The following is a 53,273-nucleotide window of genomic DNA, read 5'->3' as shown; positions in this document are numbered from 1 at the left end:
GCCGGGCAATGGCTGGCTGCACGCCAAGCTGGCCGTGGTGGTGCTGGCGGTGGGCTACCACCATGCCTGCGCCGTGCTGCTGCGCAAGCTGGTGGCCAACACCGACCAGCACAGCCACCGCTGGTTCCGCGTGTTCAACGAAGTCCCCGTGCTGCTGCTGGTCGCGGCGGTGATCCTCGTGGTGGTCAAGCCGTTCTAGCCGGGGCATGCACAAGACGTCGGCCTGGCCCCTGGCGCTGATCTATGGCGCGCTGATCGTCTTCGCCAGCCTGTTCCCGTTCGAGGGCTGGCGCGAACAGGGCATCTCGCCCTGGGTGTTCTTCACGGCGCGCATCCCGCCGCCGTACTGGACGTGGTTCGACGTGAACCTCAACGTGGCGGGCTACGCGCCGCTGGGCTTCCTGCTGGCGCTGGCTGGCTTGCGCACGGGCTGGCCGCGCGCGGCGGTGCCGGTGGCGGCGCTGGCGGGCGCGCTGCTGTCGCTGGCGATGGAATACCTGCAGATCTACCTGCCCCGGCGCGTGCCCTCCAACATGGACCTGGCGCTCAACGCCGCGGGCGCGCTGCTGGGCGCGCTGGCGGCGGCGCTGCTGGAGCGCCTGGGCGCCATCGCGCGCTGGAGCCGTTTCCGCGCGCAGTGGTTCGTGCCGGATGCGCGCGGCGCGCTGGTGCTGCTGGCGCTGTGGCCCTGGGCGCTGCTGTTCCCGGCGGCGCTGCCCTTCGGGCTGGGGCAGGTCTGGGAGCGGCTGGAGACGGCGCTTTTCGACCTGCTGGACGACACGCCCTTCCTCGAATGGCTGCCGTTGCGCGACGAGGCGCTGGAGCCGTTGTCGCAGGGCGGCGAGCTGCTGGCCGTGGCGCTGGGGCTGCTGATTCCCTGCCTGCTGGGCTACTGCGTGATGCGCCATGTGGGCCGGCGCGTGGTGTTCGCCCTGTGCGTGGCCCTGGCGGGTGTGGCGGTGACGGCGCTTTCGGCGGCCCTGACCTACGGGCCCACCCACGCCTGGGAATGGCAGACGCTGCCCGCGCGCGCGGGCGTCATCGCCGGCGTGGCCGCCGCGCTGGCGCTGGCGGCGGTGCCCCGCCGTGCCTGCGCGGCGCTGCTGCTGCTGGCGCTGATGCTGCACCTGAACCTGCTGAACCAGGCGCCCACCAGCGCCTATTTCGCGCAGACGTTGCAGGCCTGGGAACAGGGACGGTTCATCCGCTTCTACGGCCTGGGGCAGTGGCTGGGCTGGATCTGGCCCTATGCGGCGCTCGTCTATGTGGTGCTGCGGGTGTCGCGGCGCGAGGCGGAATCCTAGAATCGGCCCATGAGCGACACCCCGTACTACCAGCGCCACATCTTCTTTTGTCTCAACGAGCGCACCAACGGCGAGAACTGCTGCGCCCACCACGGCGCGCAGCAGGCGTTCGAGCGCTGCAAGTCGCTCGTCAAGAAGCAGGGCCTGGCCGGCCCCGGCAAGGTGCGCGTGAACAAGGCCGGGTGCCTGGACCGCTGCGCGGGCGGGCCCATCGCCGTGGTCTATCCCGAGGGGACCTGGTACACCTACGTGGACGAGGCCGACATCGACGAGATCGTGGAGTCGCACCTCAAGAACGGCCAGGTGGTGGAGCGCTTGCGCACGCCGCCGGAACTTGGCCGCTGATCCGCATTCATAGTGTTTTTGGCCTCCAGCGCTTGTCAGCCAAGCGCCAGCAGCTATTGAATTGGTAGCCTGACGTGAACGCACAGACCGAACGCCTGACCCTTGCCGGCCCCGTGGGCCCCATCGAAGCCCTGCGCGATGCGCCTGCCGAGGGCGTGCCTGCGCGGGGCGTGGCGGTGATTGCGCACCCGCATCCGCTGTTCGGCGGCACCATGGACAACAAGGTGGTGCAGACGCTGGCGCGTGCCTTCGTGCAGTGCGGCTTCACCGCCGTGCGCTTCAACTTCCGCGGCGTGGGCGGCACCGCCGGCACGCACGACGAGGGGCGGGGCGAGCTGGACGACCTGCTGGCCGTCGTGCGGCAGGCTGCCGAAACGGGGCCGATCGCCCTGGCGGGCTTTTCCTTCGGCGCCTTCGTCACCAGCCATGCGCTGGCGCGCCTGTGGGGCGAGCGCGAGGTGGACCGCGCCGTGCTCGTGGGCACGGCCGCCAGCCGCTTCGCCGTGGCGCCCGTGCCGCCCGACGCCCACCTGCGCACGCTGGTCGTGCACGGCGAGGCCGACGACACCGTGCCCCTGGCCTCCGTGATGGACTGGGCGCGCCCGCAGTCACTGCCGGTTACCGTCGTGCCCGGGGGCGGCCATTTCTTTCACGGACAATTGCCGCTGCTCAAGGGCCTGGTCGTGCGCCACCTGCAATGAGCCCCCGCCTCCATTCTTTTCCTCCTGTTTTCCGCGTTTCCTCCACCATGAAGTCTTTCCTGTCCTCGTTGCGAACCCTTGCCTGTGCCGCCCTGCTGGCGCCCGCCGCCCTGTGGGCGCAAGCACCCCAGCCGCCGGAGATCGCCGCGCGCAACTACCTGCTGGTGGACGTGACGGCCGGCCAGGTGCTCGCCGCCAAGGACATCGACGCGCCGGTGGAGCAGGCCTCGCTCACCAAGCTCATGACCGGCTACCTCGTCTTCGACGCGCTGCGCGCCAAGAAGATCACGCTGGAGCAGAAGCTGCCCGTCTCCGAGCGTGCCTGGAAGATGCCCGGCTCGCGCATGTTCATCGACCCCAAGATGCAGGTGCCGGTGGACGACCTGCTCAAGGGCATGATCGTGCAGTCCGGCAACGACGCCACCGTGGCCCTGGCCGAGGGCGTGGGCGGCACGGTCGACAACTTCGTGCGCCTGATGAACGAGCAGGCCAAGGCCCTGGGCATGAACGGCACCGCCTACAAGAACCCCGAAGGCCTGACCGAGCCCGGCCACACCACCACGGCGCGCGACCTGGCCACGCTGGCCACCCGGCTGATGCGCGACTTCCCCGAGTACATGCACTACTACGCCACCAAGCAGTACCGCTACGAGGGCACGCCGGCATCCAACAGCAACAACCGCAATACGTTGCTGCTGCGCGACCCGACGGTGGACGGCCTCAAGACCGGCCACACGGCTGCTGCGGGCTACTGCCTGGTGGCCACGTCCAAGCGCGACTTCCCGCAGGTGGGCCAGCGGCGCCTGCTGTCCATCGTGCTCGGCGCGGCCAGCGAGAACGCCCGCGCCAACGAGAGCCAGAAGCTGCTGAACTGGGGCTACACCGCGTTCGACGCCGTCAAGCTTTTCGACGCCGGCCAGCCGGCCGCCACGCCGGCCGTGTGGAAGGGCACGCAGAACACGCTGAAGATCGGCCGGCCCGAGGCCATCGTCATCACCGTGCCCTCGGGCAGCGCCGGCAAGATCGCTACCGAGGTCGTGCGCAAGGACCCGCTGATCGCGCCCTTCACCAAGTGCCAGTCCATCGGCACGCTGAAGGTGTCGCTGGAAGGCCAGCCCGTGACCGAGGTGCCGCTGGTGGCGCTGGAAGACGTGGGCGAGGCCGGCATCTTCGGCCGCGCATGGGACGCCATCCGCCTCTGGATCAAGTAAGGGTCCATGGACGCGCAGGACCCGCAGGCTCCCCCGGCGCCGGGCTGGTCCAGGCCCCCGGCGCCGCAGCCCCGGGCCGACAGTTCCCCGAAGGCCCCGCCCAGGCCGCCGGCGCGGCGCCCTCGGCACACCCCGGCGCCGGCCGCCCGGCGTCCTGAATCCACGGGCGCGGGGATGGGCGCCTGGAGCCTGTATTTCCTGGCCAAGGCGGGCCTGTACCACGCGGGCTCCATAGGTTTCGGCTGGATCGGCAACCTGCTGTTCGCGGCCGCCCTGGCGTGGCCGCTGCGCTGGCCTTGGGCCCGCCGCGCGCGGCGCTGGCTGGCCTGGCCCGTGGCCCTGGGGCTGCTCTACCACGACTCCTTCCTGCCCGGGCCCGAGCGCCTGCTGGCCGGGCTCGGCGGCTTCAGCGCCGAATACCTGTGGGAGCTGGCGGCGCGCGCCGTGAACCCGTGGGTGGCGTTGGCCCTGGTGGCGGGCGTGGCGGCCTATGGGCTGCTGGCGCGCTGGGTGCCCTTCACCGTCGTCGCATTCCTGGGCATCCTGAGCGTGCCGGCCGTGGCGGAGCTGGGTGCCGGGCCGGCTGCCGCCAGCGCGGTGCACAGCGCCGCTGCTCCCGCGGACCCGCAAGCCCGGCTGCAGGCGTTCTACCAGGACGAGTCGCGGCGCAAGCTGCATCTGCCTGCGGGCGGCACGCCGGCGTTCGACCTCGTCGTCCTGCACGTGTGCTCGCTGGCATGGGACGACCTGGACGTGGTGGGGGAACGCAATCACCCGCTGTTCGCCCGCTTCGACCTGCTGTTCTCCGATTTCAACAGCGCTGCCAGCTACAGCGGCCCCGCCGTGCTGCGGCTGCTGTACGGCGCCTGCGGGCAGGTGCGGCACGGGCAGCTGTACCGCGGCGCGCCGCGCGAATGCCAGCTCTTCCCGGTCCTGGAGCAGGCCGGTTTCAAGACCGGTGCCCTGCTCAACCACGACGGCGAGTTCGACGACTTCTCCAAGCTCCTCGAATACCGCGGCGGGCTGCGCGGCAAGGTGCAGGTCAGCCGCGGCGCGCCGGTGCACATGCGCAGCTTCGACGGCTCGCCCATCTACGACGACCTCGCCGCCCTCTCGGCGTGGTGGCGCCAGCGGCAGGGCCAGGGCGGCCAGCCCGCCGCGCTGTACTACAACACCGTCTCGCTCCACGACGGCAACCGCGTCTCCGGCTCGGACACGCGCAGCAGCCTGGCCTCGTACAAGCCCCGGTTGCATAAGCTGCTGAACGATTTCGACCGCTTCATCGGCCAGCTCGAAAGCAGCGGCCGGCCCGTGGTGCTGGTGATGGTGCCGGAGCACGGCGCGTCGCTGCGGGGCGACAAGATGCAGTTTGCCGGCATGCGCGAAATTCCCGGGCCGCGCGTCACGCTGGTGCCGGCGGCGGTCAAGCTCATCGGCCTGCCGGGGCGGCAGGGCGGCGGCCCGCTCGTGGTGGACCGGCCGACCAGCTACTTCGACCTGAACAGCCTGCTGGCCGATCTGGTCGCCGACAGCCCCTACGGCGCCCGTGCCCGCCCGCTGTCGGCGCGCCTGGGCAGCGTGGGCACGACGCCCTTCGTCTCGGAGAACGAAGACGTGGTCGTGGTGCGCAACGCGGCGGGCGGCTACCGGATGAAGGCAGGGCAGGGCGCCTGGGCGTCCTACGCGTTCTAGCGCCAGATTCGCCTGTAGCGCGGGTGGATTGCCTTGTTATCCGCAAACCAGTACACTAGAAGGCTTTTCGGAATTTCCGAAGGGACTCACGTTTTCGCTTAATTCACGTTTAGGGACGTATTCATGCCAACCATCAACCAACTCGTGCGCCAGGGCCGCACGGTCGAAGTTGTCAAATCCAAAAGCCCTGCAATGGAAAACTGCCCGCAGCGCCGTGGCGTGTGCACCCGTGTGTACACCACGACGCCCAAGAAGCCGAACTCCGCTCTGCGTAAGGTCGCCAAGGTGCGCCTGACCAACGGCTTCGAGGTGATCTCGTACATCGGCGGCGAAGGCCACAACCTGCAAGAGCACAGCGTGGTGCTGGTGCGCGGCGGCCGTGTGAAGGACTTGCCCGGTGTGCGCTACCACATCGTGCGTGGTTCGCTTGACCTGCAAGGCGTCAAGGACCGCAAGCAGGCCCGTTCCAAGTACGGCGCCAAGAAGCCCAAGGCCAAGTAAGCCCTGCGCTTTCGCAAGGAATTTTCGGTGCTGTCTCCCGCGTGGCGCGGTGATGCAGCGTAGTGACCCCAAACGCAGGTGTTCTGCGCGGGTCGAGTAAGTGGGAGTCCATGGTTTGACTCTCGCGGTGTCTGAAAAGACGCCAACTGAAGCAAAGATAGAGGTGAAAAATGCCACGTCGTCGCGAAGTCCCCAAACGTGAAATCCTGCCGGATCCCAAGTTCGGCAACGTAGAGCTGTCCAAATTCATGAACGTGATCATGGAAGGCGGCAAGAAGGCGGTTGCAGAGCGCATCATCTATGGTGCGCTGGAACTGATCTCCAAGAAGCAGCCCGAGAAGGATGCTCTGGAAGTGTTCGTCACGGCCATCAACAACGTGAAGCCGATGGTCGAAGTGAAGTCCCGCCGCGTGGGCGGCGCCAACTACCAGGTGCCCGTAGAAGTGCGTCCCGTGCGCCGCCTGGCCCTGTCGATGCGCTGGATCAAGGAAGCCGCCCGCAAGCGCGGCGAGAAGTCCATGGCGCAGCGCTTGGCCAACGAACTGATGGAAGCCACCGAAGGCCGTGGCGGCGCGATGAAGCGCCGTGACGAAGTGCACCGCATGGCCGAAGCCAACAAGGCATTCAGCCACTTCCGCTTCTAAGTTCCGCCCCCACCTATCGCACTGGCAGGGAGCCCGATCCGCCCTTTTCGGCGGACGGGCTCTCAGCCGTTAACGAAAGTACCCATCATGGCTCGCAAAACTCCCATCGAGCGCTACCGCAACATCGGTATCTCGGCCCACATCGACGCTGGCAAGACCACGACCACGGAACGCATCCTGTTCTACACGGGTGTGACCCACAAACTGGGCGAAGTGCACGACGGCGCCGCCACCACCGACTGGATGGAGCAGGAGCAGGAGCGCGGCATCACCATCACTTCCGCGGCAGTGACCTGCTTCTGGAAGGGCATGGACATGTCCTACCCCGAGCACCGCTTCAACATCATCGACACCCCCGGCCACGTGGACTTCACCATCGAGGTGGAGCGTTCCATGCGCGTGCTGGACGGCGCCTGCATGGTGTACTGCGCCGTGGGCGGCGTGCAGCCCCAGTCCGAAACCGTCTGGCGCCAGGCCAACAAGTACAAGGTGCCCCGCCTCGCGTTCGTCAACAAGATGGACCGCACCGGCGCCAACTTCTTCAAGGTCTACGACCAGATGAAGCTGCGCCTGAAGGCCAACCCCGTGCCCGTGGTGATCCCGATCGGCGCGGAAGACAACTTCAAGGGCGTGATCGACCTCGTGAAGATGAAGGCCATCATCTGGGACGAAGCTTCCCAGGGCATGAAGTTCGAGTACCAGGACATCCCGGCCGAGCTGGCTGCCGATGCCCAGAAGTGGCGCGAGAACATGGTCGAGGCCGCCGCTGAAGCCAGCGAAGAGCTGATGAACAAGTACCTCGAAGAGGGCGACCTCTCCGAGGCCGAAGTCAAGCTCGGCCTGCGCACGCGCACCATCGCGACCGAAATCCAGCCCATGCTGTGCGGCACCGCGTTCAAGAACAAGGGTGTGCAGCGCATGCTCGACGCCGTGATCGACTACCTGCCCTCGCCCGTGGACATCCCGCCCGTGGGCGGTACCGACGAGGACGAGCAGCCCACGTCGCGCAAGGCCGACGACGCCGAGAAGTTCTCCGCGCTGGCCTTCAAGCTGATGACCGACCCGTTCGTGGGCCAGCTCACGTTCGTGCGCGTGTACTCCGGTGTGCTCTCCAAGGGCGACACCGTCTACAACGCCGTCAAGGGCAAGAAGGAGCGCATCGGCCGTATCGTGCAGATGATGGCCAACGAGCGCGTGGAAATCGACGAGATCCGCGCCGGCGACATCGCCGCCTGCGTGGGCCTGAAGGATGTGACCACGGGCGAAACCCTGTGCGATCCCGATGCCGTCGTGACCCTGGAGCGCATGGTGTTCCCCGAGCCCGTGATCGCGCAGGCCGTGGAGCCCAAGTCCAAGTCTGACCAGGAGAAGATGGGCATCGCCCTGTCGCGCCTGGCGTCCGAGGACCCGTCGTTCCGCGTGCGCTCCGACGAAGAGTCCGGCCAGACCATCATCGCCGGCATGGGTGAGCTGCACCTGGAAATCATCGTCGACCGCATGAAGCGCGAGTTCGGCGTGGAAGCCAACGTGGGCAAGCCCCAGGTGGCCTACCGCGAAACCATCCGCAACACGGTCAAGGACGTGGACGGCAAGTTCGTGCGCCAGTCCGGCGGTAAGGGCCAGTACGGCCACGTGGTGTTCCGCCTGGAACCCAACGAGCCGGGCAAGGGCTTCGAGTTCCTCGACGAGATCAAGGGCGGCGTGGTGCCGCGCGAGTACATCCCCGCCGTGCAGAAGGGCGTGGAAGAAGCGCTCACCAGCGGCGTGCTGGCCGGCTACCCTGTGGTGGACGTCAAGGTCGCGCTGACCTTCGGTTCGTACCACGACGTGGACTCGTCCGAGCAGGCGTTCAAGATGGCTGCCATCTTCGGCTTCAAGGAAGCCGCCAAGAAGGCCGGCCCCGTCATCCTCGAGCCCATGATGGCCGTGGAAGTCGAGACGCCCGAGGACTATGCCGGTACCGTGATGGGCGACCTCTCCAGCCGCCGCGGCATGGTGCAGGGCATGGACGACATGGTCGGCGGCGGCAAGGCCATCAAGGCCGAAGTCCCGCTGTCCGAGATGTTCGGCTACGCCACGCAGCTGCGCTCGATGACGCAGGGCCGTGCCACGTACACGATGGAGTTCAAGCACTATTCCGAAGCTCCGCGCAACGTGGCCGAGGCCATCATTGCCGCGCGCGCCAAGTAAGTGCGAAATCGGCTGCTGGCGCTTATCCAGTAAGCGCTGGCAGCTCACTTAAAGATAGCAAGTTTCTTGCAATCTGCGATCCGGTGCCGGCCTGTCGCGCTGTGCGGGCCGAACCAGCAACCGGGTGCAGACGTTAAACCCCAACACAGGCATTGCTCTTTTGGAGATCAGAAATGGCAAAAGGTAAGTTCGAACGTACCAAGCCCCACGTGAACGTGGGCACGATCGGTCACGTGGACCATGGCAAGACAACGCTGACGGCAGCCATCGCCACGGTGCTGGCCAAGAAGTTCGGCGGCGAAGCCAAGGGCTACGACCAGATCGACAACGCCCCCGAAGAAAAGGCCCGCGGCATCACCATCAACACCTCGCACGTCGAGTACGAGACCGCCTCGCGCCACTACGCCCACGTGGACTGCCCCGGCCACGCCGACTACGTCAAGAACATGATCACCGGTGCCGCCCAGATGGACGGCGCCATCCTGGTGTGCTCGGCCGCCGATGGCCCGATGCCCCAGACGCGCGAGCACATCCTGCTGGCCCGCCAGGTGGGCGTGCCCTACATCATCGTGTTCCTGAACAAGTGCGACATGGTCGATGACGAAGAGCTGCTCGAACTCGTCGAAATGGAAGTGCGCGAACTGCTGGACAAGTACGACTTCCCCGGCGACGACACCCCCATCATCCGCGGCTCCGCCAAGCTGGCCCTCGAAGGCGACCAGTCCGACAAGGGCGAACCCGCCATCCTGCGCCTGGCCGAAGCCCTGGACACCTACATCCCCACGCCTGAGCGCGCCGTCGACGGCGCCTTCCTGATGCCCGTGGAAGACGTGTTCTCCATCTCCGGCCGCGGCACCGTGGTCACGGGCCGTGTCGAGCGCGGCATCATCAAGGTCGGCGAAGAAATCGAAATCGTCGGCATCCGCGACACGCAAAAGACCACCGTCACCGGCGTGGAAATGTTCCGCAAGCTGCTCGACCAGGGCCAGGCCGGCGACAACGTGGGCCTGCTGCTGCGCGGCACCAAGCGCGAAGACGTCGAGCGCGGCCAGGTGCTGTGCAAGCCCGGCTCCATCAAGCCGCACACGCACTTCACCGCCGAGGTGTACGTTCTGTCCAAGGACGAGGGCGGGCGCCACACCCCCTTCTTCAACAACTACCGTCCCCAGTTCTACTTCCGCACCACCGACGTGACCGGCTCCATCGAGCTGCCCGCGGACAAGGAAATGGTGATGCCCGGCGACAACGTGTCGATCACCGTCAAGCTGATCAACCCCATCGCCATGGAAGAAGGCCTGCGCTTCGCCATCCGTGAAGGCGGCCGCACGGTCGGCGCCGGCGTCGTGGCTAAGATCATTGCGTAATCCCGAAAACCAGTAAGGAATACCCAATGTCCAAGCAAAAGATCCGTATCCGCCTGAAGGCTTTCGACTACAAGCTGATCGACCAGTCCGCCGCCGAGATCGTCGACACCGCCAAGCGCACCGGCGCCATCGTCAAGGGCCCCGTGCCCCTGCCGACGCGCATGAAGCGCTTCGACATCCTGCGCTCGCCGCACGTCAACAAGACCAGCCGCGACCAGTTCGAGATCCGCACGCACCAGCGCCTGATGGACATCGTCGATCCCACGGACAAGACGGTGGACGCCTTGATGAAGCTGGACCTGCCGGCCGGCGTGGACGTCGAAATCAAGCTGCAGTAATCCTGCGCTTCCCCCGGTGCGGCTCTGGCGCCGCACCCCTCATGACGCGGACTTGCCTGAAAAGGCAGTCCGCGTTATACTTTGCGGCTTCGCGTTTTTGCGTCCGGCTTTCGGGCGCGCGGGCGCGGAGTTTTATCAACCTTCTTTCGCGCACTTCGGGTGCAGGGCACTCGGGTGCAAACGTATCGGCCAATTGAAGTCGGTGCGGCGAAAGCTCTGGAGAAAACAATGAGTCTGAGCAACTCCCTCGGGTTGCTGGGCCGCAAGGTGGGCATGATGCGCCTCTTCACCGATGACGGGGACGCAGTGCCTGTCACGGTGGTGGACGTGTCCAACAACCGCGTGACCCAGGTGAAAACCCAAGAGAACGATGGCTACGTGGCCCTGCAGGTCACGTTCGGCGCGCGCAAGGCATCGCGCGTGACCAAGCCCGAAGCCGGCCACCTCGCCAAGGCGGGTGTCGAAGCCGGTGAGATCGTCCGTGAATTCCGCGTGACCGAAGAGACCGCCGGCAAGTACGCCGCGGGCACCGCCGTTGCCGTGGCCGACGTGTTCAGCGTGGGCCAGAAGGTGGACGTGCAGGGCACTTCGATCGGCAAGGGCTACGCCGGCACGATCAAGCGCCACAACTTCTCCTCGCAGCGCGCCTCGCACGGCAACAGCCGTTCGCACAACGTTCCTGGCTCCATCGGTATGGCCCAGGATCCCGGTCGCATTTTTCCGGGCAAGAAGATGACGGGTCACCTCGGTGATGCCACCGTCACGACGCAAAACCTCGACGTGGTTCGCATCGACGAAGCACGCCAACTGCTCTTGATCAAGGGCGCTGTTCCGGGCTCCAAGGGTGGCTTCGTGACCGTGCGTCCCGCCGTCAAGGCCACCGCACCGAAGGGAGCGAACTAATGCAGCTCGAACTCCTGAATGAGCAAGGCCAGGCCGCGTCCAAGGTGGACGTGCCCGAGACCGTGTTCGACCGCCAGTACAACGAAGACCTGATCCACCAGATCGTCGTCGCCTACCAGGCCAACGCCCGCCAGGGCACGCGCGCCCAGAAGGACCGCGAGCAGGTCAAGCACTCGACCAAGAAGCCCTTCAAGCAGAAGGGCACCGGCAACGCACGTGCCGGTATGACCTCCTCGCCGCTGTGGCGTGGGGGCGGCCGCATCTTCCCGAACCTGCCGGAAGAAAACTTCTCGCAGAAGATCAACAAGAAGATGTACCGCGCCGGCATGGCGTCCATCCTGTCGCAGCTGGCCCGCGAAGGCCGCTTGGCCGTGGTGGATTCGCTGAAGCTGGAAAGCCCCAAGACCAAGGTGCTGGCCGACAAGTTCAAGGCCATGAACCTGCAATCGGTGATGGTGATCGCCGATGAGGTCGATGAAAACCTGTACCTCGCCTCGCGCAACCTGAAGAACGTGTTCGTGACCGAACCGCGTTATGCAGACCCCGTGTCGCTGGTGCACTACAAGAAAGTGCTCGTCACCAAGGGCGCGATCGACAAACTCAAGGAGATGTTCGCATGAGCACACTCAAGTTTGACGAAGGTCGTCTGATGCAGGTGTTGGTTGCTCCCATCGTGTCCGAGAAGGCCACCATGGTTGCCGAGAAGTCCAACGCCGTGACGTTCAAGGTGCTGCAGAACGCTACGAAGCCCGAGATCAAGGCCGCCGTGGAACTGATGTTCAAGGTGGAAGTGAAGGGCGTTTCTGTGGTGAACACCAAAGGCAAGACCAAGCGCTTTGGCAAGACCGTCGGCCGCCGCGATAACGTGCGCAAGGCCTACGTGCTGCTGAAGGAAGGTCAAGAGCTGAACCTGTCCGGGGAGGCTGCGTAAACCATGGCCGTTATCAAGTTGAAACCCACCACCCCGGGCCAGCGTGGCACGGTGAAGGTGACGCGCAACCACCTGTACAAGGGTGAGGCGTTCGCTGCTCTGCTGGAACCCCAGCACCAGAAGGCTGGCCGTAACAACAACGGCCACATCACCACCCGCCACAAGGGCGGTGGCCACAAGCACCACTACCGCGTGGTGGACTTCCGTCGCAACAAGGACGCCATCCCCGCCAAGGTGGAGCGCATCGAGTACGACCCGAACCGCACGGCCCACATCGCCCTGGTGTGCTATGCCGACGGCGAGCGCCGCTACATCATCGCTCCGCGCAACCTGGAAGTGGGCGCGACCATCGTGAGCGGCTCCGAAGCCCCGATCCGCGTGGGCAACACGCTGCCGATCCGCAACATCCCGGTGGGTTCGACCATCCACTGCATCGAGCTCAAGCCCGGTGCCGGTGCCCAGATCGCCCGCTCGGCCGGTACGTCCGCCACGCTGCTGGCCCGCGAAGGCATCTACGCCCAGGTGCGTATGCGTTCGGGCGAAGTGCGCAAGATCCACATCGAGTGCCGCGCCACGATCGGCGAAGTCGCCAACGAAGAACACAGCCTGCGCCAGCTCGGCAAGGCCGGCGTGAAGCGCTGGATGGGTATCCGCCCGACGGTGCGTGGCGTTGCCATGAACCCGATCGACCACCCGCACGGTGGTGGCGAGGGCCGTACCGGTGAAGGCCGTCATGCGGTTGACCCATGGGGCAACCTGACGAAGGGCTACCGTACCCGTAACAACAAGCGCACACAGACCATGATCGTGTCGCGCCGCAAGAAGTAAGGGGTAGCAAATGACTCGCTCTCTCAAAAAGGGTCCGTTTGTTGACCATCACTTGCTGGCCAAGGTCGAGAAGGCCATCGCCACCAAGGACAAGAAGCCCGTCAAGACCTGGTCGCGTCGCTCCATGGTTCTGCCCGATTTCATCGGCCTGACCATTGCCGTGCACAACGGCAAGCAGCACGTGCCGGTCTACGTTACCGACCAGATGGTGGGCCACAAGCTGGGCGAATTCGCCCTGACGCGCACCTTCAAGGGTCACCCCGCCGACAAGAAGGCCAAGAAGTAAGGAACGACCATGTCTGAAACACGTGCAGTCCTCCGTGGCGTCCGCTTGTCGGTTGACAAGGGTCGCCTGGTCGCGGATCTGATCCGCGGCAAGAAGGTGGATCAAGCCCTGAACATCCTGGCTTTCACGCAGAAAAAAGCTGCCGTGATCGTCAAGAAGGTGCTGGAGTCCGCCATCGCCAACGCCGAGCACAACGACGGCGCCGATATCGACGAGCTGAAGGTCAAGACCATCTTCGTCGAGCAGGGCACCACGCTCAAGCGCTTCACCGCGCGCGCCAAGGGCCGCGGCAACCGCATCAGCAAGCCGACCTGCCACATCTACGTGACCGTGGGCAACTGAGGCCAAAGGGAAGAATATGGGACAGAAAATCCATCCTACCGGCTTCCGCCTTGCTGTGAGCCGCAACTGGGCCAGCCGCTGGTACGCGAGCAACCGTGACTTCGCCGGCATGCTGGCCGAAGACATCAAGGTGCGCGAGTACCTGAAGGCCAAGCTCAAGAACGCCGCCGTGTCGCGCGTGCTGATCGAGCGCCCTGCCAAGAACGCCCGCATCACGATCTACTCGGCACGTCCGGGCGTCGTGATCGGCAAGAAGGGCGAGGACATCGAGAACCTGAAGAAGGAACTCGCCACCCGCCTGGGCGTGCCGGTCGCGGTGAACATCGAGGAAGTGCGCAAGCCCGAAATCGATGCCAAGCTGATCGCCGACTCGATCACCCAGCAGCTCGAAAAGCGCATCATGTTCCGCCGCGCCATGAAGCGCGCCATGCAGAACGCGATGCGCCTGGGCGCGCAGGGCATCAAGATCATGTCGTCGGGCCGCCTGAACGGCATCGAAATCGCACGTACCGAGTGGTACCGCGAAGGCCGCGTGCCGCTGCACACCCTGCGCGCCGACATCGACTACGGCACCTCCGAAGCCAAGACCACCTACGGTGTGATCGGCGTGAAGGTGTGGGTCTACAAGGGCGACACGCTGGGCCGCAACGACCTGCCTGCTGCCGAGACGCCGCGCCCTGAAGAAGAGCGCCGTCCCCGTGGCCCCCGCCGCGATGGCCGCCCTGGCGACCGCGCAGGCCGTGGTGGTGCACGCCGTCCGATGGGTGGCAATGCCGCTCCTGCCGATGGCAGCGACAAGCCCGCTGGCGCCGGTGGCGCCGACGCAACCGCCGTTAAGCGCGTTCGCAAGACTGACGCGCCCGCTACAGCAGCGGACGGCAAAGGAGAATAAACATGCTGCAACCTGCTCGCCGCAAGTTCCGCAAGGAGCAAAAAGGCCGCAACACCGGCGTCGCCACGCGTGGCAATTCGGTGGCTTTCGGTGACTTCGGTCTGAAGTGCACGGACCGTGGCCGTCTGACGGCCCGCCAGATCGAGGCCGCACGCCGTGCGATCTCCCGCCACGTCAAGCGCGGCGGCCGCATCTGGATCCGTGTGTTCCCCGACAAGCCGATCTCCACCAAGCCCGCAGAAGTGCGTATGGGTAACGGCAAGGGCAACCCCGAGTACTACGTGGCCGAGATCCAGCCCGGCAAGATCGTGTTCGAGATCGTCGGCGTGCCCGAAGAACTGGCCCGTGAAGCGTTCCGCCTGGCTGCCGCCAAGCTGCCGCTGCGCACCACGTTCGTCGCCCGTCAGATTGGCGCTTAAGGAGAATCAACATGACGAAAGCTGCTGAACTCCGCCAAAAGGACGTGGCCGGCATCGAAGCCGAAATCAAGTCGCTGCAAAAGGCCCATTTCGGCCTGCGCATGCAGAAGGCCACGCAGCAACTGGGCAATACCGGTACGCTGCGCGCCACGCGCCGCGACATCGCGCGCGCCAAGACCATTCTTGCTGAAAAGCAAGCCGCCAAGTAAGGAGCCGACATGACGGAAGCTAAAACATCCCTCAAGCGCACCTTGGTTGGCAAGGTGGTCAGCGACAAGCGCGCCAAGACCGTGACGGTCCTGGTCGAGCGCCGCGTGAAGCACCCGATCTACGACAAGATCATGATCAAGTCGAGCAAGTACCACGCCCATGACGAAAATGGCGAGTACAAGCTGGGCGACACCATCGAGATCACGGAAAGCCGTCCGCTGTCCAAGACCAAGAACTGGGTCGCTACGCGCCTGGTGCAAAAGGCAGCGCTGGTCTAAGACCCGCGCAAACCTGGCCTCCCGCCAGGGCCATGAGAAACGACCCACAATGTGGGTCGTTTTTTTTCATCCATGCACAAGGAGCATCCCATGATCAAAGTCGGCGACACCCTGCCCGCCATCACGCTGATGGAATATTCGGAGGTCGAAGGCAACGGCTGCAGCATCGGCCCCAACCCGGTGGACGCGCAGAAGGCCGCCGCGGGCAAGACGATCGCCCTGTTCGCCGTGCCGGGCGCCTTCACGCCGACCTGCTCGGCCAAGCACGTGCCGGGCTATGTCGAGAATGCCGAGGCGCTCAAGGCCGTCGGGGTTGACGAGATCTGGTGCCTGTCGGTGAACGACGCCTTCGTGATGGGCGCCTGGGCTCGCGACCAGAAGACCGATGGCAAGGTGCGCATGCTGGCCGATGGCGACGCGGCCTTCGCCAAGGCCACGGGCCTGACGCTGGACCTCAATGGCAAGGGCCTGGGTCTGCGCAGCAACCGCTATTCCATGCTCGTGAAGGACGGGAAGGTGGTGGCGCTCAACGTCGAGGCGCCCGGCAAGTTCGAGGTCAGCGACGCAGCCACGCTGCTCTCCCAGGCGCGCGCATAAAGCTGCTGCGCCCTTTCGCAAAACGCCACGCCTGCACACTGCAGGCGTGGCGTTTTGCTATCTAAAAGAGAGCTGCTTGCGCTTGCTGGACGGGCGCTAGAGGCCTGAAAGGCTCAAGAAATGTCGGCTTTCAGGTAATGCGAGCCCGCGATGGGGTTGTGGTAGTAGGGCGGGATCTCCACGAAACTCAGCTCCGCATAGAGCGCGCGGGCCGACTCCATGCCGTCCAGCGTGTCCAGCAGCACGCAGGCATAGCCGGCCTGGCGCGCCGCATCCAGGATGGCCTCGGCCAGCTGCCGGCCGAGCCCGAAGCCGCGGAAGGCCTTGCGTACGTACAGGCGCTTCATCTCGCTGGCGTTGGGGTAGTCGGCGGAGTCCAGGGGGCGCAGGGCGCAGCAGCCGGCGATGCTGCCTTCGACCTCGGCCAGCAGGATCTGGCCGCGCGGCGCGGCATAGTCGCCCGGCAGGTCTGCCATCTCCTGGGCGAAGTCCTGGAATGCCAGGTCCACGTCCAGGCTGTCGGCGTATTCCTGGAAGATGGCGCGCACCGCATCCATCTCATGCGGCTGGGTGGGAATGAACAGGGTGACGGCGGGTGGCTGGTCCACTGGTGGCGTTGTGTTCGGCTGACGATGAAGAGTCAGTGTAGCCGCATGCTCCGGGAGGGGCGTCAGAAAGCCCCCAGGCCCGACACCCACCAGGCCAGCGCACCGCTCAGCGCCAGCACGACGGCCGCGCCCGCGCGGGAGGCCATGTCGTCGCGCGAGGGCGATGCGGGCCGCGGCAATTGCTTGTCGCCCCCCAGCATCGGGCGCACCAGCGTGCGCTTGCGCACCAGCACGTAGAACAGGATGGCCAGCAGGTGCAGCCCGACGAGGGCATAGAGCAGGTACTGGCCCACGTCCTTGTGGTACCACGTGGCCTGCCCCACCACGCTGCCCGGGACGAAGCGCGTGAGCGGGCCGGCGAAGGCGATCTCGTCATCGCTCACCAGGCCGCTGCCTACCTGCAGCAGCAGCACGGCGAGCAGGGCGAACACCGACAGCGCGCCCAGCGGGGAGTGGCCCACGTCGTCCTCCCCGCCGCCGCGCAGGTAGCGCCACAGGCGGGTGGGGGAGTAGAGAAAGCTCGCGAAGCGCGACCAGCGCCCGCCCATCAGCCCCCAGACCAGGCGGAACACCAGCAGCGCCAGCATCACGTAGCCCAGCCGCAGGTGCCATTCCATGGCGTTGCCGCCCAGCTTGGCGGTGGCGACCAGGGCGATGGTGGTGGCCGCCAGCGACCAGTGGAACAGGCGGGTGGGCAGATCCCAGACACGGACCGTGTGTTGCATGGCAGATTTCAGCAAAGGCAATGACGTTGCAGGATATTCTGCCCAGGCCGCAGAGAGGGCGCCTTGCGGTATATCCGACGAGATTGCCCGTGCTTGGCCTCCCGCCGGACCGGCGCCAGCGGATACTTGGCGCCGTTCAACCCCACGAAAAAGAAAGGTGCCATCGCCATGTCGCTGAAATCCATCGCCTTCGCCGCCGCCGCTTCGGCGGGTCTGCTGCTGTCGCTGCCCGCCGCGGCCCAGTTCGCCAAGCCCGAGGACGCCATCAAGTACCGCCAGGGCGCCCTGTTCGTCATGGGCCAGCATTTCTCGCGCCTGGGCGCCATGGCCAACGGCCGCGTGCCGTTCGACGCCAAGGCCGCGCAGCAGAACGCCGACGTGGTGGCCTCGCTGGCCAGCCTGCCCTGGGCCGGCTTCGGCCCGGGCACGGACAAGGGCGCCCCCCACAAGGCCAAGGCCGGCGTGTGGACCGAGCAGGCCAAGTTCCAGGAGCATGCCGACAAGCTCGTGGCCGAGTCCGCCAAACTGGCCGCGGCGGCCAAGACCGGCAACCTGGACAACCTGAAGGCCGCCTTCGGCCCCGCGGCCAATTCCTGCAAGGCCTGCCACGATGCCTACCGCGACCGCTGATCCGGCGCTATCGTTTGAATAGCTGCTGGCGCTTGCCAGTCAAGCGCAAAAGGCCGATTTCTTAACGAAATCGGCCTTTTGCTTTTGGGGGCGGCAGGAGGGATCAGGCCTCGGCCAGCAGGCGCTCGATGAGCTTGTGCAGCTCCGCGAAATCGGGGGCGCCCACGAAGCTCTTCACGATCTCCCCGCGCTTGTTGACGATGAAGGTGGAGGGCGTCAGCTTCACATCGCCCCAGGCGCGGGCCACTTCGCCGGTGTTGTCGATGGCCACCTTGAACGGCAGCTTGCGCGTCTCGGTGAAGTTCACCACGTAGCTCGGCGGGTCGTAGCTCATGGCGACGGCCAGGGTTTCGAAGCCGCGGTCCTTGAACTTGTCGTAGGTGGCGACGATCTCGGGCATTTCCGCCACGCACGTCGTGCAGCTCGTGGCCCAGAAGTTCACCAGCGCGACCTTGCCGCGCAGATCCTGGGTGGTCTGGCGCGAGCCGTCGAGCAATACGAAGGTGGACTGCGGCGCGGCCGACGCCCCGGTGCCCAGCACCACCACCGCCGCCACGGCGGCACATGCCGCCACGGCGCCCGCTACCAGCCACTTCTTCACTTGCATATCCTGGATTCCCCGTCGTTCGCGCGCATGCTGCGCCCATTGTGCCGCAGGGTGGATCGCCGCCGCGCGCGGAAGTTCGGGGAAATAATCCGCGCCATGCTCCGTCGCCTTTTCTTTGCCATCGCCAGCGCCAGCGCCTGTGCGCTGGCCGCCTGCAGCCCCGCGCTGAACTGGCGCAGCGTGTCCATCCCCGAGGCCGGCCTCACCCTCTCCCTGCCCTGCAAGCCCGAACACGCCACGCGCCCGGTGGACCTGGGGCGCGGCCCGGTGGAGCTGGCCATGACCGGCTGCGAGGCCGACGGCGCCACGTTCGCGGTCTCGCACCTGCTGCTGGCCGACCCGTCCCAGGCCGGCGCCACGCTGGACGTGTGGCGCGCGGCGGTGCGCGGGCGCATGCAGGCTGAACCGCCCGACGGGCCGCATGCGCGCTTCGTTCCCGCCCGCGCGCTGGACCTGCCGCAGTCGGTGCGCATGGCCGCGCGCGGGCGCGCGCCCGATGGCAGCGCCGTGGCCGCCGAGGCGGTGTGGTTCGCCCGGCTGGAAGGCACGCAGGCACGCCTCTACCATGCGGTGGTCTACACGCGCGAGCCGCACAGAACGCGCGGAGAGGCGGTGGCCGGCACCTTCTTCGACGCCCTGGTGCTGCAGCCATAATGCGGCCATTGCTGCCGCCCATGAACACGCGCCTCCTCCTCATCGCCCACGCCCCCCTGGCCCATGCGCTGCGCGAATGCGCGCTGCACGTGTTTCCCGATTGCGCATCCGACGTGCTGGCGCTGGACGTGCCGCCGAACGAGCCGCCGGAGGAGACGCTGGCCGCCGCGCGCATCCTGCTGCAGCAGCAGGGTGGCGCCTCCGTCCTCGTGCTGGCCGACGTGTTCGGCGCCACCCCGTGCAACGTGGCCCAGCGCCTCGTGGACGGCGTGCGCACGCGCCTCGTGGCGGGCGTGAACCTGCCCATGCTGCTGCGCGCCGTGGGCTACCGCGCCGAGCCGCTGGAAGCCCTGGCCGAGCGCGCGCTGGCCGGCGGCGCGCAGGGCGTGATGCCGGTGGCCGTGGCCGCGCCGCAGAACCAGACCCGACGTGCATCCCATGATCAAGAACACCATCACCATCAGCAATAAGCTGGGCCTGCATGCCCGCGCCTCCGCCAAGCTCACCAAGCTGGCGGGCAGCTTCCCCTGCGACGTCTGGATGAGCCGCGGCGACCGCCGCATCAACGCCAAGAGCATCATGGGCGTGATGATGCTGGCCGCGGGCCTGGGCGCGCAGGTCGAGATAGAAACCGACGGCGCGCAGGAGCAGGAGGCGATGGACGCGCTCCTGGCCCTGATCGACGGCAAGTTCGGCGAAGGCGAATAGGGCTTCTGGCGATGACCTTCTCAGTCCACGGCCTGGCAGTCGCACGCGGCATCGCCATCGGGCGTGCGGTGCTGGCGGCCGCGAGCCGCATGGAGGTGGTGCACTACTTCATCGAGCAGGACCAGGTCGAGGCCGAGATCCTGCGCATCCGCAATGGCCGCAACGCGGTGATCGGCGAGCTGCAGCGCCTGCAGACCGACATGCCGCCCGATGCCCCGCATGAGCTGGCCGCGCTGCTGGACGTGCACCTCATGCTGCTGCAGGACGAGATGCTCGTCAGCGGCGTCAAGCACTGGATCCGCGACCGCCTCTACAACGCCGAATGGGCGCTGACCACGCAGCTGGAGATCATCAGCCGCCAGTTCGACGAAATGGAGGACGACTACCTGCGCGAGCGCAAGGCCGACCTGGAGCAGGTGGTCGAGCGCATCCTGCGCCACATGAAGGGCGTGGGCAGCCCCGTAGGGCCGCCGCCCGCCAGCCCCCGGCGCCGCGCCGAGCAGGGCCTGCAGGCCGAGCTTCTGCCCGAGGGCAGCACCGAGGTGCCCCTGGTGCTGGTGGCGCACGACCTCTCGCCGGCCGACATGCTGCAGTTCAAGCAGAGCGTGTTCGCCGGCTTCGTCACCGACGTGGGCGGCAAGACCAGCCACACGGCCATCGTCGCGCGCAGCATGGACATCCCGGCCGTCGTGGGCGCGCGCGGGGCCAGCCAGCTCGTGCGCCAGGACGACTGGGTCATCATCGACGGCGACGCTGGCGTGGTCATCGTCGATCCCTCGCCCATCATCCTGGCCGAATACCGCTTCCGCCAGCGCCAGATCGCGCTGGAGCGCGAGCGTTTGGCCCGCCTGCTGCACACGCCGGCCGTCACGCTCGACGCCCAGGCCATCGAGCTGCTGGCCAACATCGAGCAGCCCGCCGACGCTGCCGCCGCCCTGGGCGTGGGTGCCGTGGGCGTGGGCCTGTTCCGCAGCGAATTCCTGTTCATGGGCCGCGCGGGCCGCCTGCCCGACGAGGAGGAGCAATACCGCGCCTACCGCGAGGCGGTCGAGGGCATGCGGGGCCTGCCCGTCACCATCCGCACGGTGGACGTGGGTGCCGACAAGCCGCTGGACAAGGGCCACAAGGACAGCTCGCTCAACCCCGCGCTGGGCCTGCGCGCCATCCGCTGGAGCCTGGCCGAACCGGCCATGTTCCGCACCCAGCTGCGCGCCGTGCTGCGCGCCGCGGGGCACGGCAAGGTCAAGCTGCTCTTTCCCATGCTGGCGCATGCGGGCGAGATCCGCCAGACGCTGGCGCAGCTCGACCAGGCGCGCGCCGAGCTGGACGCGCGCGGCGCGGCCTACGGTCCGGTGGAGGTGGGCGCCATGATCGAGGTGCCGGCCGCGGCGCTCATCGTGCGCGAGTTCCTGCGCCACTTCGACTTCCTCTCCATCGGCACCAACGACCTGATCCAGTATTCGCTGGCCATCGACCGCGCCGACGAGGCGGTGGCCCACCTGTACGACCCGCTGCACCCCGCCGTGCTGCGCCTGGTGGCCGATGTGATCGCGGCAGGGGCCCGCCAGGGCAAGAGCGTGAGCGTGTGCGGCGAGATGGCGGGCGACGTGGCCATGACGCGCCTGCTGCTGGGCCTGGGCCTGCGCAGCTTCTCGATGCAGCCGGCGCAGATCCTCGCCGTCAAGCAGGAAGTGCTGCGCGCCGACACGCGCAAGCTCGCCGACTGGGCGCAGCAGGTGCTGGACAGCGACGATCCGGCGGCACTGCTGACCTCCTGACGAGCACTATTGTTTCGATAGCTTCTGGCGCTTGATGGATAAGCGATAGAGGCCGATTCGATTCATATTCCTTCATCATCTTCCAGCGCGGCGAAGCGCGCCGCCAGGAAGTCCAGCAACGCGCGCACGCGCTGCGGCACCCGCTTGTGCGACAGCAGCACGGCGTGCAGCGGCACCTCCTCGGGCGTCCAGTCCGCCAGCAGCGGCACGAGGCGCCCGGCGCGCAGGTCGGGCAGCACGTCGATGCGGCTCTTGTAGGCGATGCCCTCGCCCGCCAGCGCCCACTGCCGCACCATCGTGCCGTTGGAGGTGGCGAGCGGCCCGTCCACCTTCACTTGCACCACGCGCCCGGCGCGGCTGAAGCGCCATTGCGCGTGGCGCCGCCCCTTCAGGAAGTAGGTCAGGCACGGGTGGCGCTCCAGGTCGGCGGGTGATTGCGGCATGCCGTGTTCGCGCACATATTCGGGGCTGGCCACCAGCACGCGGGGGTTGGCGCACAGGCGCCGGGCGGCGAGGCTGGAATCGGCCAGCGCGCCGTAGCGCAGCGCCAGGTCCAGCCCCTCGCGCGGCAGTGCCTGCACCGTGTCGCTCGCGTGCAGCACCACCTGCACCTGCGGGTGCTCGCGCGCGAACGCGGGCAGCCAGGGCGTGAGCCAGACCTGCGCCAGATCGCTCGGCGCCGCGAGCTGCACCACGCCCTGCAGGCCGCCCGCGGCGCGCTGCGCCTCGCCCTCGGCCCACACGGCCAGCAGGCGCTCGCAGGTGTCGAGGAACTGCGTGCCCTCGGCCGTCAGGCGCAGCGAACGGGTGCTGCGCTCCAGCAGCCGCGCGCTCAAAAGCGCTTCGAGCTTCTTGAGCGTGGCGCTCACGGCGGCCGGCGTCAGGTCGAGCTGGCGCGCGGCCTCGCTGAACGAACCCGTGGCGGCCACGCGGGCGAACAGGCGGGCATCTTGCAGGTGCAGCATGATTTCAAAAAATATTTGTGGATGCTTCAATTTTGAAGCCGTTTTTCAAGCGGGGATGGCTGCCTATAGTCCCAGCGTTCATCGTTTTTTTGGAGAAACCCATGACCACCACCATGAAGGCCATCGGCCTGCGTCAGTACCTGCCCATAGCCCATCCCGAAGCCCTGATCGACCTCATCCTGCCCGTGCCCGAACCCGGCGCGCACGACCTGCTGGTGCGCGTGGAGGCCGTCTCGGTCAACCCCGTGGACGCCAAGGTGCGCGGCCAGCAGTCGCCCACGCCCGCGCAGCCCCGCGTGCTGGGCTGGGACGCGGCGGGCACCGTGGTGGCCGTGGGCAGCGCCGTGACGCGCTTCGCCGTGGGGGATGCCGTCTACTTCGCGGGCGACATCACGCGACCCGGCAGCAACGCGCAATTCACGCTGGTGGACGAGCGCATCGTGGGCCCCAAGCCCCGCTCGCTGGACTTCGCCCAGGCGGCGGCGCTGCCGCTTACGGCCATCACCGCGTGGGAGGCGCTGTTCGACCGCCTGGGGCTGGAGAGCACTCCCGCCGCCGATAGTCCGCAGCGCGGGCAGAGCATCCTCGTCATCGGCGCAGGTGGCGGCGTGGGCTCGATAGCCGTGCAACTCGCCGCGAGCGCCGGGCTCACCGTGATCGGCACCGCTTCGCGCCCCGAATCGCAGGCCTGGGTGCGCGAGCTGGGCGCCGCCCACGTGGTGGACCACCGCCAGGACCTGCGCGCGCAACTCGACGCGCTGGGCGTGGGCGAGGTCGATCACCTGCTGCTGCTGTCCGACACCGACGCGCACTTTCCCCGCATCCCCGCGCTGCTGCGCCCGCAGGGCCTGGCCTGCGGCATCGTGGAGAACACCGCGCCGCTCGACCTGCGGCCGCTGCACGGCAAGAGCCAGGGCTTCGTGTGGGAAATGATGTTCGCGCGCAGCATGTACCGCACGCCCGACATGGCCGCGCAGCACGCCCTGCTGGCCGAGGTGGCGCGCCGCATCGACGCCGGCGCCCTGCGCGGCACGCTGCGCGAGGTGCTCGGGCCCATCGACGCCGCCCACCTGCGCGAGGCGCACCGGCGCATCGAATCGGGCCACACCATGGGCAAGCTGGTACTGGCTGGTTGGGGTGCTACTGAATAAATAGCTGTTCGCGCTTGCTGAATAGGCGCTAGGCTCCGATTCGTCTTGAAATTCTCCGCGAAGCTGCTAAGGAACATCGTTACTGCGAAGCACTACACCCGATTTCTCCAGCAGCGACACGATGTTCGAAGGCGGGGTTTTCAAGGCTGCCGCCAGTTTGAACAGCGTTGTCAAAGTGGGCTGTCGCTGCCCCAGCTCCAGCATGCTGATGTAGTTGCGCTCCAACTCGGCCTCGAAGCCCAACTGCTCTTGCGTCAAGCCTGCCTCTTTTCGAAGCTGGCGCAAGACGCTTCCGAACGCAATTGCAATATCCAATGAACTCTCCAACTATCGTTGGAAATTTCAGAGGAAAGTGCTACGCTCGTCTTCCAACTATGGTTGGAAAAGCGCTGCGATGCCATGGAGCAATCCGTAGCAGGTAGACGCCTTATCGCCCATTTACTTTCGAGGGGGACTCTTCATGATTCGAGCAAAGATGGCCGGCAGTCTGGCATTGGCCCTGAGCCTGGGCGCCTGTGCCACTAACCAGTGGCGCCATCCAGGCTACAGCGGCAATCCCGCGCTGCATGAACAGCGCTTGGCAATCGACAACGGGTACTGCCAACAGGTTGTCCAGGGAACTGCCCCGATGCCGCAAATGGCGGTGGCTCCCGCGGTGCCAGCCGGCTACTACGTGAACGGCAACAGCACCACCTATGGCAGTCGAGGCATCAGTAACGGCAGCTACAGTGCTACCGTGACTCCGACCGTCAACCCGGTGCAATCATTTGCCCAGGGTGCGGCTCAGGGGGCGGCCATCAGAGCCGTGTTGGATGCCAGACGTGCCCGGGAGGATATTCACAAGGGTTGCATGGCGCACTTGGGATGGGTCGCGCAGTAGCCAGGGACATCGCGGTTTCGGCGCGCTGGGATAGTTGGCTATTGAATTAATAGCTGTTCGTGTTTTCTGGATAAGCGCTAGAGCCAGATTTTGCTTTAAACGCCGGCGGCGTGCGCCTGCTGGTCGGCGTGGTAGCTGGAGCGCACCATCGCGCCCACGGCGGCGTGCGAGAAGCCCATCTTGTACGCCTCTTCCTCGAACATCTTGAACGTGTCGGGGTGCACGTAGCGGCGCACCGGCAGGTGGCTGTTGCTGGGCGCGAGGTACTGGCCGATGGTCAGCATGTCGATGTCGTGCGCGCGCATGTCGCGCATCACCTGCAGGATCTCCTCGTCGGTCTCGCCCAGGCCGACCATGATGCCGCTCTTGGTCGGCACCTTGGGGTGCAGGGCCTTGAACTTTTTCAGCAGGTTCAGGCTGAACTGGTAGTCCGATCCGGGGCGCGCTTCCTTGTAGAGGCGCGGGATGGTCTCCAGGTTGTGGTTCATCACGTCCGGCGGCGCGGCTTTGAGGATCTCCAGCGCGCGGTCGTCGCGGCCGCGGAAGTCGGGTACGAGGATCTCGATCTGCGTGGCGGGCGAGAGTTCGCGCGTGCGCTGGATGCACTCCACGAAGTGGCCCGAGCCGCCGTCGCGCAGGTCGTCGCGGTCCACGCTGGTGATCACCACGTACTTCAGGCGCAGCTTGGCGATGGTCTTCGCCAGGTTCAGTGGCTCGTCCTTGTCCAGCGGGTCGGGGCGGCCGTGTCCCACGTCGCAGAACGGGCAGCGGCGCGTGCACTTGTCGCCCATGATCATGAACGTGGCCGTGCCCTTGCCGAAGCATTCGCCGATGTTGGGGCAGCTCGCTTCCTCGCACACCGTGTGCAAGTTGCTCTCGCGCAGGATCTGCTTGATCTCGTAGAAGCGCGTGGTGGGGCTGCCCGCCTTCACGCGGATCCACTCGGGCTTCTTGAGCACTTCGCCCTGCTCGACCTTGATCGGAATGCGCGAAAGCTTGGCCGCGGCCTTTTGCTTGGCCAGCGGGTTGTAGGCCTCGGGGGTTGCGCTTCGCGCACGACTTCGGGAGTGCTCATGGCTGCGGGGAAAGTCAGGGCGCGAGGCGCGTGCAGAGCTGTTGGCCCAGTACCGCGGCGGCTTCGTCCCAGGTGGTTCGTGCGCCGATTGTAGAAAGGTCCACCGTCGGAAGGCCTGCGTAACCGCAAGGGTTGATACGGGAGAAGGGTTCCAGGTCCATGGCCACGTTGAGCGCCACGCCGTGGTAGGTGCAGTGGCGCGTGACCTTAATGCCCAGCGCGGCGATCTTGCCCAGGCCGGTGAAGTCGGGCGGAGAAGGCGGGGCGGCGGCATCGCGCTGCTGCGGCCGCTGGGGCAGGAGGGCGTGCTCGAACGGGTCGTCCAGACGCACGTAGATGCCAGGCGCACCCGCCACGCGGTGGCCCGTCACGCCGAAGTGCGCCAGCGTGCGGATCACGGCCTCTTCGAGGCGGTAGACGTATTCCTTGACGTAGTAGCCCGCGCGCCGCAGGTCCACGAGCGGGTAGGCCACGACCTGCCCGGGGCCGTGGTGCGTGACCTGGCCGCCGCGGTTGGTGTGCACCACGGGGATGCCGCCGGGCTGCAGGATGTGGCCGTCCTTGCCCGCCAGGCCTTGCGTGAACACAGGCGGGTGTTCGCAGATCCAGAGCGTGTCGGGCGTCTCCTGCGTGCGCTCCTCGGTGAAGCGCCGCATGGCCTCCAGGGTCGCGTCGTAGGGCACGCGCCCGAGCATGCGCAGCTCCATGGCGTTCAGAGCACGACCTTGACCATGGGATGCGACGACAGTGCGCGATACAGATCGTCGAGCTGCTCGCGGCTGGTGGCTGTGATGGTGATCGTGACGCCGAGGTAGTTGCCGGCGCGGCTGTCGCGCAGCTCGATGGTGGAAGCGTCGAAGCCTGGGTCGAAGCGGCGCGCCACCTCGGTCACCGCGTGCACGAACCCGTCGACCTTGGCGCCCATCACCTTGATGGGGAAGCGCGAGGGGTACTCGATCAGCGAATCCTTGCGCGGATCCGGGGTGGCGGGTGTGGTCATTTCAGGTCTTTCTTCTGTCGCGCGGCGCGATCGCGATGGGGATGAATCGCGATGGTATGCCTGCCAAAGGTAAGCTTGATTTCCGGCCGCGTTGGTCTGCCGCCACAATGGCGCAGGCCGGCCCCCGATGGCAGCACGCAGCGGGGGCTTGTGGATTGCCCGGGGTTTTTACTTATAATCAAGGGCTTTGTGAAAGTTTTGGTCTGCCGCACAGGCAATCTTCGCGCATGAAAACAGACGCCCTCGGGACAGAAGCTGAGGCCGAAGATCCCGACTTCAAGCCCCTGACCGCGCAAGAGGCCCAGGAGTGGCGCAGTCGCCACCCGGCCGTGTCGGTCTGGCGCATCGTCGGGAGCCAGGCAGGGGTGGGTGTGCTGGTCGCGCTGTTGGCATGGTTGCTGACAGGGCGGGTGCAGGTGGCCTGGTCCGCCGGATACGGCGCCTTGGCGGTGGTGATTCCCGCGGCGCTGTTCGCGCGGGGCATGGCACGCAAGCGTGCATCCGCAGGGGCGGCCATGGCCGGGCTCTTCGGGTGGGAGCTGGTCAAGATTGTGTTGACCGTCGCCATGTTGGCGGCGGCGCCCCGGCTGGTGCCGGGGCTGAGCTGGCTGGCGCTGCTGGTCGGCATGGTGGTGACGATGAAAACGTACTGGATCGCGCTGCTGGCGCGGCCCGGTGTCCGACGAACCGATTGATATTTGAGAGAAGAGTTGTCCGATGGCCGCAGATGCGAACGCCCCGACTGCAAGTGAATACATCGTTCACCACCTGCAGCATCTTCAGAACATCAAGCAGAAGTCCATCATTGACTTCTCGGTGGTCAATTTCGATTCCATTGCGGTCAGTGTGACTCTGGGCGTGCTGGGTTTGTTCCTCATGTGGCTGGCTGCGCGCAAGGCCACCTCCGGCGTGCCGGGCCGTTTCCAGGCCGCCGTGGAAATGCTCGTGGAAATGGTGGACAACCAGGCCAAGGCCAACATCCACAACGCCCAGAGCCGCCAATTCATCGCACCCCTGGCGCTCACGGTGTTCGTCTGGATCTTCCTGATGAACGCCATGGACCTGCTGCCCGTCGACCTGCTGCCGGTGCTCTGGCAAGGCGCAACCGGCGACCACCATGCCTACCTGCGCGTGGTGCCCACTGCCGACCTCTCCACCACTCTGGGCCTGTCCACCGCAGTGCTAATCCTGTGCTTCGTGTACAGCATCAAGATCAAGGGCGTGGGCGGTTGGGCCCATGAACTGGTGACGGCGCCTTTCGGCACCAGCAAGAATCCCGTCTTCGCCCTGATCCTGGGTGTGGTCAATCTGCTCATGCAGATCATCGAATACGTTGCCAAGACGGTCTCGCATGGCATGCGACTGTTCGGCAACATGTACGCTGGTGAGTTGGTGTTCATGCTGATCGCCCTGATGGGCGGCGCGGCGGCTATGTCGCTCTCTGGTGTGTTGCTCCCCGTGGGGCACATCATTGCGGGCTCTATCTGGGCGATCTTCCACATTCTGATCATCACCCTGCAGGCCTTCATTTTCATGATGCTGACGCTGATCTACCTCGGCCAGGCGCATGAAGCTCACTGATCCTTTCCTTTTCCTTTCCAACCTTTCTTTTCATCTCTAGGAGTCATCATGGAAAACATTCTCGGTCTCGTCGCTCTGGCTTGTGGTCTGATCGTGGGTCTCGGCGCTATCGGCGCTTCGATCGGTATCGCTCTGATGGGCGGCAAGTTCCTGGAATCGTCCGCTCGCCAGCCCGAGCTGATCAACGAACTCCAAACCAAGATGTTCATCTTGGCCGGTCTGATCGACGCCGCCTTCCTGATTGGCGTGGCCATCGCCCTGCTGTTCGCTTTCGCCAACCCCTTCGTCCTGGCCTAAGCACTCCGATCAACGCCAACGAATAGAAAGGTGTTGCCGTGAGTATCAACGCGACCCTGTTCGTTCAGGCCATCGTCTTCCTGATCCTGGTGCTGTTCACGATGAAGTTCGTGTGGCCCCCGATCGCGAAGGCGCTGGATGAACGAGCCCAGAAAATCGCCGATGGTCTCGCCGCTGCCGACCGTGCCAAGACCGAGCTCGCCGCTGCCGACCAGCGCGTGAAGCAGGAACTGGCCGCCGCCAGCAACGAAACCGCGACGCGCCTGGCCGATGCCGAGCGCCGCGCGCAGGCCATCATCGAAGAGGCCAAGGCACGCGCCACCGACGAAGGCAACAAGATTGTCGCCGCCGCCCGCGCCGAGGCCGAGCAGCAGGCGGTCACCGCCCGCGAAGCCCTGCGCGAGCAGGTGGCCGCGCTGGCCGTCAAGGGCGCCGAGCAGATTCTCCGCAAGGAAGTCAATGCCGGTGTCCATGCCGATCTGCTGAACCGCCTGAAGACCGAGCTGTAAGGGAGCATCCAATGGCAGAACTCGCCACCATTGCCCGCCCTTACGCCGAGGCGCTGTACAAGGCCTGCACCGACAAAGCCGGTGCTGACCTGAACGGCGCCGCAGCCTGGGTGGACGAGCTGGCGGCGATTGCCGCCAATCCCCAATTGCGCCAGCTGGCAGACAACCCGAAGGTGACGACGAACCAGGTGTTCGACGTCATCGCGGGCGTGGCCCGCTCGGCGTTGCCCGATCTGGCCCAGAACTTCCTGCGCACCGTGATCGACAACGGCCGCGTGCAGGCGCTGCCCGAAATCGCGGCCCAATTTCGCGCACTGGTCAATCGCAGCAACGGCTCCTCGGATGCCGTGGTGTACAGCGCCTTCCCGCTGGATGCGCAAGCGTTGGCCGACCTCGGCATCACGCTGCAAAAGCGCTTCGGCCGCAAGCTCAATCTCTCCGTGCAACAGGACGAGACGCTGATCGGCGGCGTGCGCGTGGTGGTGGGCGATGAGGTGCTCGACACTTCCGTCAAGGCCCGTCTGGAACAAATGAAAGCGGCCCTCACGGCCTGAGCGGCTGGAGGTTTCGGCTATTTAAAGAAAGAAGGAAAGAGTCATGCAACTCAATCCCGCAGAAATTTCTGAACTGATCAAGAGCCGCATCGAAGGGCTGGCAGCCAGCAGCGACATCCGCAACCAGGGCACCGTGGTGTCCGTGACGGACGGTATCGTGCGCGTGCATGGCCTGTCCGACGTGATGCAGGGCGAAATGCTGGAATTCCCCGCCACGGCGGACGGCCAGCCCACCTACGGCCTGGCGCTGAACCTCGAGCGCGACTCCGTCGGCGCCGTGATTCTGGGCGAGTACGAGCACATCTCCGAAGGCGACACCGTCAAGTGCACGGGCCGCATCCTGGAAGTGCCCGTCGGCCCCGAACTGATCGGCCGCGTGGTGAACGCCCTGGGCCAGCCGATCGACGGCAAGGGTCCGATCAACGCCAAGATGACGGACGTGATCGAGAAGGTCGCTCCCGGCGTGATCGCACGCCAGTCCGTGGACCAGCCGCTGCAGACCGGCCTGAAGTCCATCGACTCCATGGTGCCGATCGGCCGCGGCCAGCGCGAGCTGATCATCGGCGACCGCCAGACCGGCAAGACGGCCGTGGCCATCGACGCCATCATCAACCAGAAGGGCCAGGGCGTGACGTGTATCTACGTCGCCATCGGCCAGAAGGCTTCGTCGATCAAGAACGTGGTGCGCGCCCTGGAACAGGCCGGCGCCATGGACTACACCATCGTGGTGGCCGCCTCGGCTTCCGAGTCCGCCGCCATGCAGTACGTGTCGGCCTACTCCGGCTGCACGATGGGCGAATACTTCCGCGACCGCGGCGAAGACGCGCTGATCGTCTATGACGACCTGTCCAAGCAGGCCGTGGCCTACCGCCAGGTCTCTCTGCTGCTGCGCCGCCCGCCGGGCCGCGAAGCCTACCCTGGCGACGTGTTCTACCTGCACAGCCGCCTGCTGGAGCGTGCCGCCCGCGTCAACGCCGACTACGTCGAAGCCTTCACCAAGGGCGAGGTCAAGGGCAAGACCGGCTCGCTGACCGCGCTGCCGATCATCGAGACGCAAGCCGGCGACGTGTCCGCGTTCGTTCCGACCAACGTGATCTCGATCACCGACGGCCAGATCTTCCTGGAGACCAGCCTGTTCAACGCCGGTATCCGCCCCGCCATCAACGCTGGTATCTCGGTGTCGCGCGTGGGTTCGTCGGCACAGACGAAGATCATCAAGGGCCTGTCCGGCGGTATCCGTACCGACCTGGCGCAGTACCGTGAACTGGCTGCCTTCGCGCAGTTCGCCTCCGACCTGGACGAAGCCACCCGCAAGCAGCTCGACCGCGGCGCGCGTGTGACCGAACTGCTCAAGCAGGCGCAGTACAGCCCGCTGCCCGTCAGCCTGATGGGTGCGACGCTGTTCGCCGTGAACAAGGGCTTCCTGGACGACGTGGACGTGAAGAAGGTCCTGTCCTTCGAGTCCGGCCTGCACCAGTTCCTCAAGACCAGCCATGCCGCCCTGCTGGAGCGCCTGGAGAAGAGCCGTGCGTTCGACAAGGAAGGCAAGGACGAGGCCGAGCTGACGCAAGCCATCACGGCGTTCAAGAAGTCGTTCGTTTAAACCGGACGAGGAGCCATCATGGCAGCAGGCAAGGAAATACGCGGCAAGATCAAATCGGTGGAGAACACCAAGAAGATCACCAAGGCCATGGAAATGGTGGCCGCGTCCAAGATGCGCAAGGCGCAGGATCGCATGCGTGCGGCCCGTCCGTACGCGGAGAAGGTGCGCAACATCGCCGCCAACCTCGGCCATGCCAACCCCGAGTACGTCCATCCCTTCATGAAGACGAACGACGCGAAGGCGGCGGGCGTCATCGTGGTGACGACGGACAAGGGGCTGTGCGGCGGCATGAACACCAACGTGCTGCGCGCCGTGACGGCCAAGCTGCGCGAGTTGCAGTCGGCTGGCGTGGAAACGCAGGCGGTGGCCATCGGCAACAAGGGCCTGGGCTTCCTGAACCGCGTCGGCGCCAAGGTGGTCTCGCACGTCACGGGCCTGGGCGACACGCCGCATCTCGAGAAGCTCATCGGCCCCGTCAAGGTGCTGCTCGACGCTTACGCCGAAGGCAAGATCAACGCGGTGTACCTCTCGTACACCAAGTTCATCAACACCATGAAGCAGGAATCGGTGGTGGAGCAGTTGCTGCCCCTCTCGTCCGAGAAGATGCAGGCCGAGAAGACCGAGCACGGCTGGGACTACATCTACGAGCCCGATGCGCAGACCGTGATCGACGAGCTGCTCGTGCGCTACGTCGAGTCGCTGATCTACCAGGCCGTGGCCGAGAACATGGCCTCGGAGCAGTCGGCGCGCATGGTGGCCATGAAGGCCGCCACCGACAACGCGGGCAACGTCATCAACGAGCTCAAGCTGGTCTACAACAAGACGCGCCAAGCCGCGATCACGAAGGAACTTTCGGAGATCGTCGCGGGTGCGGCAGCCGTCTAACCGGTTTCACAAATTTCTGGAGCAAAAAATGGCTCAAGTGCAAGGCAAGATTGTTCAATGTATCGGCGCCGTGGTGGACGTGGAGTTCCCGCGCGACCAGATGCCAAAGGTGTACGACGCCCTCAAGCTCGAAGGCTCGGCCCTGACGCTGGAAGTGCAGCAGCAGCTCGGCGACGGCGTGGTGCGTACCATCGCCCTCGGCTCGTCCGACGGTCTGAAGCGCGGCCTGATGGTCACCAACACCGCAGCCCCCATCACCGTGCCCGTGGGCAAGGCCACCCTGGGCCGCATCATGGACGTGCTGGGCAACCCCATCGACGAGCGCGGCCCCGTGGACCAGGCCCTCACGGCTTCCATCCACCGCAAGGCGCCCGCTTATGACGAGCTGAGCCCCTCGCAGGAGCTGCTCGAAACCGGCATCAAGGTGATCGACCTGGTCTGCCCGTTCGCCAAGGGCGGCAAGGTGGGCCTGTTCGGCGGCGCCGGCGTGGGCAAGACCGTGAACATGATGGAGCTCATCAACAACATCGCCAAGGCGCACTCGGGTCTGTCCGTGTTCGCCGGCGTGGGCGAGCGTACCCGCGAGGGCAACGACTTCTACCACGAGATGGCCGACTCCGGCGTCGTGAACCTGGAGAACCTGGGCGAGTCCAAGGTGGCCATGGTCTACGGCCAGATGAACGAGCCCCCGGGCAACCGTCTGCGCGTGGCCCTGACCGGCCTGACCATCGCCGAGTCGTTCCGCGACGAAGGCCGCGACGTGCTGTTCTTCGTGGACAACATCTACCGCTACACGCTGGCCGGTACCGAAGTGTCCGCCCTGCTGGGCCGCATGCCCTCCGCCGTGGGCTACCAGCCGACGCTGGCCGAGGAAATGGGCCGCCTGCAAGAGCGCATCACCTCCACCAAGGTCGGCTCGATCACCTCGATCCAGGCCGTGTACGTGCCCGCGGACGACTTGACCGACCCCTCGCCCGCCACGACCTTCGCCCACTTGGACTCCACCGTGGTGCTGTCGCGCGACATCGCTTCGCTGGGTATCTACCCCGCCGTGGACCCGCTGGACTCCACCAGCCGCCAGCTCGACCCGCAGGTCGTCGGTGAAGAGCACTACAAGGTGGCCCGCGACGTGCAGGGCACGCTGCAGCGCTACAAGGAACTGCGCGACATCATCGCCATCCTGGGCATGGACGAACTGGCACCCGAAGACAAGCTGGCCGTGGCCCGCGCCCGCAAGATCCAGCGCTTCCTGTCGCAGCCGTTCCACGTGGCCGAAGTGTTCACGGGCTCGCCCGGCAAGTACGTCTCGCTGGCCGAGACCATCCGCGGCTTCAAGATGATCGTGGCCGGCGAATGCGACCACCTGCCCGAGCAGGCGTTCTACATGGTCGGCACCATCGACGAAGCCTTCGAAAAGGCGAAGAAGGTGGCCTGATGACCGCAGGGCCGGCCGTCCACGACGCCCGCCGGCCCCGGTTCTGAAAGGCTTGCCCATCCCCTTTTGCAAGGAGCAAAGATGAACACCATCCACGTCGACGTGGTCAGTGCCGAAGAGTCCATCTTCTCCGGCGAGGCGCGCTTCGTCGCGCTGCCCGGCGAGGCGGGCGAGCTGGGCATCCTGCCCAAGCACACGCCGCTGATCACCCGCATCAAGCCCGGCTCGGTGCGCATCGAGATGGCCGACGGCAACGAGGAATTCGTCTTCGTGGCCGGCGGCATCCTCGAAGTGCAGCCCGACCGCGTGACCGTGCTGTCCGACACCGCCATCCGCGGCAAGGACCTGGACGACCAGAAGGCCGAGGAAGCCAAGGCGTCCGCCGAGGAGGCCCTCAAGAACGCCAGGAGCGAGATCGACCTGGCCAAGGCACAGTCCGAGCTGGCCGTCATGGCCGCCCAGATCGCCGCGCTGCGCAAGTACCGCCAGAAGCGCTGATTCCCTTCCAGGGATGCCAGCCAGCCGCCTTCAGGGCGGCTTTTTTCGCCCGTGCCGCGGCGGCGTCCGACGCGGCGGCGAGCCGGCCCGCCCTAGCATGGGCCATGGCGAATCCCACCGACCTGGTCGTGGCCCGGCCCGAGGGCCTGTATTGCCCGCCCGGCGATTTCTACATCGACCCCTGGCGCCCCGTGGAGCGCGCGGTCATCACCCACGCGCACGGCGACCACGCGCGGCGCGGCCATGCGCACTACCTCGCGCACGAGGACAGCGCCGGCGTGCTGCGCGCGCGCCTGGGGGATGACATCACTTTGCAGACCCTGCCCTACGGGGCGGCCATCGAGCACCGGGGCGTGCGCATCTCGCTGCACCCGGCCGGCCACGTGCTCGGATCGGCGCAGGTGCGCATGGAGCACGGCGGGCGCGTCTGGGTCGCCTCGGGCGACTACAAGCTCGACGCCGACGGCACCTGCGCGCCGTTCGAGCCGGTGCGCTGCGACACCTTCATCACCGAATCCACCTTCGGCCTGCCCATCTACCGCTGGCCCGAACAGGCCGCGCTGTGGGCCGAGGTGAACGCCTGGTGGCAGGCCAATGCCGCCGAGGGACGGCCCTCCGTGCTGTTCTGCTACGCCTTCGGCAAGGCGCAGCGCATCCTGCAAGGGGTGGATGCGGGCATCGGCCCGATCCTCGTGCATGGCGCGGTGGAGCCGCTCAACGCCGCCTACCGCGCCGCGGGCGTGGCGCTGCCGCCCACGCGCCACGCCACCGACGCGGGGCTGGACGCCGCCACGCTGCGCCAGGCGCTGGTGCTCGCGCCGCCCTCGGCTCAGGGCACGCCGTGGATGCGCCGCTTTCCGCGCCATGCGGACGCCTTCGCCAGCGGCTGGATGCGGCTGCGCGGCACGCGCCGGCGGCGCGGGGTGGACCGGGGCTTCGTGCTCTCCGACCATGCCGACTGGCCGGGGCTGCAGGCCGCCATCGCCGCCACGGGGGCCGGGCAGGTGTTCGTCACCCACGGCAGCGTGGCCGTCATGGTGCGCTGGCTGCGCGAGCAGGGGCTCGACGCGCAGGCGTTCCGCACCGAATACGGCGACGAGGACGAAGGGCCTGCCGACGCCGCCGCGCCTGCGGAACCCCCGCCATGAAAGCCTTCGCCGCGCTCTACCAGGCGCTGGACGCCAGCACCTCCAGCCTCGCCAAGCAGGCCGCGCTGCGCGGCTACCTGCAGCATGCACCGCCCGAGGACGCCGCCTGGGCCGTGTACTTCCTCGCGGGCGGCAAGCCGCGCCAGCTCGTGCCCACCAAATGGCTGCGCGCCGTGGCGCGCGAGGCGGCGGGGCTGCCCGAATGGCTGTTCGACGAAAGCTACGAAGCCGTGGGCGACCTCGCCGAAACCATCGCGCTGCTGCTGCCCCCGCCCGTCGCCGAGGCGCCGCCGCTGGGCCTGGCGCAGTGGATGCGCGAACACCTGCTGCCGCTGCGCGGCCTCTCGCCCGACACCCAGGCCGAGCGCCTGCGCACGCAGTGGCAGCGCCTGGCGCCCGAGGAGCGGCTGGTCTATTTCAAGCTCATCACGGGTGCATTCCGCGTGGGCGTGTCGCGCCTGCAGGTCACGCAGGCGCTCGCGGCGGTGAGCGGGGTGGATGCCAAGCGCATCGCGCAGCGCCTCATGGGCTACACCGGCGTGGGCGCGCAGCCCGGCGCGGCGGACTACCTGCGCCTCGTGTCGCTCGAGGAAGACGGCGCGGCCCTGCAGGGCCATCCGTACCCGTTCTTCCTCGCCCATCCCCTGGCGCTGCCCGTGGACCGTTTCGATGACGCGCTCGGCCCGCCCGCGGACTGGATCGTGGAATGGAAATGGGACGGCATCCGCGCCCAGCTCGTGCGCCGCGGCGCGGGCGACGAAGGCGGTGCATGGCTCTGGACGCGCGGAGAGGAGCTGGTGAGCGACCGCTTCCCCGAACTCCAGGCCATGGGCATGGAGGCCCTGTCCGCGGGCACGGTGATCGACGGCGAGATCGTCGTCTGGCACGGCGAACGTGCCCGCCCCTTCGCCGACCTGCAAAAGCGCATCGGCCGCAAGACCCTCGGCCCCAAGATCCTGCGCGAGCTGCCCGTCGCGCTGCTGGCCTACGACCTGCTGGAAGAAGGCGGCGAGGACCTGCGCGGCCTGCCCCTGCAGGCGCGCCGCGCGCGGCTGGATGCGCTGGTCGCCCGCGCGGCCCACCCCGCGCTCATCGCCAGCCCCGTACTCATGGGCGCCGATTGGGCCGACCTCGCATGCCAGCGCGAGGCCGCGCGCGAACGCGGCGTGGAGGGCATGATGCTCAAGGGCCGCGCCGCGCGCTACGGCGTGGGCCGCACCAAGGACGTGGGCACCTGGTGGAAATGGAAGATCGACCCCCTGAGCGTCGATGCCGTGCTCATCTACGCGCAGCGCGGCCATGGGCGGCGCGCCAGCCTCTACAGCGACTACACCTTCGCCGTGTGGAGCGGCCCGCCCGGGGAAGAAGGCCGCACGCTCGTGCCCTTCGCCAAGGCGTATTCGGGCCTCACCGATGCCGAAATGGCGCGCGTGGACGCCATCATCCGCAAGACCACGGTGGAGAGCTTCGGCCCCGTGCGCAGCGTGCGGCCCACGCTGGTGTTCGAGCTGGGCTTCGAGGGCATCGCGCGCAGCAGCCGACACAAAAGCGGCATCGCCGTGCGCTTCCCGCGCATGCTGCGCTGGCGCGAGGACAAGCCGGTGGACGAGGCGGACACGCTGCAGACGCTGGCGGCATTGCTGCCCTTGCCATGATGCATGCCGAAACTCCTCTTTTGATAGCTGATTGCGCTTGCTGGATAAGCGCTGGAGGCCAATTTGGCACTTGAACCCATGGCCGCCACCCGCTTCCCCCATGCCCAAGCCTGGCTCGCCGAGCGCGGCTGGCAGCCGTTTGCATTCCAGCAGCAGGTGTGGCGCGCCATCGCGCGCGGCCGCTCCGGGATGCTGCATGCCACCACCGGCGCGGGCAAGACCTACGCCGTCTGGCTGGGTGCGCTGGAGGCGTTCGCGAATTCCAAGCAAAAACAGCCTCCAGCGCTTATCCAGCAAGCGCAACCAGCTATCAAAAACAAAGCGCCACCGCTCACCGTGCTGTGGATCACGCCCATGCGCGCCCTGGCCGCCGACACGCTGCGCGCCCTCTCCGCACCGCTGCAAGCCCTGGCCCCGCACTGGAGCATCGCCGCGCGCACCGGCGACACCGGCAGCGCCGAGCGCAGCGCGCAGGCGCGGCGGCTGCCCACAGTGCTGGTCACCACGCCCGAGAGCCTGTCGCTGCTGCTGGCGCGCGCCGATGCGCGCGAGCAGCTCGCCAGCGTGCGCCTCGTGGTGGCCGACGAGTGGCACGAATTGCTGGGCAACAAGCGCGGCGTGCAGGTGCAGCTCGCGCTTGCGCGCCTCGCGGGCTGGAACCCGCGCCTCATGGTCTGGGGCATGTCCGCCACGCTCGGCAACCTGCCCGAGGCCATGCACGCGCTGCTGGGGCGAGACGGCGGTCTGCTGGTGCGCGGGCGGGTGGAGAAGCAGTTGGTGGTGGACACCCTGCTGCCCGAACGGCCCGAGCGCTTCACCTGGGCCGGCCACCTGGGCCTGTCGATGCTGCCCGCCGTGGTGCGCGCGCTGGAGGGGGCAGAGGGTACCACGCTGGTCTTCGTCAATGTGCGCTCGCAGGCCGAGCAGTGGTACCAGGCGCTGCTCGATGCCCGGCCCGATTGGGCGGGGCAGATCGCCATCCACCACGGCTCGCTCGACCGCGCGGTGCGCGAATGGGTGGAGGCGGGGCTCAAGAGCGGCAGCCTGCGCGCGGTGGTCTGCACCAGCAGCCTCGACCTGGGCGTGGACTTCCTGCCCGTGCAGCGCGTGATGCAGATCGGCTCGGCCAAGGGCGTGGCGCGCCTCCTGCAGCGCGCCGGGCGTTCGGGCCATGCGCCGGGGCGGCCTTCGCGCATCACGCTGGTGCCCACGCACAGCCTGGAATTGGTCGAGGCCGCCGCCGCCCGCGCGGCCGTGCACGCGGGCCGCGTGGAAATGCGCAGCAGCCCGCGCCAGCCGGTGGACGTGCTGGTGCAGCATCTGGCCACCGTGGCGCTGGGAGGCGGCTTCGAACCCAAGGCGCTCTATGCCGAGGTGCGCCGCACCGCCGCCTACCGCGATCTGCCACCTGAGGTCTGGCAGTGGTGCCTGGACTTCGTCGCGCGCGGCGGGCCGTCGCTGGCCGCCTACCCGGACTACCGCCGCGTTGTTCCCGACGAGAACGGCATCTGGCGCCTGCCCGATGCGCGCCTGGCGCGGCGCCACCGCGCCAACATCGGCACCATCGTCAGCGATGCGAGCATGACCGTGCAGGTGCTGCGCGGCGCGCGCCTGGGCTCGGTGGAAGAGGGATTCATCGCCCGCCTATCGCCCGGCGACTGCTTCGTCTTCGCGGGCCGCGTGCTGGAGCTGGTGCGCGTGCGCGAGATGACGGCCTTCGTGCGCGCCGCCCCGCGCCGCAAGCCCACCGTGCCGCGCTGGGCGGGCTCGCGCATGCCGCTGTCGGCCGTTCTGGCCGACTTCATGGTGCGCCAGCTCGCGCAGGCCGGGCGCGGCCGCTACGCCAGCCCCGAGCTGCGCGCCGCGCGGCCCCTGCTCGACGTGCAGCGCCGCTGGTCGCAACTGCCCACGCCCGAGACGCTGCTGGCCGAGACGCTGCGTTCGCGCGAGGGCTGGCACTTGTTCCTCTACCCGTTCGCGGGGCGGCATGCGCACCTGGGCCTGGCCAGCCTGTTCGCGTGGCGCGCGGCGCAGCAGGCGCCGGGCACCTTCTCCATCGCCGTCAACGACTACGGACTCGAAATCCTCAGTGCCACCGAACGCGACTGGCCTGCGCTGCTGCCCGGCCTGCTGCATGCCGGCACGCGCGCTGAGTTGCTGCGCGAAGTGCTCGCCAGCCTCAACGCCACCGAGATGGCGCGCCGGCGCTTCCGCGAAATCGCGCGCGTGGCTGGCCTCATCTTCCAGAGCCACCCCGGCGAGCAGCGCAGCGCGCGGCAGTTGCAGGCCTCGTCGCAACTGTTCTTCGAGGTCTTCCGCCAGTACGACGCGGGCAACCTGCTGCTGCGCCAAGCCGACGAGGAAGTGCTGAGCCAGGACCTGGACGTGGCCGTGCTGCTCGCGGCCCTGCAGGTCATGCAGGCGCAGCGGCTGGTGCTCTCGCCCCTTGCGCGGCCCGGGCCCTTCGCATTCCCGCTCATGGTCGAGCGCTTCCGCGAGCAGCTCACCAACGAGGCGCTGGCCGACCGCATCGCGCGCATGCTGGGCGACATGGAGGCCGCCGCCGACGCCGCCACCGGCCGGCACGAAGCGCCGCCTGAGGCGCATGCCGTGCAGAGCGGGCTGGCTTTCTCCGCCGTGCCTGACAGCGACCTCCGGGCATCGGCAAAGCGGCGTGGCAGGCGCCGCTAGCCGAGCCCCGCCGCCTGTGCGACGGCTTCAACGTGCCGGATCGGTGATCGAACATCCGGCGATCATAGGAAGACATGCACATCGAACTGCCCCTGGCCGATACCACCGTCCATCTGCTGCCCGAAGGCGCGCTCTGGTGGCCCGAGGGCGCCGCGCTCTGCATCGCCGACCTGCACCTGGGCAAGGCCGCCACCTTCCGCGCCCGGGGCCTGCCCGTGCCGCATGGCACCACGCGGGGCAATCTGGATCGCCTGGCGTGGCTGCTTGCGCGCTACCCGCAGGCTCGGCGTCTGGTGGTGCTGGGCGACTTCCTGCACGCGGCGGAGTCCCATGCGCATGGCGTGCTGAACGCGCTGGCCGCGTGGCGCGAGGGGCATCCGGCGCTGGAGGTGGTGCTGGTGCGCGGCAACCATGACAGCCACGCGGGCGACCCGCCGCCCTGGCTCGATGCGCGCATCGTGGACGAGCCCTGGCCGCTGGGCCCCTTCGCCTGTTGCCACCATCCGCAGCGCCATCCTGAACGATGGGTGCTGGCAGGCCATCTGCACCCCGCCGCCGTGCTGCGCGGCAGCGGGCGCGATGCCTTGCGCGTGCCCTGCTTCCTGAGCGAGCCCGGCCTGCTCGTGCTGCCCGCGTTCGGCGAATTCACGGGCGGCTACACGGTCGGCCGCGCGCCGGGCCGCCGCTTGTTCGCGGTGGCGGCGGGACAGGTGTGGGCCCTGCCTTAACCGATGACGACGGGATCGTCCGGCAGCTCGTTGCCGTGCACCGCGTCGTCCTCCGCAGGGAAATGCGCCACCAGCAGCGCCGACACCTCGGCCAGCGCCTGCGTCAGCCCGTCCTCGTAGCGCCCGGCGCGGAAGGCTGCGCGCATGTGGCCGACCATCGCCTGCCAGGTGCCGTGCGGCACACGGCGCGCCAGGCCACGGTCGGCCACGATCTCGATCGCGTGGTCGGCCAGCAGCAGGTAGATGAGCACGCCGTTGTTGTGCTCGGTGTCCCACACGCGCAGCTTGCCGAACTGGGTGACGGCGCGCTCGCGCGCGCCGGCGCCGCGCCACAGGTACGACAGCGGCAGCCCGCCCTCGATGCAGATGCGGATCTGGCCCGTGTGGCGGCGCTCGCTCGCGGCCACGCGCTGGCCCAGGCGTTCGAGCAGATCGGGCTGCAGGGCCTGGCGCAGGCCGCCCTCGGCCCAGCGGTGGTGCAGCAGGCGGGCGATGCGGTGAGGGAGTGCGGTGCGGTTCTTGTCCATGTTCGATGCCTTCACCAGTCGCCCGACGCGCCGCCGCCGCCGAAATCCCCGCCGCCGCCGGAGCTGAATCCGCCGCCGCCCCCGAAGCCGCCCCCGCCGCCCCAGCCACCGCCGTGGCCGCCGCCCCAGCCGCCGCCGTTCCAGACGATGGGCGCGCCGCGCCCGGCGAAGATCCAGGTGTAGAGCAGCGCCGCGATGCCCGCGCCCGATGCCAGCAGCATGCTGGCCGTGGCCAGGAAGGCCAGCGCGCCCACGCCGCCGCCCATCACCAGCCCGCCCAGGCGCTGCCCGAACAGGCGGCGCATGATGGGCCCCGCGACCATGACGCCGAAGAACAGGAAGATGGCGAGGTCCGTCCAGTCCGCCCCTGGCGATGCGCGCTTTGTGCCTTCCTGCGGCAGCGGCAGCGACTCGCCCGCGATGCGCGCGCCGATCTGCGCCACGGCGGCCTGCAGCCCGCCCGCGAAATCGTTCTCGCGAAAGCGCGGCTTCATCGCGCCGTCGATGATGCGCGCCGCCGCGATGTCGGGGATCGCGCCTTCGAGCGCCTTGGCGACCTCGATGCGCATGCGCCGGTCGTCCTTGGCGACGATGACGAGCACGCCGTCGCCCACGTCGCGCCGGCCGATCTTCCAGGCGTTGCCCACGCGGTTGGCGAAGGCGGCGATGTCCTCGGGCGCGGTGGTGGGCACCATCAGCACCACGACCTGCGAGCCGTGCTGCTGCTCGATGGCCGCGAGCTGCGTCTCCAGCGACTGGCGCTGCGCCTCGCTCAGCGTGGCGGTCTGGTCGATCATGTGCGCGGTGAGCGCAGGCACGGCCCGCAGTGGCTGGGCGGCGGCGGGAAGGGCGCCGGCAACTACCAGAAAGATAGCTGCCAGCGCTTGCCAGACAAGCGCCAGAGGCATTTTTTACTTAGAGAAGTCCACGGCGGGCGGCGTGCTGATCTGCGCCTCGTTCTGCACCGTGAAGCTGGGCTTGGGCTCGTAGCTGAACACCTTGGCCGTGAGGTTGGTGGGGAAGCTGCGCGCGAGCACGTTGTATTCCTGCACGGTCTGGATGTAGCGGTTGCGCGCCACGGTGATGCGGTTCTCGGTGCCCTCCAGCGTCACGCGCAGGTCGCGGAACGCCTGGTTGGCCTGCAGCTGCGGGTAGCGCTCGGCCACCACCATCAGGCGGCTCAGGGCGCCGGAGAGTTCGCCCTGCGCCTGCTGGAACTTGTTGAACGCCTCGGGGTTGTTCAGCGTTTCGGGCGTCACCTGGATGGAGGTGGCCTTGGCGCGCGCCTCGACCACCTTGGTCAGCGTTTCCTGCTCGAAATTCGCCTCGCCCTTCACGGTGGCGACGATGTTGGGCACCAGGTCGGCGCGGCGCTGGTACTGGTTGAGCACCTCGCTCCAGGCGGCCTTCGACTGCTCGTCCAGGCGCTGGAAGTCGTTGTAGCCGCAGCCCGTCAGGGCCAGCGCGGCGGCGAGGGTGGCGATGAGTCGTTTCATGGTGCGGGTCCAATCGTTGAACGCGGAAGATGGCGCATTGTGCCGTGACAGGCCGCGCGATGGCGCGGACAATCGGGGCCGCCATGACACGAACCGCGCAGCGCGCCGCCCTCTTGGCCGGCACCCCCGACGACGTCGAAACCGCGTTCTACGAAGCCCTGCAGGCGGGCGACGTGGAGCGCCTGATGGCCTGCTGGGCCGACGAGGACGAGATCGTCTGCGTGCACCCCGGCAGCGCGCGCCTGCTCGGGGCCGCCGCGATCCGTGCCGCGTTCATGGCCATGCTGGAGCAGGGTGGTCTGAACGTGCGGCCCGCGCAGGTGGTGCGCGTGCAGGCGTTGGCGAGCGCCGTGCACAGCGTGGTCGAGCATGTGCGCGTGATGCTGCCCGACGGCCCGCGCGAGGCGCTGGTCGCCGCCACCAACGTCTACCACAAGACCCCGCAGGGCTGGCGTCTCGTCGCGCACCACGCGAGCACGGGCGGGCTGCGCGAGGCCGACGCTGCGGCGCCGCCGCAGCATGTGCTGCATTGAGAGTGTTTTGGGCCTCTGGCCCTTGACAGAAAAGCGCGAGCAGCTATGAATTACGAAGCATCGGCCTGGCTGCGCGGCGGCCATGCGCAGACCATCTGGCCCGCGCTGTTCGCGCGCAGCACCTTCGGGCCCGCGCCCCGCTACCGGCGCGAGCGCTGGGACGCGCCGGACGGTGACTTCGTGGACGTGGACTTCCTGCAAGGTGGCGAGGCTGGCCCGCCGCGCCCGCTGCTGGTGCTGTTCCACGGGCTGGAGGGGTCCTCGCGCAGCCACTACGCCCTGGCCTTCGCCGACGTGGCGCGCGAGCGCGGCTGGGACTTCGCCGTGCCGCATTTCCGCGGCTGCAGCGGCGAGATCAACCGCGCGCCGCGCGCCTACCACTCGGGCGACCACGAGGAGATCGCCTGGCTGCTCGCGCGCCTGGCGCAGCGCCAGCGGGCACCTGACGGCACGCGCGCGCCGCTGTGGGCGGTGGGCGTGTCGCTGGGCGGCAATGCGCTGATGCGCTGGGCGGGCGAGTGGGGTGCCGCCGCAGCCGCCAGCGTGGACGCCGTGGCCGCCATCTGCGCGCCGCTGGACCTCGCGGCCGGCGGGCAGGCCATCGGCCGGGGCTTCAACCGGCAGGTCTACACGCGCATGTTCCTGCACACCATGGTGCCCAAGGCGCTGGCCAAGCTCGCCCAGTACCCCGGCCTGTTCGACCGTGCCGCGCTGCTGGCCGCGCGCGACCTGCACGGGTTCGACGACGTCTTCACCGCGCCCCTGCACGGCTTTCGTGATGCCGACGACTATTGGCGCCGCGCCTCCGCCAAGCCGCTGCTGCCGCAGGTGCGCGTGCCGGCGCTGGCGCTGAACGCGCGCAACGACCCCTTCGTGCCCGCCGCCAGCCTGCCGCGGCTCGGGCAGGTGGGGAGGCACGTGACGCTGTGGCAGCCGGACCACGGCGGCCACGTGGGCTTCGCGCAGGGCGCGTGGCCGGGCCACGTGCGCGGGCTGCCCGACACTGTGGCGCAGTGGCTGGTAGCACAATCCGCGCATGGATGACATCGTGAGGCAGGCCATCGCCAAGTGGCCCAACGTACCCGACTGCTATGGCTGGCTGGGGCTGGACGCGCGCGGCCAATGGTGGCTGCGCGACGAGGCCGTGCAGGCGCGCGGCGGCTTTCCGGCCGAGCGGGGCACGCTGCTGCGGCACGACGGGCTCATCGCCTTCATCCACCGCAACTACGAGCCGGACGCGCAGGGACGCTGGTTCTTCCAGAACGGGCCGCAGCGCGTCTACGTGGAGCTGGAGGCCGCGCCCCTGGTCTGGCGGCTGGAGGCCGGCGGCCCGCCCGTGGCGCACACCGGTCTGGATGCCGGCACCGTGCGCGAGTGCCTGGTGGACGAGGCCGGGCGCGTGTACCTGGCCTGCGCGGCGGGCCTGGGCCTGGTCCACAGCCTGGACGTCGGCGCCGTGGCACAGGACATCGAGCGCGGCCGCTGGCAGCCGCGCGAGGTGCAGAGCAGCGACCTGCCCGCCGCCTACAGCTTCGTGCCCAGCCCCGCGGCACGGCAGGCGCAGGCAGGCGCCCAGTAAAAAGCCGGCCACGCGGGCCGGCTTCGGAGGGCGCGGGAGCGAGGCCTCAGCCGCCCGATGCGGCGGAAGCGGCAGGCGCGGCGCCTTCGCCTTCCTGGGCGCCGGGACGGTTCGGTTCCTCGAACTTGGCGCCGGCGGCATTGGCCATGTAGGCCACGCCGCGGGCGATCTCGGTATCGTCGAAGTCGCCGCCGCCCTGGGGCGCCATGGCGCCCTTGCCCTTGAGCGCGGAATGCACCAGCGCCTCGAAGCCGGTCTGGATGCGCGGCGCCCAGGCCGCTGCGTCGCCCAGCTTGGGCGCGCCGGCCGCGCCGGTGGCGTGGCAGGCGGCGCACTGGCCCTTGTAGACCTCTTCGCCGGGACGCAGGGGGCGGTTGGCGTCACGCACTTCCACGGTGCCGATCTTCTGGATGCGCTGGGCGATGGCCAGCTCGGGGTTGCCGGAACCGGCTGCGGGCTTGTTGCCGGCGGTCACGTAGAGCACCAGTCCGATGATGGCGAAGACCGGGAGCACAAACGCAAAGATGACGGTGACCAGGAGCTGCTTGGGGTTCGTGATCGGCCCGGTGTGCGCTTCTTCGTGGGTGACGCTCATGAGATCCTCTGGTGATTGCAGTTGTAGTGGTGGGGCGGGGAAAAGAGCCCTTCATTATAGGAGGCGCTCCCGCGCCCGCCCGTTGGGGAAAACAGGCAGGCGCCCCACCTTGCGCTGCATCAGGAACGCGGTGTGGCGTTCTCTTGCGGGGCTTGTTCCGTCCACCCGCCGCCGAGGACCTTGTAGAGGACGACCTGGTTCTGCAGCTGCTGCAGCCGCGTGAGCACCAGCGACTGCTCGGTGGCGAACAGGGAGCGCTGGGCGTCCAGCAGGTCCAGGTAGCTCGCCACGCCGTTGCGGTAGCGCAGGTCGGACAGCTCCAGCCGCTTGGCGTCGGACTGGGCCTGCGCGCGCTGTGCGTCCAGCTGTTCCTGCAGCGTGGCCTGGCCGGCCAGCGCGTCGGAGACTTCGCGGAAGGCCGTCTGGATGGACTTCTCGTACTGCGCCACGGCGATCTCGCGCCCTGCGCGCGCGGCTTCCAGGTTGGCCTGGTTGCGGCCGGCATCGAAGAGCGGCAGCGCCAGCTGCGGCGCGAGCGAAAAGGCCCAGGAGCCGCCCTTGAACAGGCCCGACAGCTCGTCGCTCACCGTGCCGAACTGCGCCGTGAGCGACACGCGCGGGAAGAACGCCGCGCGCGCCGCGCCGATGTTGGCATTGGCGCCGATCAGCTGCTGCTCGGCCATGCGGATGTCCGGGCGGCGCACCAGCAGGTCCGAGGGCAGGCCCGCGGGCAGCGGCTGCATGGGCACGGCCTCGGCCAGGCGGGCCGAAGGCAGGCTGGCGCGGATGTCGTCGGGCAGCGCTTGGCCCAGCAGCAGGACCAGGGCGTTCTCGTCCAGCATGCGCTGGCGCTGCTGCTGCGCATAGGTGGCGCGCGCGGCCTGCGCGAGGCTCAGCGCCTGGCTGTTGTCCAGCTCGGAGCTCACGCCGTTTTCCAGGCGCAGGCGCGTGAGCTTGACCGATTCCTCGCGCGTGGCCAGGGTGCGGCGGGAGATGTCCAGCAGCTCCTCGTCGGCCATCAGCGTGAGCCAACCGGAGGCCACGGCGGCCACCAGGCTGATCTGCGCCGACTTGCGCGCCTCCTCGGTGGCCAGGTACTGGGCCAGCGCCTGTTCCTTGAGGGCCGCGATGCGGCCGAAGAAGTCGATCTCCCAGGCGGTGATGCCCAGGCCGACCTGGAACAGGTTGGTGTATTCGCCCGTGGCGGTGCTGGGCTGGCGCGTGCCGCTGGCGATGGCGTTCACCGTGGGGTACTGCCCCGCGCGCTGGATCTGGAACTGCGCGCGCGCCTGCTCCACGTTGAGCATGGCCACGCGCAGGTCGCGGTTGTTGCCCAGGGCGACGCCGATGAGGCGCTGCAGACGCGGGTCGCTGAAGTATTCCTTCCAGTCGATGTCCGCCGCGGCGCGGGCCGTGGCCGGCACATCGGCGCCGGCCAGCGCATAGGCCTGCGGCACCGGTGCGGCGGGGCGCTCGTAGGTGGGGATGAAGCTGCAGCCCGCCAGCAGCGCCGCTGCCATCAGGGGGAGAGGGCGCGCGCGCGGTGCGCTTGGGAAGTGTGGTGCTTGTGCATGTGTGGTTCTCCGGCCTGCATGTCATGCCTCGCTGCGGTGCTGCAGGGCCTGCTTGGCGTCGTGCTCGCGCTGGCGCTCGCTGCCCTTGAAGAAGCTGCGCACCACCACGAAGAACACGGGCACGAAGATCACGGCCAGCAGGGTGCCGGTGATCATGCCGCCGATCACGCCGGTGCCGATGGCGCGCTGGCTGGCCGAGCTGGCGCCCGTCGCCAGGAACAGCGGCAGCACGCCCAGCGTGAAGGCCAGCGAGGTCATGATGATGGGGCGGAAGCGCAGGTGGGCCGCTTCCAGCGCCGCATCGATCACGTTCTTGCCCGAGGCCTGCAGGTCCTTGGCGAACTCGATGATCAGGATGGCGTTCTTCGCCGACAGGCCGATGATGGTCACCAGGCCGATCTGGAAGTACACGTCGTTGGACATGCCGCGCAGCAGCGTGGCCAGCAGCACGCCCAGCACGCCCAGCGGCACCACCAGCAGCACCGAGAACGGGATGGACCAGCTCTCGTAGAGCGCGGCCAGGCACAGGAACACGGCCAGCAGCGAGAACGCGTACAGCACCATGGCCTGCGAGCCGGCCAGCTTTTCTTCGCGCGACTGGCCCGTCCATTCGAAGCCGAAGCCTTCGGGCAACTGGGCCGCGAGGCGCTCCATCTCGGCCATCGCGTCGCCCGTGCTGAAGCCGGGGGCGGCGTCGCCTGCGATCTTCATCGAGGGGTAGCCGTTATAGCGCACGGTCTGCATGGCGCCGGTGATCCAGCGCGTGGACGCGAACGTGGACAGCGGCACCACCTGGCCCTTGCTGTTGAGCACGGGCAGGTCGAGCACGGCCTCGGGCTGCATGCGCGCATGCGCGTCGGCCTGCACCACGACGCGCTGCAGGCGGCCCTGGTTCGGGAAGTCGTTGATGTACGACGAGCCGAGCGCCGTGGACAGCGCGCTGCTGATCGCGTCGAACGACACGCCCAGGGCGTTGGCCTTGTCGCGGTCGATGTCGATCTGCATCTGCGGCGCATCCTCCATGCCGTCGGGGCGCACGCCGGCGAGCACCTTGCTCTGCGCGGCCATGCCGAGCAGCTGGTTGCGCGCGCCCACGAGCGCGTCGTGACCCTTGGAGCCCCGGTCCTGCAGGCGGAAGGTGAAGCCCGTGGCGGTGCCCAGCTCGGGGATGGGCGGCGGGCTCAGCGCGAAGATGAACGCGTCGCGGTAGCCCGCGAGCGCGCCCATGGCGCGGCCCGCGATGGCGCTGGCCGAATGTTCGGAGCCGGCACGCTCGCTCCAGTCCTTGAGCGTCATGAACGCCAGGCCCGCGTTCTGCCCCTGGCCCGAGAACGAGAAGCCCGCCACCGTAACGATGTTGTTCACCTCGGGCTGCTTCAGGGCGAACTGCTCGACCTGCGTCAGCGCCGCGCGCGTGCGCTCCAGCGATGCGCCCGCGGGCAGCTGGATGTTGGTGATCAGGTAGCCCTGGTCTTCGTTGGGCAGGAACGAGGTGGGCAGGCGCGTGTAGACGATGGCCACCGCGCCGACCAACGCCGCGTAGATGACCGCCATGCGTCCGCCGCGGCGCACCAGCTTGCTCAGGCCCGACTCGTAGCGGTGCGTGGTGCTCTTGAACCCGCGGTTGAACCAGCCGAAGAAGCCCTTCTTCTCATGGTGGTCCTCGGAGACGGGCTTGAGCAGCGTGCCGCACAGCGCGGGCGTGAGCGACAGCGCCAGGAACGCGGAGAACGCGATCGACGTGGCCATGGTGGCCGCGAACTGGCGGTAGATGTTGCCCGTGGAGCCCGCGAAGAACGCCAGCGGCACGAACACCGAGATCAGCACCACGGTCACGCCGACGATGGCGCCAGAGATCTGGCCCATGGCCTTGCGCGTGGCCTGCAGCGGCGGCAGGCCTTCCTCGCTCATGATGCGCTCGACGTTCTCGACCACCACGATGGCGTCGTCCACCACGATGCCGATCACCAGCACCATGCCGAACATGGTCAGCACGTTGATCGAGAAGCCCATCGCCAGCAGCGCGCCGAACGTGCCCAGCAGCGCCACGGGCACCACGATGGTCGGGATGATGGTGTAGCGGAAGTTCTGCAGGAACAGGAACATCACCAGGAACACCAGCGCCACGGCTTCGAGCAGCGTGTGCACCACCTTCTCGATGGACACCGACACGAACACCGAGGTGTCGTACGGAATGGTGGACTTCACGCCCTGCGGGTAGTACCGCTGCAGGTCGGCCAGCTTGGCCTTCACGGCCTTGGCCGTGGCCAGCGCGTTGGCGGTGGGGGTGAGCTGCACGCCCATGCCCACGGCGGGAGCGCCGTTCAGGCGCGCGCTGGTGCTGTAGCTCTGCGCGCCCAGCTCGATGCGCGCCACGTCGCGCAGCCGCACGGTGGAGCCGTCGGTGTTGGCGCGCAGCACGATGTTGCCGAACTGCTCGGTGGTGGAGAGCTGGCCCTGCACCACGATGGTGGCCGTCGTCGTCTGCCCCTCGGCGCTGGGCAGGTCGCCCAGGTTGCCGGCGGACACCTGCAGGTTCTGCGCACGGATGGCAGCGCCCACCTGGTCTTGCGACAGGTTGAAGCCCTTGAGCTTGGCCGGGTCGATCCAGACGCGCATCGCGCGCTCGGAGCCGAACTGCGTGACCGAGCCCACGCCCGGCAGGCGCTGCAGCTCGGGCACGACGTTGCGCGCGGCGTAGTCGTTGAGCGCGTCGATGGACACGTCGGGCGTCTCGGACGTGAGCATGGAGAACAGCAGGAAGTTCGAGCGCGACTTCTCGACGCGCACGCCCTGCTGCACCACGGCCGCCGGCAGGCGCGGGGTGGCGCGCGAGAGGCGGTTTTGCACATCGACCTGCGCCAGGTCGTCGTTGGTGCCCGGCTCGAAGCTCAGCACGATCGAGCCTGTGCCGTTGGCCTGGGCCGTGGCTTCCATGTAGGCCAGGCCCGGCGAGCCGTTCATCTCGCGCTCGATGACGGCGAGCACCGAGTCCTCCAGCGTCTGGGCGGTCGCACCGGGGTAGGCCACAGACACCTGGATGGTCGGCGGCGCCACGGCGGGGTACTGCGCGATGGGCAGCTGGGTGATCGAGACGGCGCCGATCACCATGATGAAGATTGCGATCACCCACGCGAAGATGGGGCGCTCGATGAAGAACTTGGCCATGTGCCGCGCTCCTGGTTCTTATTTCTTATTGCTTGGCCGGCGCGGCATTGCCCGGGCTGGCGGCGGAGGCGGAGCGGCCGGCGCCTTGGCGCCGCCGTTGCCCTGCCACGGCACGGGCTTGACCACGACCGGATCGCCGGGCTTGCCGCGCGGCAGCTTCTGGAAGCCGTCGACCATCACCTGTTCGCCGGCCTTCAGGCCGTCGAGCACCACCCAGTTCGAGCCCTGGCTGGGGCCGAGCTTGACGGGGCGCGGCGCGACGTTGCCGCCTTCGCCCACCACCATCACCGTATCGGTCTGGCCGGAGCGCGTGACTGCCTGCTGGGGCAGCAGGATGCCACCCGCCACCTGCGCCTGTTCCAGGCGCACGCGCACGTACAGGCCGGGCAGCAGCGCGCGCTCGGGGTTGGGCACCTCGGCGCGCAGCGTGACCTGGCCGCTGGTCGGGTCCACCGTGAGGTCGGTGAACAGCAGGCGGCCCTGGTGCTGGTAGACGCTGCCGTCTTCCAGCACCACGCTCACGTTCGCGGCGTTGGCGCCGGCCTGCTTGTACTTGCCGCCGGCCATGGCCTTGCGCAGCTTGAGCGCATCGGCCGCCGACTGCGTGAAGTTGATGTAGAGCGGGTCGATCTGCTGGATCACCGCGAGCTCGGTCGCGGTGCCCTGGCCGACCAGCGCGCCCTCGGTCACCAGCGCGCGGCCGATGCGCCCGGAGATGGGCGCGGTGACGGAGGCGTAGCCCAGGTTGATGTTGGCCGTCGTCACGGCGGCCTTGGCGGCCGCCACGTTGGCCTCGGCCGTCTTCTGCGCGGCCACGGCGTTGTCGTATTCCTGCTTGCTGATGGCGTTCACCGCCACCAGGGGGCGGTAGCGCTCGGCCAGCGCCCGGCTCTGCACCAGGTTGGCCTCGGCCTGGGCCACGCTGGCCTGCGCCTGGGCCACGGTGGCCTGGTAGGGCGCGCTGTCGATCTGGAACAGCTTCTGGCCGGCTTTCACGTCGCTTCCCTCGTTGAACAGGCGCTTTTGCACGATGCCCGCGGCGCGTGCGCGCACCTCGGCGACGCGCGAGGCCTCCAGCCGGCCCGGCAACTCGGTCACCAGGCCCACGTCGCCCGGCTGCACGGTGACGACGCCCACTTCCGGTGCCGGTGGCGGTCCGCCCGCGCCTGCGGGGGCGGCGTCCTTCTTGCCGCAGGCGCTGAGCGCGAGCACGGCGGCGAGGACGATCGACAGCGCCGTCGCCGGGGGGCGCTGGAAGCGGCTGACAGGGCGGGCTTTCTCGTTGTTCGAACGGGGCATGGGAGTCCTTTGGCTGGCAGATGCGTTGGGTGCCGTGACGGGCAGGTGCGAGATGCTCGCATCGTCGAGTGACAGTTGCACAAGGGAGGGCATTATATATACATCCATGAATGTATAATTGCGGATCGGCTGCAGTGATGGCTGCAGCGCTTTTTCCGGGAGACCCGCCATGGCACGACGCACCAAGGAAGACGCAGATGCTACGCGCAATGGCCTGCTGGACGCCGCCGAACTCGTTTTCTACGAAAAGGGCGTGGCGCGCGCATCGCTCAACGAGATCGCCCAGGCGGCGGGCGCCACGCGGGGCGCCATCTACTGGCACTTCAAGGACAAGGTGGACCTGTTCAACGCGATGATGGACCGCGTCACCCTGCCGCTCGAGGAGGCCTGCAACGCCGGCGAGGCGCTGGCGCCCCAGGCACCACTGCAGCGGCTGCGCTCCGTGGTCGAGCGGCTGCTCGGCATCATCGAAAGCAACGCGCACGCGCGGCGCGTCTTCGAGATCGCGATGTACCGCGTGGAATACGTCAGCGAGCTCAGCGGCGTGCGCGAGCGGCACCTGGCCGCACACGCGCGCTTCCAGGCCCTGGTGGAGCAGGACCTGCGCCTCGCGGCCGAGGAAGCGGCGCTGGCGCTGCCCATGGATATTGCCGCGGCGGCGCGGGGCCTGCATGCCCTGTTCGACGGCCTTCTGCAGTCGTGGATCCTCGGCAACGCGGACTTCGACCTGCGGGCGACCGGCCTGGCGGCGATCGAGGCCTACCTGCGCGGGCTTGGCTTTCGGGTGTAGTACGCCGTGCGATAATGCCCAGCTTGTCCGCACTGCCCGCCCAGGGCAGCTGCACGAATCTTTGCCAGCGGCTGTAGCTCAGTGGATAGAGTATTGGCCTCCGAAGCCAAGGGTCGTGGGTTCGATCCCCGCCAGCCGCGCCACATTCCCCCTGTTGGCAAACCATCCTGCGAGCCCGCGTCCGTGCGGGCTCGGCCGTTTCAGCCTGCCAGGGCCAGGATTTCCTCGTACAGCGCACGCGGCACCGCCGCGCCTTCGGCCAGGCTGCGCTGGCGTGCCGCGTAGCGCCGCTGCGAAGGCAGGCGCGCGCCCTGGCCGGTGATGGCGGCGAACAGCTGCTCGGCGCGCTGCTGGTGCGCGGCGGGGTCGCCGCCGCTGAGGCGGACGGGGTCGAAGGCCAGCACCAGTTCGCCATGGCAGGGCGCGGCGCCCGCGCCCTCGTCGAAGGCCAGCGATTCCTGGCTCATCCAGTCCCCGATCAGCGCCCCGGCCATCAGCTCGACCATGGCCGACAGCGCCGAGCCCTTGTGGCCGCCGAAGGCCAGCATGGCGCCCTGCGCTACGGCGACGGGATCGGTACTGGGCCGGCCCTGGGCATCGACGCCGCAGCCCTCGGGCAGGGGCGTGCCGGCGCGGCGGTGCAGTTCGAGGTCGCCGCGGGCGATGGCGCTGGTGGCGAAGTCGAAGACGAACGGATGCGGCCCCGGGCGCGGCCATCCGAAGGCGATGGGGTTGGTGCCGAACACCGGCTGGCGCCCGCCGGCGGGGGCCACCCAGGCGTGGCTGGGCGTGAGCGCGAGCGCGGCCAGGCCATGGCCGGTGACGGCTTCGACCTCCGGCCACAGCGCGGAAAAATGGAAGCAGTGGCGGATGACCAGCGCGCCCACGCCCTGGGTGCGCGCTGCCTCCACCAGCGCGGGCAGGCCGCGTTCGAAGGCCAGCGGAGAAAAGCCGTAGCGTGCATCGACCTGCACCACGGCCCCGCCGGTGGCCGCGACCGCCGGCTCGGCCTGCAGGTCCACCTTGCCGGCGCGGATGGTCTGGGCGCAGGTGACGAGGCGGTAGACGCCGTGCGACTGGCAGTCGTCGCGCTGCCCGGCCACGACGGTGCGGGCCATGGCCTCGGCATGGGGCCGCGACAGGCCCTGGCGCAGCAGCACGCGGCACGCGAGGTCCTGCAGTTCTGCGAGGGGGATGCGCACGGAATCGGTGGAGGTGGTGGTCATGTGGAGGGGTGAGGGTGGGGCGGCGTCAGCCCGCCTGGCACGCGCCGTCCACGAACACGCGCATCTCTCCTGACTGGAAGGCGGTCCACTGTTCGTTGGACGTGAGCGGCGCCGTGACCACCACGGCCACCTTGTCGGCCGGCGT

The 53,273-nt window shown here is 68.1% G+C and carries 62 protein-coding genes, 1 tRNA gene and 1 pseudogene (2 of these 64 running past the window's edge); 47 read left to right on the top strand and 17 right to left on the bottom strand.

Annotation, left to right across the window (positions count from 1 at the left end):
* From AAG689_RS20380 to AAG689_RS20275, 22 genes are all read left to right on the top strand, one after another.
* On the top strand, window positions 1–199 hold the end of the coding sequence (locus AAG689_RS20380) for a CopD family protein (protein ID WP_020227183.1). Its footprint begins 230 nt before the window's first position; the window shows 199 of its 429 coding nt (coding positions 231–429); its start codon lies beyond the left edge, outside the window; the stop codon is at window positions 197–199.
* A 7-nt stretch (window positions 200–206) separates the two neighbouring features.
* A complete protein-coding gene (locus AAG689_RS20375; RefSeq protein ID WP_406623505.1) occupies window positions 207–1,304 on the top strand; it encodes a VanZ family protein in 1,098 nt (365 codons plus the stop codon).
* Window positions 1,305–1,313: 9 nt separating this feature from the next.
* Complete coding sequence (locus AAG689_RS20370; protein WP_020227181.1) at window positions 1,314–1,649, top strand: ferredoxin; 336 nt, start codon at window positions 1,314–1,316, stop codon at window positions 1,647–1,649.
* Window positions 1,650–1,723: 74 nt separating this feature from the next.
* Window positions 1,724–2,350 (top strand): alpha/beta hydrolase, encoded by a 627-nt coding sequence (locus AAG689_RS20365; protein ID WP_406623504.1) that lies wholly within the window; start codon window positions 1,724–1,726, stop codon window positions 2,348–2,350.
* 47 nt (window positions 2,351–2,397) lie between these two features.
* Window positions 2,398–3,561, top strand: a complete 1,164-nt coding sequence (locus AAG689_RS20360) for a D-alanyl-D-alanine carboxypeptidase family protein (protein ID WP_406623503.1) — start codon at window positions 2,398–2,400, stop codon at window positions 3,559–3,561.
* Between the two features lie 174 nt (window positions 3,562–3,735).
* Window positions 3,736–5,253: a cellulose biosynthesis protein BcsG gene (bcsG, locus tag AAG689_RS20355; RefSeq protein ID WP_406623502.1), complete on the top strand. Its 1,518-nt coding sequence runs from the start codon at window positions 3,736–3,738 to the stop codon at window positions 5,251–5,253.
* Between the two features lie 123 nt (window positions 5,254–5,376).
* A complete protein-coding gene (rpsL, locus tag AAG689_RS20350) occupies window positions 5,377–5,754 on the top strand; it encodes a 30S ribosomal protein S12 (protein ID WP_003059441.1) in 378 nt (125 codons plus the stop codon).
* A gap of 170 nt (window positions 5,755–5,924) precedes the next feature.
* Window positions 5,925–6,398, top strand: a complete 474-nt coding sequence (rpsG, locus tag AAG689_RS20345; RefSeq protein ID WP_020227177.1) for a 30S ribosomal protein S7 — start codon at window positions 5,925–5,927, stop codon at window positions 6,396–6,398.
* Window positions 6,399–6,485: 87 nt separating this feature from the next.
* Window positions 6,486–8,588 (top strand): elongation factor G, encoded by a 2,103-nt coding sequence (fusA, locus tag AAG689_RS20340; RefSeq protein WP_020227176.1) that lies wholly within the window; start codon window positions 6,486–6,488, stop codon window positions 8,586–8,588.
* Window positions 8,589–8,761: 173 nt separating this feature from the next.
* The gene (tuf, locus tag AAG689_RS20335) at window positions 8,762–9,952 is read left to right on the top strand and encodes an elongation factor Tu (protein WP_020229922.1); all 1,191 of its coding nucleotides are present in this window, start codon (window positions 8,762–8,764) and stop codon (window positions 9,950–9,952) included.
* 26 nt (window positions 9,953–9,978) lie between these two features.
* A complete protein-coding gene (gene rpsJ, locus AAG689_RS20330) occupies window positions 9,979–10,290 on the top strand; it encodes a 30S ribosomal protein S10 (protein ID WP_003059431.1) in 312 nt (103 codons plus the stop codon).
* Between the two features lie 228 nt (window positions 10,291–10,518).
* Window positions 10,519–11,193 (top strand): 50S ribosomal protein L3, encoded by a 675-nt coding sequence (rplC, locus tag AAG689_RS20325; RefSeq protein WP_406623501.1) that lies wholly within the window; start codon window positions 10,519–10,521, stop codon window positions 11,191–11,193.
* Window positions 11,193–11,813, top strand: a complete 621-nt coding sequence (rplD, locus tag AAG689_RS20320; protein ID WP_020229464.1) for a 50S ribosomal protein L4 — start codon at window positions 11,193–11,195, stop codon at window positions 11,811–11,813. Before rplC ends, rplD begins: the two co-directional genes overlap by 1 nt.
* Window positions 11,810–12,124 (top strand): 50S ribosomal protein L23, encoded by a 315-nt coding sequence (gene rplW, locus AAG689_RS20315; protein ID WP_406623500.1) that lies wholly within the window; start codon window positions 11,810–11,812, stop codon window positions 12,122–12,124. The genes rplD and rplW overlap by 4 nt, the downstream gene beginning before the upstream one ends.
* A 3-nt stretch (window positions 12,125–12,127) precedes the next feature.
* Window positions 12,128–12,952 carry a 50S ribosomal protein L2 gene (gene rplB, locus AAG689_RS20310; protein ID WP_020229466.1) on the top strand — a complete coding sequence of 275 codons (825 nt, stop codon included), beginning with the start codon at window positions 12,128–12,130 and terminating at the stop codon, window positions 12,950–12,952.
* 10 nt (window positions 12,953–12,962) lie between these two features.
* Window positions 12,963–13,238: a 30S ribosomal protein S19 gene (rpsS, locus tag AAG689_RS20305; RefSeq protein ID WP_024001800.1), complete on the top strand. Its 276-nt coding sequence runs from the start codon at window positions 12,963–12,965 to the stop codon at window positions 13,236–13,238.
* A gap of 9 nt (window positions 13,239–13,247) precedes the next feature.
* Entirely contained in the window at window positions 13,248–13,580 is a 333-nt protein-coding gene (gene rplV / locus AAG689_RS20300; RefSeq protein WP_020229468.1) for a 50S ribosomal protein L22, read from the top strand.
* Between the two features lie 16 nt (window positions 13,581–13,596).
* A complete protein-coding gene (gene rpsC, locus AAG689_RS20295; protein ID WP_020229469.1) occupies window positions 13,597–14,472 on the top strand; it encodes a 30S ribosomal protein S3 in 876 nt (291 codons plus the stop codon).
* A 2-nt stretch (window positions 14,473–14,474) separates the two neighbouring features.
* Window positions 14,475–14,891, top strand: coding sequence for a 50S ribosomal protein L16 (gene rplP / locus AAG689_RS20290; protein ID WP_020229470.1), 417 nt, complete (start codon window positions 14,475–14,477; stop codon window positions 14,889–14,891).
* Window positions 14,892–14,902: 11 nt separating this feature from the next.
* Window positions 14,903–15,100, top strand: coding sequence for a 50S ribosomal protein L29 (rpmC, locus tag AAG689_RS20285; protein WP_020229471.1), 198 nt, complete (start codon window positions 14,903–14,905; stop codon window positions 15,098–15,100).
* A 9-nt stretch (window positions 15,101–15,109) separates the two neighbouring features.
* Complete coding sequence (gene rpsQ, locus AAG689_RS20280) at window positions 15,110–15,379, top strand: 30S ribosomal protein S17 (RefSeq protein ID WP_020229472.1); 270 nt, start codon at window positions 15,110–15,112, stop codon at window positions 15,377–15,379.
* Between the two features lie 90 nt (window positions 15,380–15,469).
* Entirely contained in the window at window positions 15,470–15,976 is a 507-nt protein-coding gene (locus AAG689_RS20275) for a peroxiredoxin (RefSeq protein WP_406623499.1), read from the top strand.
* Between the two features lie 113 nt (window positions 15,977–16,089).
* Here AAG689_RS20275 and AAG689_RS20270 read toward each other — a convergent pair whose 3' ends face one another.
* Window positions 16,090–16,533, bottom strand: coding sequence for a GNAT family N-acetyltransferase (locus tag AAG689_RS20270; RefSeq protein ID WP_406626380.1), 444 nt, complete (start codon window positions 16,531–16,533; stop codon window positions 16,090–16,092).
* Window positions 16,534–16,646: 113 nt separating this feature from the next.
* The gene (locus AAG689_RS20265; protein WP_406623498.1) at window positions 16,647–17,309 is read right to left on the bottom strand and encodes a cytochrome b/b6 domain-containing protein; all 663 of its coding nucleotides are present in this window, start codon (window positions 17,307–17,309) and stop codon (window positions 16,647–16,649) included.
* A gap of 168 nt (window positions 17,310–17,477) precedes the next feature.
* Here AAG689_RS20265 and AAG689_RS20260 point away from each other — a divergent pair, with 168 nt between their 5' ends.
* Window positions 17,478–17,939, top strand: coding sequence for a c-type cytochrome (locus AAG689_RS20260; protein ID WP_406623497.1), 462 nt, complete (start codon window positions 17,478–17,480; stop codon window positions 17,937–17,939).
* A gap of 103 nt (window positions 17,940–18,042) precedes the next feature.
* On the opposite strand, the gene AAG689_RS20255 is transcribed toward AAG689_RS20260, so the two are convergent.
* On the bottom strand, window positions 18,043–18,546 hold the full coding sequence (locus tag AAG689_RS20255) for a TlpA disulfide reductase family protein (RefSeq protein ID WP_020227838.1): 504 nt from the start codon (window positions 18,544–18,546) through the stop codon (window positions 18,043–18,045).
* 96 nt (window positions 18,547–18,642) lie between these two features.
* On the opposite strand from AAG689_RS20255, the gene AAG689_RS20250 reads away from it, so the two are divergent.
* The 4 genes from AAG689_RS20250 to ptsP are packed head-to-tail and all read left to right on the top strand — an operon-like array spanning window position 18,643 to window position 21,686.
* Window positions 18,643–19,200 (top strand): hypothetical protein, encoded by a 558-nt coding sequence (locus tag AAG689_RS20250; RefSeq protein WP_406623496.1) that lies wholly within the window; start codon window positions 18,643–18,645, stop codon window positions 19,198–19,200.
* Window positions 19,201–19,220: 20 nt separating this feature from the next.
* Window positions 19,221–19,670, top strand: coding sequence for a PTS sugar transporter subunit IIA (locus AAG689_RS20245; protein ID WP_406623495.1), 450 nt, complete (start codon window positions 19,221–19,223; stop codon window positions 19,668–19,670).
* Complete coding sequence (locus tag AAG689_RS20240) at window positions 19,639–19,908, top strand: HPr family phosphocarrier protein (RefSeq protein ID WP_406623494.1); 270 nt, start codon at window positions 19,639–19,641, stop codon at window positions 19,906–19,908. The genes AAG689_RS20245 and AAG689_RS20240 overlap by 32 nt, the downstream gene beginning before the upstream one ends.
* An 11-nt stretch (window positions 19,909–19,919) precedes the next feature.
* Window positions 19,920–21,686 (top strand): phosphoenolpyruvate--protein phosphotransferase, encoded by a 1,767-nt coding sequence (gene ptsP, locus AAG689_RS20235; RefSeq protein WP_406623493.1) that lies wholly within the window; start codon window positions 19,920–19,922, stop codon window positions 21,684–21,686.
* Between the two features lie 62 nt (window positions 21,687–21,748).
* Here the strand turns inward: ptsP and AAG689_RS20230 are convergent, their stop codons facing one another.
* Window positions 21,749–22,651 (bottom strand): LysR family transcriptional regulator, encoded by a 903-nt coding sequence (locus tag AAG689_RS20230; protein ID WP_406623492.1) that lies wholly within the window; start codon window positions 22,649–22,651, stop codon window positions 21,749–21,751.
* A gap of 113 nt (window positions 22,652–22,764) precedes the next feature.
* Between AAG689_RS20230 and AAG689_RS20225 the strand changes: the two genes are divergently transcribed.
* Window positions 22,765–23,802 (top strand): zinc-binding alcohol dehydrogenase family protein, encoded by a 1,038-nt coding sequence (locus AAG689_RS20225; protein WP_406626379.1) that lies wholly within the window; start codon window positions 22,765–22,767, stop codon window positions 23,800–23,802.
* Window positions 23,803–23,868: 66 nt separating this feature from the next.
* On the opposite strand, the gene AAG689_RS20220 is transcribed toward AAG689_RS20225, so the two are convergent.
* On the bottom strand, window positions 23,869–24,117 hold the full coding sequence (locus AAG689_RS20220; protein ID WP_406623491.1) for a helix-turn-helix domain-containing protein: 249 nt from the start codon (window positions 24,115–24,117) through the stop codon (window positions 23,869–23,871).
* Between the two features lie 145 nt (window positions 24,118–24,262).
* Between AAG689_RS20220 and AAG689_RS20215 the strand changes: the two genes are divergently transcribed.
* Window positions 24,263–24,682, top strand: a complete 420-nt coding sequence (locus tag AAG689_RS20215; protein ID WP_406623490.1) for a hypothetical protein — start codon at window positions 24,263–24,265, stop codon at window positions 24,680–24,682.
* Window positions 24,683–24,777: 95 nt separating this feature from the next.
* Here AAG689_RS20215 and lipA read toward each other — a convergent pair.
* The 3 genes and pseudogenes from lipA to AAG689_RS20200 form a co-directional block, all read right to left on the bottom strand.
* A pseudogene (gene lipA / locus AAG689_RS20210) lies at window positions 24,778–25,757 on the bottom strand (lipoyl synthase).
* Window positions 25,758–25,771: 14 nt separating this feature from the next.
* Entirely contained in the window at window positions 25,772–26,464 is a 693-nt protein-coding gene (gene lipB, locus AAG689_RS20205; RefSeq protein ID WP_406623489.1) for a lipoyl(octanoyl) transferase LipB, read from the bottom strand.
* Window positions 26,465–26,469: 5 nt separating this feature from the next.
* Entirely contained in the window at window positions 26,470–26,757 is a 288-nt protein-coding gene (locus AAG689_RS20200) for a YbeD family protein (RefSeq protein ID WP_020227845.1), read from the bottom strand.
* Between the two features lie 227 nt (window positions 26,758–26,984).
* Between AAG689_RS20200 and AAG689_RS20195 the strand changes: the two genes are divergently transcribed.
* The 13 genes from AAG689_RS20195 (at window position 26,985) to pdeM (ending at window position 40,341) form a co-directional block, all read left to right on the top strand.
* Window positions 26,985–27,452 (top strand): ATP synthase subunit I, encoded by a 468-nt coding sequence (locus AAG689_RS20195; protein WP_406623488.1) that lies wholly within the window; start codon window positions 26,985–26,987, stop codon window positions 27,450–27,452.
* A 22-nt stretch (window positions 27,453–27,474) separates the two neighbouring features.
* Entirely contained in the window at window positions 27,475–28,338 is an 864-nt protein-coding gene (atpB, locus tag AAG689_RS20190) for a F0F1 ATP synthase subunit A (RefSeq protein ID WP_020227847.1), read from the top strand.
* Between the two features lie 48 nt (window positions 28,339–28,386).
* Entirely contained in the window at window positions 28,387–28,635 is a 249-nt protein-coding gene (gene atpE / locus AAG689_RS20185) for a F0F1 ATP synthase subunit C (protein ID WP_011803767.1), read from the top strand.
* Window positions 28,636–28,673: 38 nt separating this feature from the next.
* Complete coding sequence (locus tag AAG689_RS20180) at window positions 28,674–29,144, top strand: F0F1 ATP synthase subunit B (RefSeq protein WP_020227848.1); 471 nt, start codon at window positions 28,674–28,676, stop codon at window positions 29,142–29,144.
* A gap of 11 nt (window positions 29,145–29,155) precedes the next feature.
* On the top strand, window positions 29,156–29,698 hold the full coding sequence (locus AAG689_RS20175; protein ID WP_406623487.1) for a F0F1 ATP synthase subunit delta: 543 nt from the start codon (window positions 29,156–29,158) through the stop codon (window positions 29,696–29,698).
* A 43-nt stretch (window positions 29,699–29,741) separates the two neighbouring features.
* On the top strand, window positions 29,742–31,301 hold the full coding sequence (gene atpA, locus AAG689_RS20170) for a F0F1 ATP synthase subunit alpha (RefSeq protein WP_406623486.1): 1,560 nt from the start codon (window positions 29,742–29,744) through the stop codon (window positions 31,299–31,301).
* A gap of 18 nt (window positions 31,302–31,319) precedes the next feature.
* Window positions 31,320–32,186: a F0F1 ATP synthase subunit gamma gene (gene atpG / locus AAG689_RS20165; RefSeq protein WP_020227851.1), complete on the top strand. Its 867-nt coding sequence runs from the start codon at window positions 31,320–31,322 to the stop codon at window positions 32,184–32,186.
* A gap of 28 nt (window positions 32,187–32,214) precedes the next feature.
* Window positions 32,215–33,621 carry a F0F1 ATP synthase subunit beta gene (gene atpD, locus AAG689_RS20160; protein WP_024001136.1) on the top strand — a complete coding sequence of 469 codons (1,407 nt, stop codon included), beginning with the start codon at window positions 32,215–32,217 and terminating at the stop codon, window positions 33,619–33,621.
* Between the two features lie 81 nt (window positions 33,622–33,702).
* Window positions 33,703–34,119 carry a F0F1 ATP synthase subunit epsilon gene (locus AAG689_RS20155; RefSeq protein WP_406623485.1) on the top strand — a complete coding sequence of 139 codons (417 nt, stop codon included), beginning with the start codon at window positions 33,703–33,705 and terminating at the stop codon, window positions 34,117–34,119.
* A gap of 104 nt (window positions 34,120–34,223) precedes the next feature.
* A complete protein-coding gene (locus AAG689_RS20150; RefSeq protein ID WP_406623484.1) occupies window positions 34,224–35,267 on the top strand; it encodes a ligase-associated DNA damage response exonuclease in 1,044 nt (347 codons plus the stop codon).
* On the top strand, window positions 35,264–36,922 hold the full coding sequence (locus tag AAG689_RS20145) for an ATP-dependent DNA ligase (protein ID WP_406623483.1): 1,659 nt from the start codon (window positions 35,264–35,266) through the stop codon (window positions 36,920–36,922). Before AAG689_RS20150 ends, AAG689_RS20145 begins: the two co-directional genes overlap by 4 nt.
* Before the next feature lie 78 nt (window positions 36,923–37,000).
* Window positions 37,001–39,613 carry a ligase-associated DNA damage response DEXH box helicase gene (locus AAG689_RS20140; RefSeq protein ID WP_406623482.1) on the top strand — a complete coding sequence of 871 codons (2,613 nt, stop codon included), beginning with the start codon at window positions 37,001–37,003 and terminating at the stop codon, window positions 39,611–39,613.
* Window positions 39,614–39,687: 74 nt separating this feature from the next.
* Entirely contained in the window at window positions 39,688–40,341 is a 654-nt protein-coding gene (gene pdeM / locus AAG689_RS20135; protein WP_406623481.1) for a ligase-associated DNA damage response endonuclease PdeM, read from the top strand.
* On the opposite strand, the gene AAG689_RS20130 is transcribed toward pdeM, so the two are convergent.
* From AAG689_RS20130 to AAG689_RS20120, 3 genes are read right to left on the bottom strand one after another with little or no spacing between them, the layout of a single operon-like run.
* On the bottom strand, window positions 40,338–40,868 hold the full coding sequence (locus AAG689_RS20130; protein ID WP_406623480.1) for a TPM domain-containing protein: 531 nt from the start codon (window positions 40,866–40,868) through the stop codon (window positions 40,338–40,340). The two genes, pdeM and AAG689_RS20130, sit on opposite strands and share 4 nt — an antisense overlap.
* Window positions 40,869–40,879: 11 nt before the next feature.
* Window positions 40,880–41,776: a TPM domain-containing protein gene (locus tag AAG689_RS20125; protein ID WP_406623479.1), complete on the bottom strand. Its 897-nt coding sequence runs from the start codon at window positions 41,774–41,776 to the stop codon at window positions 40,880–40,882.
* A 3-nt stretch (window positions 41,777–41,779) separates the two neighbouring features.
* Window positions 41,780–42,364, bottom strand: a complete 585-nt coding sequence (locus AAG689_RS20120) for a LemA family protein (protein WP_406623478.1) — start codon at window positions 42,362–42,364, stop codon at window positions 41,780–41,782.
* 83 nt (window positions 42,365–42,447) lie between these two features.
* On the opposite strand from AAG689_RS20120, the gene AAG689_RS20115 reads away from it, so the two are divergent.
* Genes AAG689_RS20115 through AAG689_RS20105 form a run of 3 tightly spaced genes read left to right on the top strand, consistent with a single transcriptional unit; the run spans window position 42,448 to window position 44,476 of the window.
* Window positions 42,448–42,897, top strand: a complete 450-nt coding sequence (locus AAG689_RS20115; RefSeq protein ID WP_406623477.1) for a YybH family protein — start codon at window positions 42,448–42,450, stop codon at window positions 42,895–42,897.
* Between the two features lie 45 nt (window positions 42,898–42,942).
* Window positions 42,943–43,941 (top strand): YheT family hydrolase, encoded by a 999-nt coding sequence (locus AAG689_RS20110; RefSeq protein ID WP_406623476.1) that lies wholly within the window; start codon window positions 42,943–42,945, stop codon window positions 43,939–43,941.
* On the top strand, window positions 43,934–44,476 hold the full coding sequence (locus AAG689_RS20105) for a DUF2946 family protein (protein ID WP_406623475.1): 543 nt from the start codon (window positions 43,934–43,936) through the stop codon (window positions 44,474–44,476). Before AAG689_RS20110 ends, AAG689_RS20105 begins: the two co-directional genes overlap by 8 nt.
* 46 nt (window positions 44,477–44,522) lie before the next feature.
* Here AAG689_RS20105 and AAG689_RS20100 read toward each other — a convergent pair whose 3' ends face one another.
* The 4 genes from AAG689_RS20100 to AAG689_RS20085 form a co-directional block, all read right to left on the bottom strand.
* On the bottom strand, window positions 44,523–45,071 hold the full coding sequence (locus tag AAG689_RS20100) for a cytochrome c5 family protein (RefSeq protein WP_020227864.1): 549 nt from the start codon (window positions 45,069–45,071) through the stop codon (window positions 44,523–44,525).
* 119 nt (window positions 45,072–45,190) lie between these two features.
* Window positions 45,191–46,591 carry an efflux transporter outer membrane subunit gene (locus AAG689_RS20095; RefSeq protein ID WP_406623474.1) on the bottom strand — a complete coding sequence of 467 codons (1,401 nt, stop codon included), beginning with the start codon at window positions 46,589–46,591 and terminating at the stop codon, window positions 45,191–45,193.
* Between the two features lie 75 nt (window positions 46,592–46,666).
* Window positions 46,667–49,813, bottom strand: coding sequence for an efflux RND transporter permease subunit (locus AAG689_RS20090; protein WP_406623473.1), 3,147 nt, complete (start codon window positions 49,811–49,813; stop codon window positions 46,667–46,669).
* Between the two features lie 18 nt (window positions 49,814–49,831).
* Window positions 49,832–51,112, bottom strand: a complete 1,281-nt coding sequence (locus AAG689_RS20085; protein WP_406623472.1) for an efflux RND transporter periplasmic adaptor subunit — start codon at window positions 51,110–51,112, stop codon at window positions 49,832–49,834.
* 169 nt (window positions 51,113–51,281) lie between these two features.
* Between AAG689_RS20085 and AAG689_RS20080 the strand changes: the two genes are divergently transcribed.
* Complete coding sequence (locus AAG689_RS20080; RefSeq protein ID WP_406623471.1) at window positions 51,282–51,902, top strand: TetR family transcriptional regulator; 621 nt, start codon at window positions 51,282–51,284, stop codon at window positions 51,900–51,902.
* A gap of 67 nt (window positions 51,903–51,969) precedes the next feature.
* Window positions 51,970–52,045 (top strand) — tRNA-Arg (locus AAG689_RS20075).
* Window positions 52,046–52,102: 57 nt separating this feature from the next.
* Here AAG689_RS20075 and AAG689_RS20070 read toward each other — a convergent pair.
* Both AAG689_RS20070 and AAG689_RS20065 read right to left on the bottom strand, forming a co-directional pair.
* Window positions 52,103–53,128 carry an Ldh family oxidoreductase gene (locus tag AAG689_RS20070; protein WP_406623470.1) on the bottom strand — a complete coding sequence of 342 codons (1,026 nt, stop codon included), beginning with the start codon at window positions 53,126–53,128 and terminating at the stop codon, window positions 52,103–52,105.
* 25 nt (window positions 53,129–53,153) lie between these two features.
* On the bottom strand, window positions 53,154–53,273 hold the final stretch of the coding sequence (locus AAG689_RS20065; protein ID WP_406623469.1) for a class II glutamine amidotransferase. 648 nt of this gene lie beyond the right edge of the window; only the last 120 of its 768 coding nucleotides appear in the window; its start codon lies off the right edge, out of view; its stop codon occupies window positions 53,154–53,156.

This window comes from Acidovorax sp. SDU_ACID1 (assembly GCF_045291395.1).
Taxonomy (GTDB): domain Bacteria; phylum Pseudomonadota; class Gammaproteobacteria; order Burkholderiales; family Burkholderiaceae_C; genus MR-S7.
Note: the sequence above shows the minus strand (reverse complement) of the source record. Positions and strands in the feature narration are given on the sequence as shown.

Excerpts from the sequence above, each read along its gene's own strand:
- AAG689_RS20265 (WP_406623498.1), bottom strand. The coding sequence starts at position 17,309 with ATGCAACACACGGTCCGTGTCTGGGATCTGCCCACCCGCCTGTTCCAC.
- AAG689_RS20130 (WP_406623480.1), bottom strand. The coding sequence starts at position 40,868 with ATGGACAAGAACCGCACCGCACTCCCTCACCGCATCGCCCGCCTGCTG.
- AAG689_RS20245 (WP_406623495.1), top strand. The coding sequence starts at position 19,221 with ATGAACACGCGCCTCCTCCTCATCGCCCACGCCCCCCTGGCCCATGCG.
- AAG689_RS20275 (WP_406623499.1), top strand. The coding sequence starts at position 15,470 with ATGATCAAAGTCGGCGACACCCTGCCCGCCATCACGCTGATGGAATAT.
- AAG689_RS20225 (WP_406626379.1), top strand. The coding sequence starts at position 22,765 with ATGAAGGCCATCGGCCTGCGTCAGTACCTGCCCATAGCCCATCCCGAA.
- tuf (WP_020229922.1), top strand. The coding sequence starts at position 8,762 with ATGGCAAAAGGTAAGTTCGAACGTACCAAGCCCCACGTGAACGTGGGC.
- AAG689_RS20090 (WP_406623473.1), bottom strand. The coding sequence starts at position 49,813 with ATGGCCAAGTTCTTCATCGAGCGCCCCATCTTCGCGTGGGTGATCGCA.
- AAG689_RS20150 (WP_406623484.1), top strand. The coding sequence starts at position 34,224 with ATGGCGAATCCCACCGACCTGGTCGTGGCCCGGCCCGAGGGCCTGTAT.
- rpsJ (WP_003059431.1), top strand. The coding sequence starts at position 9,979 with ATGTCCAAGCAAAAGATCCGTATCCGCCTGAAGGCTTTCGACTACAAG.
- AAG689_RS20360 (WP_406623503.1), top strand. The coding sequence starts at position 2,398 with ATGAAGTCTTTCCTGTCCTCGTTGCGAACCCTTGCCTGTGCCGCCCTG.
- rplB (WP_020229466.1), top strand. The coding sequence starts at position 12,128 with ATGGCCGTTATCAAGTTGAAACCCACCACCCCGGGCCAGCGTGGCACG.
- pdeM (WP_406623481.1), top strand. The coding sequence starts at position 39,688 with ATGCACATCGAACTGCCCCTGGCCGATACCACCGTCCATCTGCTGCCC.
- AAG689_RS20240 (WP_406623494.1), top strand. The coding sequence starts at position 19,639 with ATGATCAAGAACACCATCACCATCAGCAATAAGCTGGGCCTGCATGCC.
- AAG689_RS20100 (WP_020227864.1), bottom strand. The coding sequence starts at position 45,071 with ATGAGCGTCACCCACGAAGAAGCGCACACCGGGCCGATCACGAACCCC.
- rpsG (WP_020227177.1), top strand. The coding sequence starts at position 5,925 with ATGCCACGTCGTCGCGAAGTCCCCAAACGTGAAATCCTGCCGGATCCC.
- AAG689_RS20155 (WP_406623485.1), top strand. The coding sequence starts at position 33,703 with ATGAACACCATCCACGTCGACGTGGTCAGTGCCGAAGAGTCCATCTTC.
- lipB (WP_406623489.1), bottom strand. The coding sequence starts at position 26,464 with ATGGAGCTGCGCATGCTCGGGCGCGTGCCCTACGACGCGACCCTGGAG.
- AAG689_RS20085 (WP_406623472.1), bottom strand. The coding sequence starts at position 51,112 with ATGCCCCGTTCGAACAACGAGAAAGCCCGCCCTGTCAGCCGCTTCCAG.
- rplW (WP_406623500.1), top strand. The coding sequence starts at position 11,810 with ATGAGCACACTCAAGTTTGACGAAGGTCGTCTGATGCAGGTGTTGGTT.
- bcsG (WP_406623502.1), top strand. The coding sequence starts at position 3,736 with ATGGGCGCCTGGAGCCTGTATTTCCTGGCCAAGGCGGGCCTGTACCAC.
- AAG689_RS20370 (WP_020227181.1), top strand. The coding sequence starts at position 1,314 with ATGAGCGACACCCCGTACTACCAGCGCCACATCTTCTTTTGTCTCAAC.
- AAG689_RS20070 (WP_406623470.1), bottom strand. The coding sequence starts at position 53,128 with ATGACCACCACCTCCACCGATTCCGTGCGCATCCCCCTCGCAGAACTG.
- rplP (WP_020229470.1), top strand. The coding sequence starts at position 14,475 with ATGCTGCAACCTGCTCGCCGCAAGTTCCGCAAGGAGCAAAAAGGCCGC.
- AAG689_RS20375 (WP_406623505.1), top strand. The coding sequence starts at position 207 with ATGCACAAGACGTCGGCCTGGCCCCTGGCGCTGATCTATGGCGCGCTG.
- AAG689_RS20200 (WP_020227845.1), bottom strand. The coding sequence starts at position 26,757 with ATGACCACACCCGCCACCCCGGATCCGCGCAAGGATTCGCTGATCGAG.
- rplC (WP_406623501.1), top strand. The coding sequence starts at position 10,519 with ATGAGTCTGAGCAACTCCCTCGGGTTGCTGGGCCGCAAGGTGGGCATG.
- rpsQ (WP_020229472.1), top strand. The coding sequence starts at position 15,110 with ATGACGGAAGCTAAAACATCCCTCAAGCGCACCTTGGTTGGCAAGGTG.
- atpD (WP_024001136.1), top strand. The coding sequence starts at position 32,215 with ATGGCTCAAGTGCAAGGCAAGATTGTTCAATGTATCGGCGCCGTGGTG.
- atpE (WP_011803767.1), top strand. The coding sequence starts at position 28,387 with ATGGAAAACATTCTCGGTCTCGTCGCTCTGGCTTGTGGTCTGATCGTG.
- rpsL (WP_003059441.1), top strand. The coding sequence starts at position 5,377 with ATGCCAACCATCAACCAACTCGTGCGCCAGGGCCGCACGGTCGAAGTT.
- AAG689_RS20105 (WP_406623475.1), top strand. The coding sequence starts at position 43,934 with ATGGATGACATCGTGAGGCAGGCCATCGCCAAGTGGCCCAACGTACCC.
- AAG689_RS20115 (WP_406623477.1), top strand. The coding sequence starts at position 42,448 with ATGACACGAACCGCGCAGCGCGCCGCCCTCTTGGCCGGCACCCCCGAC.
- ptsP (WP_406623493.1), top strand. The coding sequence starts at position 19,920 with ATGACCTTCTCAGTCCACGGCCTGGCAGTCGCACGCGGCATCGCCATC.
- AAG689_RS20175 (WP_406623487.1), top strand. The coding sequence starts at position 29,156 with ATGGCAGAACTCGCCACCATTGCCCGCCCTTACGCCGAGGCGCTGTAC.
- fusA (WP_020227176.1), top strand. The coding sequence starts at position 6,486 with ATGGCTCGCAAAACTCCCATCGAGCGCTACCGCAACATCGGTATCTCG.
- AAG689_RS20250 (WP_406623496.1), top strand. The coding sequence starts at position 18,643 with ATGCTCCGTCGCCTTTTCTTTGCCATCGCCAGCGCCAGCGCCTGTGCG.
- atpA (WP_406623486.1), top strand. The coding sequence starts at position 29,742 with ATGCAACTCAATCCCGCAGAAATTTCTGAACTGATCAAGAGCCGCATC.
- AAG689_RS20080 (WP_406623471.1), top strand. The coding sequence starts at position 51,282 with ATGGCACGACGCACCAAGGAAGACGCAGATGCTACGCGCAATGGCCTG.
- atpG (WP_020227851.1), top strand. The coding sequence starts at position 31,320 with ATGGCAGCAGGCAAGGAAATACGCGGCAAGATCAAATCGGTGGAGAAC.
- AAG689_RS20140 (WP_406623482.1), top strand. The coding sequence starts at position 37,001 with ATGGCCGCCACCCGCTTCCCCCATGCCCAAGCCTGGCTCGCCGAGCGC.
- rpmC (WP_020229471.1), top strand. The coding sequence starts at position 14,903 with ATGACGAAAGCTGCTGAACTCCGCCAAAAGGACGTGGCCGGCATCGAA.
- AAG689_RS20110 (WP_406623476.1), top strand. The coding sequence starts at position 42,943 with ATGAATTACGAAGCATCGGCCTGGCTGCGCGGCGGCCATGCGCAGACC.
- AAG689_RS20125 (WP_406623479.1), bottom strand. The coding sequence starts at position 41,776 with ATGCCTCTGGCGCTTGTCTGGCAAGCGCTGGCAGCTATCTTTCTGGTA.
- AAG689_RS20230 (WP_406623492.1), bottom strand. The coding sequence starts at position 22,651 with ATGCTGCACCTGCAAGATGCCCGCCTGTTCGCCCGCGTGGCCGCCACG.
- rpsC (WP_020229469.1), top strand. The coding sequence starts at position 13,597 with ATGGGACAGAAAATCCATCCTACCGGCTTCCGCCTTGCTGTGAGCCGC.
- AAG689_RS20145 (WP_406623483.1), top strand. The coding sequence starts at position 35,264 with ATGAAAGCCTTCGCCGCGCTCTACCAGGCGCTGGACGCCAGCACCTCC.
- AAG689_RS20195 (WP_406623488.1), top strand. The coding sequence starts at position 26,985 with ATGAAAACAGACGCCCTCGGGACAGAAGCTGAGGCCGAAGATCCCGAC.
- AAG689_RS20215 (WP_406623490.1), top strand. The coding sequence starts at position 24,263 with ATGATTCGAGCAAAGATGGCCGGCAGTCTGGCATTGGCCCTGAGCCTG.
- rplV (WP_020229468.1), top strand. The coding sequence starts at position 13,248 with ATGTCTGAAACACGTGCAGTCCTCCGTGGCGTCCGCTTGTCGGTTGAC.
- AAG689_RS20120 (WP_406623478.1), bottom strand. The coding sequence starts at position 42,364 with ATGAAACGACTCATCGCCACCCTCGCCGCCGCGCTGGCCCTGACGGGC.
- AAG689_RS20095 (WP_406623474.1), bottom strand. The coding sequence starts at position 46,591 with ATGGCAGCGGCGCTGCTGGCGGGCTGCAGCTTCATCCCCACCTACGAG.
- rplD (WP_020229464.1), top strand. The coding sequence starts at position 11,193 with ATGCAGCTCGAACTCCTGAATGAGCAAGGCCAGGCCGCGTCCAAGGTG.
- atpB (WP_020227847.1), top strand. The coding sequence starts at position 27,475 with ATGGCCGCAGATGCGAACGCCCCGACTGCAAGTGAATACATCGTTCAC.
- AAG689_RS20260 (WP_406623497.1), top strand. The coding sequence starts at position 17,478 with ATGTCGCTGAAATCCATCGCCTTCGCCGCCGCCGCTTCGGCGGGTCTG.
- rpsS (WP_024001800.1), top strand. The coding sequence starts at position 12,963 with ATGACTCGCTCTCTCAAAAAGGGTCCGTTTGTTGACCATCACTTGCTG.
- AAG689_RS20255 (WP_020227838.1), bottom strand. The coding sequence starts at position 18,546 with ATGCAAGTGAAGAAGTGGCTGGTAGCGGGCGCCGTGGCGGCATGTGCC.
- AAG689_RS20270 (WP_406626380.1), bottom strand. The coding sequence starts at position 16,533 with ATGGATGCGGTGCGCGCCATCTTCCAGGAATACGCCGACAGCCTGGAC.